General features: G+C 58.8%; 49 protein-coding genes (2 of these 49 only partly in view). 20 read left to right on the top strand and 29 right to left on the bottom strand.

Going from position 1 to position 57,671, the window contains the following annotated elements:
* A protein-coding gene (locus Q7L55_02660) for a tyrosine-type recombinase/integrase (GenBank protein ID MDO8731461.1) crosses the window boundary here: on the bottom strand, nucleotides 1-498 show its start. Its footprint begins 729 nt before the window's first position; 498 of the gene's 1,227 nt are visible here — the first part of the coding sequence; its start codon is at nucleotides 496-498; its stop codon lies off the left edge, out of view.
* A 233-nt stretch (nucleotides 499-731) separates the two neighbouring features.
* On the opposite strand from Q7L55_02660, the gene Q7L55_02665 reads away from it, so the two are divergent.
* The 3 genes from Q7L55_02665 to Q7L55_02675 all read left to right on the top strand — a co-directional run bounded on the left by Q7L55_02665 (nucleotide 732) and on the right by Q7L55_02675 (nucleotide 5,850).
* Nucleotides 732-2,594 (top strand): hypothetical protein, encoded by a 1,863-nt coding sequence (locus Q7L55_02665; protein ID MDO8731462.1) that lies wholly within the window; start codon nucleotides 732-734, stop codon nucleotides 2,592-2,594.
* A 157-nt stretch (nucleotides 2,595-2,751) separates the two neighbouring features.
* Complete coding sequence (locus Q7L55_02670) at nucleotides 2,752-4,302, top strand: serine hydrolase (protein ID MDO8731463.1); 1,551 nt, start codon at nucleotides 2,752-2,754, stop codon at nucleotides 4,300-4,302.
* 84 nt (nucleotides 4,303-4,386) lie between these two features.
* A complete protein-coding gene (locus Q7L55_02675) occupies nucleotides 4,387-5,850 on the top strand; it encodes a GGDEF domain-containing protein (GenBank protein ID MDO8731464.1) in 1,464 nt (487 codons plus the stop codon).
* On the opposite strand, the gene Q7L55_02680 is transcribed toward Q7L55_02675, so the two are convergent.
* Nucleotides 5,851-7,884, bottom strand: coding sequence for an acyltransferase family protein (locus Q7L55_02680; protein MDO8731465.1), 2,034 nt, complete (start codon nucleotides 7,882-7,884; stop codon nucleotides 5,851-5,853).
* 169 nt (nucleotides 7,885-8,053) lie between these two features.
* On the opposite strand from Q7L55_02680, the gene Q7L55_02685 reads away from it, so the two are divergent.
* A complete protein-coding gene (locus Q7L55_02685) occupies nucleotides 8,054-9,667 on the top strand; it encodes a sulfatase (GenBank protein ID MDO8731466.1) in 1,614 nt (537 codons plus the stop codon).
* Here Q7L55_02685 and Q7L55_02690 read toward each other — a convergent pair.
* Entirely contained in the window at nucleotides 9,639-11,879 is a 2,241-nt protein-coding gene (locus tag Q7L55_02690) for a bifunctional glycosyltransferase family 2 protein/CDP-glycerol:glycerophosphate glycerophosphotransferase (protein ID MDO8731467.1), read from the bottom strand. The genes Q7L55_02685 and Q7L55_02690 overlap by 29 nt on opposite strands.
* Before the next feature lie 86 nt (nucleotides 11,880-11,965).
* On the opposite strand from Q7L55_02690, the gene Q7L55_02695 reads away from it, so the two are divergent.
* The 3 genes from Q7L55_02695 to Q7L55_02705 all read left to right on the top strand — a co-directional run bounded on the left by Q7L55_02695 (nucleotide 11,966) and on the right by Q7L55_02705 (nucleotide 14,734).
* A complete protein-coding gene (locus Q7L55_02695; protein MDO8731468.1) occupies nucleotides 11,966-12,862 on the top strand; it encodes a sulfotransferase in 897 nt (298 codons plus the stop codon).
* A 90-nt stretch (nucleotides 12,863-12,952) separates the two neighbouring features.
* Nucleotides 12,953-13,867, top strand: coding sequence for an ABC transporter permease (locus Q7L55_02700; protein ID MDO8731469.1), 915 nt, complete (start codon nucleotides 12,953-12,955; stop codon nucleotides 13,865-13,867).
* 57 nt (nucleotides 13,868-13,924) lie between these two features.
* Nucleotides 13,925-14,734: an ABC transporter ATP-binding protein gene (locus Q7L55_02705; protein MDO8731470.1), complete on the top strand. Its 810-nt coding sequence runs from the start codon at nucleotides 13,925-13,927 to the stop codon at nucleotides 14,732-14,734.
* 3 nt (nucleotides 14,735-14,737) lie between these two features.
* Here Q7L55_02705 and Q7L55_02710 read toward each other — a convergent pair whose 3' ends face one another.
* Genes Q7L55_02710 through Q7L55_02740 form a run of 7 tightly spaced genes read right to left on the bottom strand, consistent with a single transcriptional unit; the run spans nucleotide 14,738 to nucleotide 22,749 of the window.
* The gene (locus Q7L55_02710; protein ID MDO8731471.1) at nucleotides 14,738-16,252 is read right to left on the bottom strand and encodes an MFS transporter; all 1,515 of its coding nucleotides are present in this window, start codon (nucleotides 16,250-16,252) and stop codon (nucleotides 14,738-14,740) included.
* A gap of 47 nt (nucleotides 16,253-16,299) precedes the next feature.
* Nucleotides 16,300-17,523 carry an MFS transporter gene (locus Q7L55_02715; GenBank protein ID MDO8731472.1) on the bottom strand — a complete coding sequence of 408 codons (1,224 nt, stop codon included), beginning with the start codon at nucleotides 17,521-17,523 and terminating at the stop codon, nucleotides 16,300-16,302.
* Nucleotides 17,524-17,560: 37 nt separating this feature from the next.
* Nucleotides 17,561-19,141: an MFS transporter gene (locus Q7L55_02720; GenBank protein MDO8731473.1), complete on the bottom strand. Its 1,581-nt coding sequence runs from the start codon at nucleotides 19,139-19,141 to the stop codon at nucleotides 17,561-17,563.
* Between the two features lie 59 nt (nucleotides 19,142-19,200).
* Nucleotides 19,201-19,959, bottom strand: coding sequence for a decaprenylphospho-beta-D-erythro-pentofuranosid-2-ulose 2-reductase (locus tag Q7L55_02725; protein ID MDO8731474.1), 759 nt, complete (start codon nucleotides 19,957-19,959; stop codon nucleotides 19,201-19,203).
* Between the two features lie 18 nt (nucleotides 19,960-19,977).
* Nucleotides 19,978-21,342, bottom strand: coding sequence for an FAD-binding oxidoreductase (locus Q7L55_02730; protein ID MDO8731475.1), 1,365 nt, complete (start codon nucleotides 21,340-21,342; stop codon nucleotides 19,978-19,980).
* Nucleotide 21,343: 1 nt separating this feature from the next.
* Nucleotides 21,344-22,237 carry a decaprenyl-phosphate phosphoribosyltransferase gene (locus Q7L55_02735; protein ID MDO8731476.1) on the bottom strand — a complete coding sequence of 298 codons (894 nt, stop codon included), beginning with the start codon at nucleotides 22,235-22,237 and terminating at the stop codon, nucleotides 21,344-21,346.
* Nucleotides 22,237-22,749, bottom strand: a complete 513-nt coding sequence (locus Q7L55_02740; protein ID MDO8731477.1) for a DUF6069 family protein — start codon at nucleotides 22,747-22,749, stop codon at nucleotides 22,237-22,239. Before Q7L55_02740 ends, Q7L55_02735 begins: the two co-directional genes overlap by 1 nt.
* Nucleotides 22,750-22,878: 129 nt before the next feature.
* Here Q7L55_02740 and Q7L55_02745 point away from each other — a divergent pair, with 129 nt between their 5' ends.
* Together Q7L55_02745 and Q7L55_02750 are read left to right on the top strand one after the other, a co-directional pair.
* Nucleotides 22,879-24,888 (top strand): cytochrome c oxidase assembly protein, encoded by a 2,010-nt coding sequence (locus tag Q7L55_02745; GenBank protein ID MDO8731478.1) that lies wholly within the window; start codon nucleotides 22,879-22,881, stop codon nucleotides 24,886-24,888.
* Nucleotides 24,885-25,634 (top strand): L,D-transpeptidase family protein, encoded by a 750-nt coding sequence (locus Q7L55_02750; protein MDO8731479.1) that lies wholly within the window; start codon nucleotides 24,885-24,887, stop codon nucleotides 25,632-25,634. Before Q7L55_02745 ends, Q7L55_02750 begins: the two co-directional genes overlap by 4 nt.
* Here the strand turns inward: Q7L55_02750 and Q7L55_02755 are convergent.
* The 5 genes from Q7L55_02755 to Q7L55_02775 are packed head-to-tail and all read right to left on the bottom strand — an operon-like array spanning nucleotide 25,624 to nucleotide 32,407.
* Complete coding sequence (locus Q7L55_02755; protein ID MDO8731480.1) at nucleotides 25,624-26,436, bottom strand: nitrilase-related carbon-nitrogen hydrolase; 813 nt, start codon at nucleotides 26,434-26,436, stop codon at nucleotides 25,624-25,626. The genes Q7L55_02750 and Q7L55_02755 overlap by 11 nt on opposite strands.
* A 47-nt stretch (nucleotides 26,437-26,483) precedes the next feature.
* Complete coding sequence (cydC, locus tag Q7L55_02760; GenBank protein ID MDO8731481.1) at nucleotides 26,484-28,241, bottom strand: thiol reductant ABC exporter subunit CydC; 1,758 nt, start codon at nucleotides 28,239-28,241, stop codon at nucleotides 26,484-26,486.
* A gap of 2 nt (nucleotides 28,242-28,243) precedes the next feature.
* Nucleotides 28,244-29,914, bottom strand: coding sequence for a thiol reductant ABC exporter subunit CydD (gene cydD, locus Q7L55_02765; protein MDO8731482.1), 1,671 nt, complete (start codon nucleotides 29,912-29,914; stop codon nucleotides 28,244-28,246).
* 33 nt (nucleotides 29,915-29,947) lie between these two features.
* Nucleotides 29,948-30,982, bottom strand: a complete 1,035-nt coding sequence (gene cydB / locus Q7L55_02770) for a cytochrome d ubiquinol oxidase subunit II (protein MDO8731483.1) — start codon at nucleotides 30,980-30,982, stop codon at nucleotides 29,948-29,950.
* Nucleotides 30,983-31,003: 21 nt separating this feature from the next.
* Nucleotides 31,004-32,407 carry a cytochrome ubiquinol oxidase subunit I gene (locus Q7L55_02775; GenBank protein ID MDO8731484.1) on the bottom strand — a complete coding sequence of 468 codons (1,404 nt, stop codon included), beginning with the start codon at nucleotides 32,405-32,407 and terminating at the stop codon, nucleotides 31,004-31,006.
* Between the two features lie 143 nt (nucleotides 32,408-32,550).
* On the opposite strand from Q7L55_02775, the gene Q7L55_02780 reads away from it, so the two are divergent.
* A complete protein-coding gene (locus Q7L55_02780; GenBank protein ID MDO8731485.1) occupies nucleotides 32,551-33,999 on the top strand; it encodes a PP2C family protein-serine/threonine phosphatase in 1,449 nt (482 codons plus the stop codon).
* A 45-nt stretch (nucleotides 34,000-34,044) separates the two neighbouring features.
* Nucleotides 34,045-35,301, top strand: a complete 1,257-nt coding sequence (locus tag Q7L55_02785; protein MDO8731486.1) for a beta-galactosidase — start codon at nucleotides 34,045-34,047, stop codon at nucleotides 35,299-35,301.
* Nucleotides 35,302-35,317: 16 nt separating this feature from the next.
* On the opposite strand, the gene Q7L55_02790 is transcribed toward Q7L55_02785, so the two are convergent.
* From Q7L55_02790 to Q7L55_02810, 5 genes are all read right to left on the bottom strand, one after another.
* Complete coding sequence (locus tag Q7L55_02790; GenBank protein ID MDO8731487.1) at nucleotides 35,318-36,559, bottom strand: sigma-70 family RNA polymerase sigma factor; 1,242 nt, start codon at nucleotides 36,557-36,559, stop codon at nucleotides 35,318-35,320.
* Between the two features lie 10 nt (nucleotides 36,560-36,569).
* The gene (locus tag Q7L55_02795; protein MDO8731488.1) at nucleotides 36,570-36,917 is read right to left on the bottom strand and encodes a YciI family protein; all 348 of its coding nucleotides are present in this window, start codon (nucleotides 36,915-36,917) and stop codon (nucleotides 36,570-36,572) included.
* 147 nt (nucleotides 36,918-37,064) lie between these two features.
* Nucleotides 37,065-38,021, bottom strand: coding sequence for an electron transfer flavoprotein subunit alpha/FixB family protein (locus tag Q7L55_02800; protein ID MDO8731489.1), 957 nt, complete (start codon nucleotides 38,019-38,021; stop codon nucleotides 37,065-37,067).
* Nucleotides 38,022-38,069: 48 nt separating this feature from the next.
* Nucleotides 38,070-38,852: an electron transfer flavoprotein subunit beta/FixA family protein gene (locus Q7L55_02805; protein ID MDO8731490.1), complete on the bottom strand. Its 783-nt coding sequence runs from the start codon at nucleotides 38,850-38,852 to the stop codon at nucleotides 38,070-38,072.
* 62 nt (nucleotides 38,853-38,914) lie between these two features.
* The gene (locus tag Q7L55_02810; GenBank protein ID MDO8731491.1) at nucleotides 38,915-41,128 is read right to left on the bottom strand and encodes a heterodisulfide reductase-related iron-sulfur binding cluster; all 2,214 of its coding nucleotides are present in this window, start codon (nucleotides 41,126-41,128) and stop codon (nucleotides 38,915-38,917) included.
* 157 nt (nucleotides 41,129-41,285) lie between these two features.
* Between Q7L55_02810 and Q7L55_02815 the strand changes: the two genes are divergently transcribed.
* Complete coding sequence (locus Q7L55_02815) at nucleotides 41,286-42,005, top strand: TetR/AcrR family transcriptional regulator (GenBank protein MDO8731492.1); 720 nt, start codon at nucleotides 41,286-41,288, stop codon at nucleotides 42,003-42,005.
* 76 nt (nucleotides 42,006-42,081) lie between these two features.
* On the opposite strand, the gene Q7L55_02820 is transcribed toward Q7L55_02815, so the two are convergent.
* Both Q7L55_02820 and Q7L55_02825 read right to left on the bottom strand, forming a co-directional pair.
* The gene (locus Q7L55_02820) at nucleotides 42,082-43,212 is read right to left on the bottom strand and encodes an acyl-CoA dehydrogenase family protein (GenBank protein MDO8731493.1); all 1,131 of its coding nucleotides are present in this window, start codon (nucleotides 43,210-43,212) and stop codon (nucleotides 42,082-42,084) included.
* A 61-nt stretch (nucleotides 43,213-43,273) separates the two neighbouring features.
* Nucleotides 43,274-44,545: an acyl-CoA dehydrogenase family protein gene (locus tag Q7L55_02825; protein MDO8731494.1), complete on the bottom strand. Its 1,272-nt coding sequence runs from the start codon at nucleotides 44,543-44,545 to the stop codon at nucleotides 43,274-43,276.
* A 232-nt stretch (nucleotides 44,546-44,777) separates the two neighbouring features.
* On the opposite strand from Q7L55_02825, the gene Q7L55_02830 reads away from it, so the two are divergent.
* The gene (locus tag Q7L55_02830; protein MDO8731495.1) at nucleotides 44,778-45,656 is read left to right on the top strand and encodes a MoxR family ATPase; all 879 of its coding nucleotides are present in this window, start codon (nucleotides 44,778-44,780) and stop codon (nucleotides 45,654-45,656) included.
* A 17-nt stretch (nucleotides 45,657-45,673) separates the two neighbouring features.
* Here Q7L55_02830 and Q7L55_02835 read toward each other — a convergent pair whose 3' ends face one another.
* Nucleotides 45,674-46,303 (bottom strand): alpha/beta hydrolase, encoded by a 630-nt coding sequence (locus Q7L55_02835; GenBank protein ID MDO8731496.1) that lies wholly within the window; start codon nucleotides 46,301-46,303, stop codon nucleotides 45,674-45,676.
* Between the two features lie 37 nt (nucleotides 46,304-46,340).
* Here Q7L55_02835 and Q7L55_02840 point away from each other — a divergent pair, with 37 nt between their 5' ends.
* The 6 genes from Q7L55_02840 to Q7L55_02865 all read left to right on the top strand — a co-directional run bounded on the left by Q7L55_02840 (nucleotide 46,341) and on the right by Q7L55_02865 (nucleotide 51,104).
* Nucleotides 46,341-47,726, top strand: a complete 1,386-nt coding sequence (locus Q7L55_02840; GenBank protein MDO8731497.1) for a VWA domain-containing protein — start codon at nucleotides 46,341-46,343, stop codon at nucleotides 47,724-47,726.
* A 38-nt stretch (nucleotides 47,727-47,764) separates the two neighbouring features.
* Nucleotides 47,765-48,295: a MaoC family dehydratase N-terminal domain-containing protein gene (locus tag Q7L55_02845; protein MDO8731498.1), complete on the top strand. Its 531-nt coding sequence runs from the start codon at nucleotides 47,765-47,767 to the stop codon at nucleotides 48,293-48,295.
* Nucleotides 48,296-48,306: 11 nt separating this feature from the next.
* On the top strand, nucleotides 48,307-48,699 hold the full coding sequence (locus Q7L55_02850; GenBank protein ID MDO8731499.1) for a MaoC/PaaZ C-terminal domain-containing protein: 393 nt from the start codon (nucleotides 48,307-48,309) through the stop codon (nucleotides 48,697-48,699).
* 85 nt (nucleotides 48,700-48,784) lie between these two features.
* A complete protein-coding gene (locus Q7L55_02855; GenBank protein ID MDO8731500.1) occupies nucleotides 48,785-49,282 on the top strand; it encodes a MaoC family dehydratase N-terminal domain-containing protein in 498 nt (165 codons plus the stop codon).
* A 103-nt stretch (nucleotides 49,283-49,385) separates the two neighbouring features.
* Nucleotides 49,386-49,667, top strand: a complete 282-nt coding sequence (locus tag Q7L55_02860; GenBank protein MDO8731501.1) for a hypothetical protein — start codon at nucleotides 49,386-49,388, stop codon at nucleotides 49,665-49,667.
* Between the two features lie 147 nt (nucleotides 49,668-49,814).
* Complete coding sequence (locus Q7L55_02865; protein MDO8731502.1) at nucleotides 49,815-51,104, top strand: amidohydrolase family protein; 1,290 nt, start codon at nucleotides 49,815-49,817, stop codon at nucleotides 51,102-51,104.
* 68 nt (nucleotides 51,105-51,172) lie between these two features.
* Here Q7L55_02865 and Q7L55_02870 read toward each other — a convergent pair whose 3' ends face one another.
* The 6 genes from Q7L55_02870 to Q7L55_02895 all read right to left on the bottom strand — a co-directional run bounded on the left by Q7L55_02870 (nucleotide 51,173) and on the right by Q7L55_02895 (nucleotide 56,745).
* Entirely contained in the window at nucleotides 51,173-52,108 is a 936-nt protein-coding gene (locus tag Q7L55_02870) for a hypothetical protein (protein ID MDO8731503.1), read from the bottom strand.
* A gap of 42 nt (nucleotides 52,109-52,150) precedes the next feature.
* Nucleotides 52,151-53,086 carry a hypothetical protein gene (locus tag Q7L55_02875; GenBank protein ID MDO8731504.1) on the bottom strand — a complete coding sequence of 312 codons (936 nt, stop codon included), beginning with the start codon at nucleotides 53,084-53,086 and terminating at the stop codon, nucleotides 52,151-52,153.
* A gap of 90 nt (nucleotides 53,087-53,176) precedes the next feature.
* Complete coding sequence (locus tag Q7L55_02880; protein MDO8731505.1) at nucleotides 53,177-54,121, bottom strand: hypothetical protein; 945 nt, start codon at nucleotides 54,119-54,121, stop codon at nucleotides 53,177-53,179.
* A 48-nt stretch (nucleotides 54,122-54,169) separates the two neighbouring features.
* On the bottom strand, nucleotides 54,170-54,502 hold the full coding sequence (locus tag Q7L55_02885) for a hypothetical protein (protein ID MDO8731506.1): 333 nt from the start codon (nucleotides 54,500-54,502) through the stop codon (nucleotides 54,170-54,172).
* A gap of 64 nt (nucleotides 54,503-54,566) precedes the next feature.
* The gene (locus tag Q7L55_02890) at nucleotides 54,567-55,421 is read right to left on the bottom strand and encodes a 3-hydroxyacyl-CoA dehydrogenase family protein (protein ID MDO8731507.1); all 855 of its coding nucleotides are present in this window, start codon (nucleotides 55,419-55,421) and stop codon (nucleotides 54,567-54,569) included.
* Between the two features lie 145 nt (nucleotides 55,422-55,566).
* The gene (locus Q7L55_02895) at nucleotides 55,567-56,745 is read right to left on the bottom strand and encodes a thiolase family protein (GenBank protein ID MDO8731508.1); all 1,179 of its coding nucleotides are present in this window, start codon (nucleotides 56,743-56,745) and stop codon (nucleotides 55,567-55,569) included.
* A 231-nt stretch (nucleotides 56,746-56,976) separates the two neighbouring features.
* On the opposite strand from Q7L55_02895, the gene Q7L55_02900 reads away from it, so the two are divergent.
* Nucleotides 56,977-57,671 carry the 5' portion of an SDR family NAD(P)-dependent oxidoreductase gene (locus tag Q7L55_02900; GenBank protein ID MDO8731509.1) on the top strand. 70 nt of this gene lie beyond the right edge of the window, so 695 of the gene's 765 nt are visible here — the first part of the coding sequence; its start codon is at nucleotides 56,977-56,979; its stop codon lies beyond the right edge, outside the window.

The raw sequence follows: 57,671 nt of genomic DNA on the forward strand, positions 1-57,671 counted from the left end.
CGCCGACCCGTCCCGGACGCTCGCCTGGGTGAGCTGGCGTGGCTGCCGGTCCTTGCGCGCACCCTTCGCCGCACTCTGCTCGCGCCTGGCGTGGGCGGCGTCCTTTGCGGCGAGCTCTTCCTGCAGCCGCGTGCGCATCTGGGCGTTCCAGTCGCGGACCATGTCTGGCGTCACCCGGTCCAGCATGCGGTCGCCCAGGTACGGACCGATGTGGAGGCGCCAGCACGACTCGTACTCGGCCCGGGTACTCGCCTTCAGCCCTTGCCTCTGCTCGATCCATTTCTGGCCGTACTCATTGACTGTCATCCGCACGACGCGCGGCGCCTTCCACGCACCGCGCACCTGATCGGTGCGCACCGAGTCCAGGAAGATTGCCGCCTCGGTCTTGGTGGCGAAGGTTGTCGGCGCGTTCACCCACCGGCCATCAATACGAAAGCGGGCACGGTATCTGCCGGACGGCAACTTCTCGACGCCTCCAAACGACCGCCGCTGTGCCATGCGACCTCCAGTGACCGGACGTGACCGGGAGGCGAATCACCTGCCCCCGGCCAAATCCACGGTTGTTCCACGAATGGGGTACGCTACACCCGAAACATGTTGCAAACAAACAATAATAAGTCGCACTGTCTACGCGTTCCCAAGCTGACAGTGCGGGTTCGATTCCCGTCACCCGCTCCAGTCACATTTTGAACGCGTCCAGCGAGCGTGCGTGCGGGGTTTACGCTGCGCCGATGCGCCTCCACCGTGTGGCCACGTCGGCCATCGTCGCGTTGACCGCCTTGAGCACCTTGTTGCTCACTCCTGTGAACGCGGCCACCTCCGCCTTCACCACTCCAGGCTTCCCTGCAGGCTGCAACCAACCCGGGGGGATCTCTCCTCAGATGGCAGCCTCGGTCATGGGCCTGCCCCTAGCCGTGGGAGCTGGCGCGGCACCTCAGACAATCGTTATCGCTGAGACCAACAGCGCACCGCAGATGGCATCCGTCAACGCCACGATGCAGGCGTGCGGGCTGCCCGCGATGAACCCAACCATTGTGAGCGACCCTGCCTATCCGCCAGGCGTCGGCGACAGCGGTGGTGAGGCTGATCTCGACCTCGTCGTGATGAGCGGAGCGCTGCCGCCGAATGCGAACCTGGTCGTTACCAATACAGGAGGCTCAACCGCCCAGATGTTTATCCTCGCTGCGACGGCGTGCGGAGTCGTCTTCTCCAGCGAACCGGCGGCCGGGCAGTGGGTGCCCACGGCCACGCGCGGGCCCAACTTCCCCGCTGGCGGCTGCATCATCTCGGCGAGCTACGGCAATCCCGAATCTGCAGACACAGCTGTGGTGAATGGCCAAACGGTGCTCACGTCGCAATGGCAGGCAGCCAGCGACATGCTCGCTGACCTTCAGGATCTCGGCATCATCGTCGTCACGCCTGCAGGAGACAACGGGCCTGGTGGTTGCCAGAAGCAGGGTGGAGGCGGGTCAAGCACCCTGACGCCGGTGTTTCCGGGCAGCGACCCCGCCGTGGTCAATGCCGGTGGCACGCAGTGGGACAGCCAGGCCCAATCTCTGGGAACTGGTCCTTTCCCGAAGTATCAAAGCGGCGTCCCAGCCACGCCATGGGTATGGAACTCGGCCTCCCCACTGCCCAACGGGGCCGTAGACGCCAACTGCACAAACTACGTACTCAACGGCGTTCGATCGCAGCCGGGAGCGACCGGTGGCGGAGTCAGCGCGGTGTTCCCAATGCTCGCGCAGCAGAAGACCGCCGCCACCGCTGCATATCCGAGCCTGCCGCAGCAGCGCATGATTCCCGACCTTGCAGCCCTGGCCGGTTGGCCCTTCTACGCCATGTACGCGGATGCACCTGGACCCAATGGACAGGTGCAATGGAATCCAAGTGGTGGCGCAGGCACGAGCGCTGCAACGCCAGCCGTTGCAGTCGGCCTGGCCAATGTGAACGCCTACTTGAGCGCCCGCAAACTTCCGGCGATCACCAACATCCAAGGCGGCGGGCCCATGGATGTGCACTCCGTCATCTACAACCCGGCATTCGCCATCGCCTTCAATGATGTGACGCAGGGGACGAACAACCTGTTTGGCTTCTCGATGAATGGGATCCCTGGCTGGAATGCGATGCCCGGTTTCGACATGACGTCGGGGATGGGCGTGCCGAACTTTGCAACGCTCGCAACACTGCTCGCGAATTCGAACAAGTCCGCTGCGCGAGCTGGGCAACTGGTACCCAAGGCCTCATCAGTCACGCGACTGGGCGGAGGCGTGCGCGTCGACAGTGGGACTCCGTCGACGCCGCCTCAGCGACTTCCGCTGGCAACGACTCATGCCACAACCGCAGCGCCCGTCACTCAATCAAGCACAACGATGTGGATCATCCCCCGGGCTCACGTCCACCCGTCGAGCCTGTACGTCACGCAGTTGCGCATTGATGATCGATGGATGCGTGTGGGCAGCGGTCACTCTTCGGCCCAAGGGGTACTCAATCTGCCGACGATGATTTTCGACCTGCCAGGCAAATACCCCATTCGGGTGAGAAGCAAGGGACTTCCAGATCAGTACGGCACGCTGGCGATCCGCCATCGCACCTGAGTCGAACCCACCTATTTGGAAAGTCAAGATGCAAGACGGCAGCATCCTGTCGGTCTACGAGGGCGCTCTGACTCTCAAGCAGAAGGCACACCCGCGGGGGTGATTCCGATCCTGGCCAACTCTCGCAACTCGCAATCATGAGCAATACCGTTAGCGAATGCGGACCAGCCGAACACTGATCGCCACCGTCGCAGGCTTGTGCATTCTTGGAGCCATAGCTCTGCCAGCATCGGCTGATACTCAACCGAGCAGCACAGATCCCGCACTTGATGCCCGCATTGCAGCTGCTGTAGGCAAGCTCGATCAACTTGGTGCGGATGCCTTAGTCAAGACTGGTGTTCCTGGCATGGCAATCGCGGTGGTGCGTGGCGATCAACTGTTGTATGCGAAGGGCTTTGGCGTTCGCAAGGCAGGCACCAGCGATCCGGTTACCGCCGACACAGTCTTTCAACTTGCTTCTGTTTCCAAATCGATCGGTGCTTCGGTCGTTGCGGCGGCAGTCGGCAAGGGAATCGCAAGCTGGCAGGACCGCGTCATGAAATACCTGCCCAGTTTCAAACTCCGTGATCCATACGTAACCAAGACAGCGACGATCGCCGACATGTATGCGATGCGAAGCGGGCTGCCCTACCAATCAGGCGACGTGCTCGAGGCCATTGGCTATAACCGAAGCGAGATCATGCAGCGCATCTCAACGCTCCCGTTGTCGCCGTTCCGCTTGCAGCATCTCTACACGAACTTCGGCCTGACCATCGGCGCCGAGGCTGTCGCCGCGGCCGCGCATAAGCCGTGGGAATCTCTGTCTGAGGACCTCCTCTATAAGCCACTTGGCATGACCGCGACTTCTTCGACCTACGTCGGATTCATTTCGCATCCCAATCGGACATCACTCCATGTGCCCATCAACGGAACCTGGCAAGCCATTTACACGCGCAATGCCGACGCACAATCACCCGCAGGTGGGGTGAGCAGCAATGTGCTCGATCTGTCCAAGTGGATGCGAATGGAGATGGACCACGGCCGCTTCGGTGGCGCGCAGATCGTTGGTCCAAAAGCATTGGCCGCTGCTCAGACTGCGCAGATCCGCACGACACCAGTGGGCGACGCAGCGACTATTCCGCGTTGGTACGGATCCGGCATGGCTGTTTCCGTTGACCGCACTGGTCAGGTTCGTCTGACTCACTCGGGTGCCTTCAGTGCAGGCGCTGGCACCACCTACATCATGGCGCCCGCAAGCAGACTCGGCATCGTGGTGCTAGCAAATGGACTCATCGGTCTGCCCGAAGCCGTGGCAGAGAGCTTCATGGATCTCGTGCAAACTGGAAGCGTTTCGCGCGATTGGTTTGCCGTAACCAAGGCCGCCTTCGGGCCGATCTACGACCCGAACCCGCAGTTCACCGCTGACAAGCAGCCCAGCAATCCGAGCTCGGATCGCGAACTGTCCAACTATGTCGGTACATACAGCAATGATTTCTTTGGAAAAGTCACCGTAACTCGATTGGGCACATCTCTACGAGTAAGCATGGGACCGAACAAGGTCGTGATTTCGCTGCGCCACTGGACCGCGGATCAATTCGTCGGACTCATGGGGGCAGGCGACTTCCCCTACGAGTTCGCCGTCGACTTCTACGGCACAAGAACTCGAGTCACTGGCCTGAACCTCGGCTTCGGCTCAGGCAATGTCGAACAGTTGACCCGAGTCGCTTGAGCACCTAGCAGCGCAAGGGGTGGTGTGCGCGCGACGTGCAGCGATGTCGGGTTGGAGTTTGATACAAACGTCTACCATGTGAGAGTGAGCCCCGCCCTCCACTTCTCCGGCGCTGTGCGCTTATCACGCCAGTGGTGGGCCACAGCCATCGGCGGTGGAATCGCAGTTGTGGCCATCGCTGTTCTTCCGGCGGACTCAATCGAGCGATCAGTTCTTGCACGCGGCACCGAAATAGTCGCCAGCCTGATCTTCATCGTGACCTTTTTGACACTACCGAAAGCCGTTAGGGCGGTCTGGTTCTACCTCGGCGGATACCTGGTCCTCACTGCAATAGCTGACGTCATTTACGACTACCAGGCGCTGATTCTCAATGTCTCACCGTTTCCAGGTCCTGCGGACGTGCTCTACATCCTCGCCTCCGCTCTTGGGATCACGGGGCTCTTTCTTCTAGGGCGCAAGTTGAATCCGGGTGCAGACCTGTCCTCCTGGATCGACATTTCCATCATGGTGGTTGCAGCAGCTGGCACCGTCGGAGCTTTTGTCATTGGTCCGATGTGGACTTCCAACGGCCAGTGGAATCTTGCAACAGTGCTCTCGCTGATCTATCCACTACTGGATCTTGTGCTCCTCGCCGCGCTCGTTCGACTACTCATGCTGCCTCACGCACGCAACCTGGCAATCACTCTTCTCGCAATTTCGATGGGACTGTTTCTTGCGTACGACCTGATCTACAACAACCAAATACTCGCTGAAGTATGGACGCCCTTCACCTCAATGGAAGCGGTCTGGACCGCGGCAATGCTCTGTATTACTCTCGCGGTTCTGTCGCCGGGAGCTAGGCAATTTGTTGCCGCTAAAACCACTAGAGGAGCGGTGGTCACCACTACGCGACAACTTCTCATCGGCGTCAGCGTGTTGGCGGTGCCAGTCATTGTCTTTCTTGAGTTGTCCATCACGGGATCGCTCGTACTTCGATTACTGGTGCCCGTGATCCTCATCTTGTTTGTGCTCGTTCTGACCAGAATGCATTTGCTGCTGCGCACTTCGCAACGACAGGCAACTGCTCTAGCGGAACTCGAGCGAACGGACTTCCTTACTGGCTTGCCGAACCGTCTCACATGGAATGACCATCTGGTCTCTCACGCCGCTAGCACTCAATCAGTGGATGACGTATGCGCGATAACGATTCTTCACATCGACGATTTCACCCGACATCTTGAGACAAGAGGTCAGCACATTGGAAATCTTCTGCTCATCTCTGCGGCCATCGCATGGCTCGAGGAACTCTCAGCTGACGACGTGATCGCGCGATACGGTGAAGACGAATTCGCATTGCTGATCCGGCGAAAATCCATAACAGAAGTTCAGGAAGTCCTGCGTCGCGTGGTGCGTGCCGCTCCACAAGAACTCACCATTACCTCGGGTGCCGCACTCCTGCGCCCTGATGAGAACCCAGTCGAAGCCGAGCGGCGAGCAGAAAGCGCGATGCAAGCAGCGAGGTCCGGAACGCGCCCACAAATCGATATTGAACAGAGCATTACGACCTGATCAGTTCGACCCGAGAATCGAACTGATCAATGGAGCCAGTTGTGTACTCGCTCCTACGGAGATGTGACCGTCGTCGCGGTAGAGGTAGAGATCACCAAACTGCGTGGTGCATTGATCCTGGGGGCAGAAGTAACTTCGTGGATCCAAAACGATCGCTCCCGTTGCCTTGGCGGCTGCCGCAATTCCGACCCGGGCTGACTTCTGATTTTCATCCGCGAATGCACGCGTCATCGTTGTTCCAAGATCGACGTTCCTCGCAATCTCAATCGCCGAGAATTGGTGCGGATCTGATGCATATGGCCTTGCGAAGAACGGCACATCCTGCGCAAGGATCACGCGGTGTCCAGCCTTCTGGATCCTGGTGATTGTCGATATCAAACCGGCGACAAGGTTTGCGTCTTTCGCCTCGCGCTCGTTTGTCATCGAATCAGCTGTCGGGCCGGCTGAGAACACTTTGGAATTCCAATACACGCTCGAGCCAGACAACACGACATCTCCCGGCGGTTGGCTTTCCAGCCATTGCAAAGTCTTCTGCACAAACTGCCGGCACTTCGAACGCGGAGCAGCATTCGAATGAAAGTGCACATCAATGAATGGGCAGGCGTTCGCTGTCGCGATCGTGAGAGGCCGGCCAGTGGCCTGAGTCGCTCCAATCAGTCCTTCGCTCAAGTGGTCAGCATGCGAATCGCCAATCAGATACACGGGAGTTCCCGTTGCAGCGGCATTCCACATACAAGCTGTGGGTCTGCGGTCACTGGGCGCAATCGATTTGTTACAACCAGCCGCATTGCCGGCGTGCATTGGCGAAACCGCTGCAATGAAGTTCTGCACCCGCGGGGTCCAGAAGCCGTTGTTTGCGGCCGACAACAAGCCCAGGGCCAGCACAATCGGGGGCACCAGCGTGAATGCGACAAGGCGCGCCATCCGTGGCTTGCTCACGTCGCGCAATAGGCGGATCGGCTGTTCCAGCCAGTTGTAAGAAGCAATGGCGGGTAGCAGCGATGCCATGGCGGCCACGAACGCGATGCCTGGGGTCGTGGGCCACAGCATCAGGGCGAACACGATGCACGGCCAATGCCAGAGGTACCAGGAATAGGAGATGTTTCCGACGGCGACGAAAGGCGAACGTCCAAGGAAGCGACTGACCACATTGCCCTCGTTCATCCCGCAGGCCAGCAACAAGAGTGTGCTGACGACGGGAAGAATTGTGAGCGGGCCCGGCCACACCGTCTGATCGGTAACCAAAGCGAGTGAAGCTACAAGGCCAATTAGGCCGATCACTCCTAGGACAAAGCCAAGGATGCGCGAAATACGCAACTCAATTCTGCTAGCGGCCAGCGCCAGCAAGGCCCCCACGGCAAACTCCCAAGCCCGACTGGCTGGGCCGTAGAAGCCGCCGAGCCAAGTGGGCATGAACGGAATCTGATGGCCTTGTGCCTCGAGCATTGCAATTGCAATTGATCCGAATGCGACAGCGCCGACCAGTGCCGCTGGAATCCAACGCGCATTGGCTCTCTTGGCCAATTTCCAACCGATGAAAAGCAGCAAGGGGAAGATCAGATAGAACTGCTCCTCGACTGAGAGTGACCAAGTATTCAGCAATGGGTTTGATGCGGCTGGGGCGTCGAAGTAGCCACCCGTGACCTTGGCGATCACGACGTTCGCGGTGAGCAGCAATGCGCCGATGCCGGTCTTCGCTGCTATCTGCTGGTCACCCATTGGCGACTGAATCAGCGCCGAGATGATGACAACGACGCCGACGAGCAATGCGAGTGCCGGCGTCAATCGGCGAAAGCGACGGGCATAGAAGGTCGAGAACTTCAGGTTCTGCGTGCGAACCCATTCGCGCGCCAGCATGGCGGTGATGACAAAGCCCGAAATGACGAAGAAGACGTCCACGCCAAGGAAACCACCGGGAACTGGCAATCCAGCGTGAAACGCAACGACAAAGCCGACCGCAAGTGCTCGCAGCCCCTGAATGTCCTCACGACGGTTCTCACGCGCACTGGAACTGGGCAGGGCTTGCGGCGTCATTCATCCTCCAACAGCGCGACTGCCCCACACACGAGCCCGCAGTCTATGACTGGGTTGAATGTGACGAGCGCTACAGCCGGTGGCGGGAGGCAGGTCTCACCGGTGCTTTGACGTATTCTGAATGACCGGCCACCTGGCCCAAACCCTCCCAAATTGCAGGAGCAGCATCTTGACCGAGGTTCACGGCCGAAAGCGAGTCGAGGTCACGACAGCAGCTCTCACCACCGTCGGTGTGATCATCGCGGTCTTTGCCTTGCTGATGGTTGTCCTCTCGAACTCGGCAAGAGCAGGCGAAGTGCTGCCCGGTGATGCCCCGACAACGCCTGGCGCTTCAGATTCGCCAGCGCCAACGCCCACCGACCAACCAATAGCCGAAGGTTCGCTCTCTCAGATCAAGAATGTGGTCTTGCTGCTGGCCGATGACTTGGATTGGACGGCCTTCAATCAAATTCCACGACTGGCTGCGTTGAAGAGCGCTGGCACCACGCTGACCAACTTTGTCGTGACCGACTCCCTGTGCTGCCCCTCACGCACCTCCTTCATGCGCAGCCAATTCGTGCACAACCACCGCGTCATCTCCAATGTGCTGGTGACAGGTGGAGGCTGGCCGAAGTTCTACGCTCGCGACCTTCAAAATGACTGCCTGCCAACTTGGCTGCAGAAGGCGGGAGTCAACACTTCGCTTTTCGGCAAGTACCTCAACGGCTTTCCAATTGACGCGCCAACGGAGACGTACATTCCGCCGGGCTGGGATTACTTCGAATCCTCCATTTCCAAGAACCAGGCCTACCAGGGTGTCAACTACACATTGAACGTGAATGGGACCCTGCAGAAGTACGGTTCTGCGCCAAATGACTTCCTGAACGACGTGCTCACTTTGGACGCCGCACAGCATCTCTCTACACTGCAGTCGCCATTCTTCATGGAGTTTGCGACGTACAACCCACATACGCCATTCCCCATCGCACCACAGAACGCGCAGACTCACCTGACCGACGTGCTGCCTCGGGTGCCTTCGTTCAACGCCAAGGGTACTGACGAGGTGAGTTGGCTGCGCGACTTGCCGTCTCTAACGTCAACGCGCATCGAGAACCTCGACGACCTGTGGCGCAAGCGTCTGCGCTCCGCTGAGTCTGTCGCGGATTCATACGAAGCACTTCGCTCGCAGCTCAAGGCTTCCGGGCATTTGGAAGACACCCTCATCATCGTGACTTCCGACAATGGCTATCACGTTGGAGTGCACCGACTCGCAACCGGAAAGCAAACCGCGTTCCGCGAAGATGCCGTGGTTCCAGCAGTGCTGATCGGCCCGGGCATCGCACCGGGCGCAACCATCAGCAAGACCACATCGATGGTGGATCTTGGGCCCACGATCAGCGAGATCTTCCGTGCTCCAACACCGAGTTTTGTTGACGGACGCAGCCTGATGCCACTTCTGAGTTATCAGACCGATGTGCCATGGCGTACTGCCACGCTCACTGAAAGCCTCGCTCACACTCAACCCGGTGACCCCGACTATTCACGCATCGAGCCACCCAACTTCCACGCGCTGCGCAGCGAGCAGTGGCTCTACATCGAGTACACAAATCAAGAGATTGAGCTCTACAATCTCGTGGCTGATCCGTATGAGATCAACAACGTCGCCCGCACGACAAACCCGGCAATCCTTGCGCAACTTCACGCACAGCTAGAGGAAATGAAGCATTGCACCGGAGAAAGCTGCCGAACAGCTGACAACATGCCTAACGGGTCTCTCAGCGCGCCAGCATTACTTGCTCAATGATTCGACGAGCTGCTTGACCGTCATCGAAACTGCAGAACCTGGTACGAAATTCTGCTAGTCGCTCCTGATTGTCGCGATCTTCAAACTCGCGATTGACAAAGACCTTGACCAACTCAGCCTGATTCACAGCGACAGCGCCTGGCGGGCTTGCAAGCAGGTCGAAGTAGGTCCCTCGAGCCTCCTGGTACGCCTCCCAGTCATCGGCGAAGATGACGATCGGGCGATTGAGCACAGCGAAATCGAACATCACGCTCGAATAATCTGTGATCAGCAGATCGGATGCCAAGTAGCAATCAATGATTGACAGCAACGCAGATCCGTCGATGACCCGCCCAGAGGCAACGAGATCGTTGATGCGCGGGCCCAAACTCGTGGTGTGGTGCGCCCGAACGATGAAGACGAAATCCTCTGAGACATGTTCAATCAGATCGGCGAAGTCGATGCGCAGCGAAGTATCGCCTTCAACGTCGCGGTAGGTGGGCGCGTATAAGACCACTTGCTGCTCGGGGCGCACGCCAAGACGCGCGCGACTTGCCTGCACATCGGCAGGACCTGCGTTGACCAGCACGTCATTGCGTGGATAGCCATATTCAAGCCAGTCGTACGAACATGGGTAGGCGTGCCCCCACATCTCAGTGGAGTAGGAGTTGGAACTCACGGCAAAATCCCAGTTGTCGCTGCGACGAAGCAGATCAACGAACTCCTGCCGGCTGCGCGCTGCATCTGGCGCTACGACGCGATTTGCCTTGCGCGGCGCCACTCTGTTGGGATCGATGGCATTGCTTGCCACGTCGTGCCCCATCACATCAAGTCCACAGTGCTTGAGTGGAGTGCCATGCATGGTTTGGATCATAAGTTGACCGGGACGCTTGACGAATCCACCCGGGAAGTTCACGTTGTTGACGAAGTATTTCGCGCGAGCCAGCACAACCCACTGCTTCAAGGAGTTGGGCGCAACATGCGCAACGCCCGCCGGCAGGCGATCGGTCTTGTCCTTCTCCATGATCCAAACAGCTTTGAGATGAGGAGCCACGACCGGCAGCGCATCAAAGATTGCCTTCGGGTTGCAGCCAAATCCGCTGCCCCAATACTCCGAGAACACCACGAGATTGGAATCGATTGGTCTCATCCGGGCGAACACGTAATACAGACGTCCGACAGCTCGCACCTTGCGCACCGCGCGCCGCAAAGGCCAGTAAATGCGTCCAACGAATCGGCGAGTTGGCGCGCGCCTCCGATCAACCCAGCTGTACATGGCAAAGGAGGAATAGGAATTTCGTCTGAACAGTCGCGACCTAATATTGCTCGGACGGTTCTGAGTGTGATCGCCGTCGGACTGAGACGTATGTCGCTCCACAGAAACTGAAGCCTGTGCAAAGAAGCGGCGGCGATCTGACTTCGCCAGCCGGCCTGCGTGTTGCAGGATAATCACGTAGTGATTGACCATGATGTCAAATAGATGTCTGCGCATTCCCGCGCTGATCGCGATTCGATCAGCCTCGGCGAACACACGGTCGTACTGCGTGAAGACATCGAAATGCTTCGGACTGGTCGTACCAAGAATGTTGCCCGAGCGACGTTGGCGATACAGCAAGACGACCCGATTGAGTGAGACAGCAGTACGGGCATTCAACAGGACCGCGTAGGTATAGGAAATATCCTCGTAGAGACCAGCTTGAAAATGCACATCCAACTGCTGCAGAAACTCGCGTCGATAGGCCTTATTGCACGCAATGGGAAGCAGATTGAACAGTCTTCTGTGCTCTTGCGGTCGAAACACGCCGACCGAGAGATTCGCGAGTAGTTCGGCACCCCAACTGACTGCCTGTCGACCATCCCACCACACGCGTGAGTAGTTGTAGATCAATACCTCCGGCAGATCATTGATGCGCAGTTTGTCAGCGACGGCCTTCAATGAGCCCGGAGCGAAGGTGTCATCTCCATCAAGGAACAGGATGTACTCACCTGTAGCTGCGGCCACGCCTGCATTTCTCGCCATACCCAAGCCGACATTGGCTTCCAAGTGCAATGGCCGAATGCGCGAATCCTGGCTCGACATCTCATCGACGATCTGCCCGCTGTGATCTGGAGTGCAGTCATCAACGACCACAATTTCAAAGTCGTCGAAATTCTGATCGATCACCGATTCCAGGCAGGCACGGATGTACGACTGCACGTTATACACGGGAACGATGATGGAGAAGAACGCCATGGAGGTTGAGGATAGGCCTTTCGCAGCGGCACTCATGCGCATGTTTGGTCAGGAGTTTCGTGAGCCCGCTGTAGTAGGGTCAGCGGGTGAATTTGGGATCGGACGACTGCCTCAATCCAGTACTCGTTGGTGGCACCGGCCGCAGCGGATCAACCATTCTGGGGCAGATTCTGGGTCACCATCCTGAGTTGATGCTCACCGATCCTCCAGAGATCAGATTCCTGGCCAATGATCACGGGGTCGCCGAAGCCCTGACCATGGCAACTGGTTCATTTCGACGTCGCTTGCGCTCCAAGCGCGAGGCCAGGCTGTGTGTGGATCGCTCTAAGACTCTCTGGTTTTGGCGCGCTGCGAAGATCGGCTTGCATACCTCCATCGGCATCGAAGAGCTCGATGCGCTCGGTACGGCCTATCTCGCTGAATTCGGCAAGGATCCAGTGGCTGCATCGCAGACATTCACCTACGCGATCATGGCCAAGGTTGCCCGTGACGCAAACGGTCGCCGCTGGGTAGACACCACGCCAGCCAATGCCCGAATCTCGGAACAGATCGAGCCGATCTACCCACAATCGCAGGTCATTGCAATGATTCGCGACGGCCGCGATGTGGCTGCTTCATTTGTCGAGCAGAACTTTGGTCCAAATGAGATCTTCGCCTCCCTTCGGCAGTGGGAGAAGCGGACATTATTGATTCACAAGGCAACTCTGGCCAGCGCGCCAGGGCGCTGCATCATCGTGGACATGCTGGATCTGGTCGACAAACAGCGAGAGGCGAGCCTGCAGCGCATCTGCGATTTCCTCAATATTCCGGTCGATCCAGGCATGAAGGCCTGGTTCGACGAAACGGTAAATGCTGAAAATGCCCATGTCGGACGCTGGCGCACTCAATTCGACTCCCAAACCACGCTCGAGATCGATCGCGTCTATGAGGAAATGGTCGAACAGCTGCGCGGTCAGGGAGTCCAGATTCCCCTTGTCTCATAGGACGATCTGCATTCGGCCAAGAGTGCCGGACCAAACCGGACCAAGTGGCCCTCGTAGGGTGAGTCTCACCATGATCAAGGCAGGAAGCAGATGAGCGAGCTCGTGGAAGCCCAAGAGCGGCCCGTCCACGTCTATCTCCCTCATCGGGCAGGTTTGCCGCGCCTGAGCACCTATTTCGGCACTCTGTGGCGCCGACGCCACTTTGCTATCGAACTGTCCCGCGCCTCGATGCGAGCAGCGCACACCAATACCTTCTTTGGGCAGTTCTGGTTGGTCATCAGCCCCGCGCTCAACGCTGCCGTGTACTTCCTGCTGGTCAACATCATTCGTGGCGGAAACAGCGGACCAGACTTCTTCATCCACCTGCTCGCCGGACTCTTTGCTTTCAACTTCATCTCCGCGACCATGACCGCTGGCGCCGAATCTGTTGTGCGTGGTGGCAGTCTGGTGCTGAACACTGCCTTCCCATTGCTGCTGCTGCCGTGGTCTTCCCTTCGAACCGCGTTCTTCCGCTTCTTGCCATCATTGTTGATCCTGTTTGCATTCTTCGCGTACTTCGATTGGTTTGGACCCCATCCATTGGCCTGCGAGAAGGCCACCGGCGTCTGTGTCGATCTGAATACCGTGCATTTCAGCGTCGTGCAGTTGATGGCGATCCCGGCCTTCGCACTCATTTTCATCTTTGCCGCGGGCTTGGCAGCACTCATGGCAGCTGTGCAAGTCTATTTCCGCGACACAACGCAATTCCTGCCATATGCGACCCGAATCTGGCTCTACCTCTCGCCCGTCCTGTACTACGCCGAGCAGATGAAGCCGTGGATGTTGAAGTTTGAGTACTTCAATCCGCTGTACCCGCTGCTTGGCGTGTGGACTGACACTTTGGCCCGCGGGATCATGCCACCGCTGACCTGGTGGCTGGGCGCAGCTGGCTGGGCCTTTGGCACCTTGCTCATTGGCACCCTGTACTTCATCTCACGTGAACGAGAGTTTGCGGTGCGAATTTGATCAGGAACACAGTTTGGCCAAGACCTTGAAGCGGGGTGATAGCTGATGGAAGACGAAATGGGCGAACCCATTCCGCAAATTGCGCATCGTTCGATTTCCGACGAGGTAGCGATCACCGTCGCAGATCTTGATGTCACCTATCGCACCACGATCGAAAAACGCCCCACTCTGAAGCAGGCCGTCGTGCGCTTTGGGCGAGGCAAGCGATCAGTACGCACCGTTGAAGCGCTCAAAGATGTCTCCTTTGAGGTCAAGCGCGGGACAGTGTTGGGCATCATCGGTCACAACGGCGCAGGCAAGAGCACGCTCATGCGCACTGTGGCCGGAATCGTGCCGCCCTCGCGCGGCAAAGTCGAAGTAGTCGGTCGCACCAGCACTTTGCTCTCGCTCGGCGTTGGATTCAATCGCCAACTGACTGGTCGCGAGAACGTGATCCTTGGTGGACTTGCAGCGGGCCTGACCAAAGATGAGCTTGAGGCTCGCTACGAGCGCATCGCGGAGTTCGCCGACATTGGTGACTTCATCGAGATGCCGATGCGATCGTATTCATCAGGCATGGCAGCCCGACTCGCATTCAGTGTTGCGGTGCATCTTGACCCAGACATTCTTCTGATCGACGAAGCTCTTTCCACCGGTGATGCCGTGTTCAAGGAGAAGGCAACTGAGCGCATGCAGCAGTTGGTAGACAACTCCAGCACCATGCTGCTGATCTCGCATGCACTGCGCACAATCATCAACATGAGCACTGACTGCATCTGGCTTGATCACGGAAAATTAATGATGCGCGGCAATCCCGAAGAGGTTGTCGATGCATACACCGAGTACATGCACGTGAAGAAGACATCGGCCGTTCTCAACGACATGTAGTCGCTACTCCTCAGCAATCTCCACGCGGGCCGGAAAGAAGCGCCATGCAATGACTACACCGCAGGCGGCGATCAAGGCGCCGATCGTCATCGCCCAAGTCATTCCCGACACGAAGGCGTCGCCAGCCACCTCGCTATAGACCTTGGCGACACTTGATGGGATCTGGCCCGAGGCTATCGAGGCAGCGGCCAAGGACTCGCGCGCAGCGTGCACTGCAAACTCCGGTACCAGATTGATGCGATCTCCTGCGGCGACAATCTCGCCTTCAATGTGCTGTCGATAGGTAAGCGACATCGTTGCACCGAGAATCGCCACACCAAAGGAGCCGCCGAGTTCAGCCACAGCATCGTTGACGGCAGAGCCCATCCCTGATCGTTGAGTCGGAACGGAGGCCAGAACGCCATTGGTCGCCTGCGGCAGGGTCAAGCCGAGCCCGATGCCCATAAGCCCGAACACACATCCGATGAATGCGTACGCAGTCGTGGAACTCAACGAACTGAAACCGAGTAGGCCGACAACGACGATCGACATGCCGGTCACCACAACTCGCCGAGAACCGAATCGCTCGGCCAGGCGTGGGCTCAGGACAGAAGCCAGCAGCAAGCCCAGGGCGCCAGGCAACATTGCAATGCCTGATTGCAAGGGGGTCATGCCCTGAACCAACTGAAGGAACTGCGGCAGGAAGAACATCGCGCCCATCAGCGCGAAGTACACGATGCCGACAATCACAATTGCAGTTGAAAACAGGCGGTGCGAGAAGAACTCCATGGGCAGCATGGGCCGCGGCGCTCGGCGTTCCCACCACACGAAGCCAAGCAGTGCCGCAATGGCAAGGACCCCTGAGCTGACGGTGAACGCACTCAGTCCCGCATCGGGCAGTTCGATGATCGTGACCACCAGAGCCACCAAGCCCACAGCCGAGAGCGCAGCACCGATGAGATCCAAGCGGGGACGCTCTGGATCGCGCGATTCAGGCACGAAGATGACAACCGCGACAAGCAAGGCAAGAGCAATAGGCGGATTCACGAGGAATATCGCCTGCCAATCGAAATGCTCGAGCAGCACTCCGCCGAGAATCGGACCGATGGCAACCCCGACTCCGGCCACGGCGGCCCAGATGCCAATGGCTCTGGCTCGCTCTGTGCGATCGGGAAAGACTTGAACCAAGACGCTCAATGTTGACGGCATGATGCACGCGCCACCAATGCCCATCACTGCTCGGCAGATGGTCAACTGAGAGGCATTGACCGCAAACACCGCAGCGGTCGATCCGGCAATGAAGATCATCAGACCAATGACGAGCATTCGCCTTCTACCAAATCGGTCGCCCAGAGAGCCGGCAATCAGCAGGCTTCCAGCGAACATCACAGAGTAGGCATCAACAACCCACTGAAGTTGTGCAGTTGTGGCCTCGAGATCCTGCTGCAGTCTGGGCAGCGCAACATTGACGATGGTGTTGTCCAGCGAAATCAGCGCGAGAGCGCCAGAGAGCACCGCAAGAACGGTCCATCGGTTCACTGAGCGCACCTGCGAGAGCCTATGCGGCAGCGCGTAACAGCATTGGACTACACCGCAGGTGCGACGGCGGGCAGTCGATGCATCCGAGCCGCCCAGCGCGCACCGTACAAGCCGGCGCCCAAGGCGGCAGCAGCTCCAACACCGAGCGCCCATCTCGGACCAGCGGTCTCAGCGATCCAGCCCACGATTGGAGCGCCGATCGGCGTGCTCCCGATGAACGCCACCGTCCAAAGCGACATCACTCGTCCGCGCATTTGTGGATCTGTATGCAGCTGCACCGCGCTGTTTCCGGCCGACGTGAACCAGATGCTGGCAGCACCCACGGGGACCATGGCGATCGCCGCCCAAATAACGCTTGGCATCAGTGCGGTGACCAGGATGGAAAGTCCAAATACTGCGGAAGCCATGGCAATCGCCTTGATGCCACTGCTTTGACGAGTGGCACTGATGAGTCCACCGATGACTGCGCCAACTCCCATTGCCGCTGAGATCACACCAAAGCTGAATGCATCCCCGTGAAAGGTCTCTGATGTAAATGCTGGTAGGACGACCTGGAACTCATAGGCGAGCATGCCTACTACCGACATCATGATCAGCGGGACGCGCAGATCCGGGGTACGCCAGACATAGCGCAATCCTTCGCGAAGCTGCCCAGGGGCACGATCGACTTGCTCGCTCGGAAGGAGCAGTTCGCCCTTCATCGATGCATAGGCGGCAATCACGGCCACGAAACTCGCGGCATTGACTGCGAAGCACCAGCCCAGGCCAATCGTCGCGATCATGACGCCAGCGACCGCCGGGCCAACAATGCGCGCTCCATTGATGACTACAGAGTTCAAGCTCACTGCATTGCGCACGAGCTCTGGTGGAACCATCTCGCGAACGAAGGCCTGACGCGCGGGCATGTCGAGCACGTAGATGAAGCCGAGCATCAAGGACAGCGCCAACACCAGCCCGATGGAAGCGTGCTTGGTCAGCACAAGAACGGCGAGCAGCGCAGCCTGCAGGCCGGCCAAGGACTGCGTGATGAGCAGCAGCTTGCGCTTCCTGAATCGATCAACCAGCACTCCGCCATAGGGACCGAAGACGAGCACCGGCAGAAATTGGAAGGCGACGGCCAAACCGATGGATGTGGCCGAACCGGAGATCTCCAGAATGAGCCAGGCCATGGCAACGGACTGGATCCAGGTTCCGGTGAGCGAAACTGCCTGACCGGCAAAGAACTTCCGGTAGTTGGGCAGCGCCAACGAAACAAAGGTGCCAGTAGCCATCAAGCGTGCTCACTTTCAACAGGTGCACTCAGGGCCCTCAGCGTTCGGTCGCGACGTCCTCGACCTCAGTGCGGGCGTGCGGAATGTCTTCATGGTGCGTTATTCGAGAAGGAATCGCTTTGACCGCATACGCCGCCCCCGCAAAGGCCAGCATCGCTGCGACAACGAGCGCAAGGCGCATGCCGAAGATGTACGAGGAGCCTGCGACATCCATCAACGGACCCCGCAATGCCGGGGGAAGTGAATCCGCCAGATGAACAGCAGCGGATAGCGAAGCTCCGGCGTGCGAGACAGCATCAGTAGAGACATCCTCAAGCGCGGGTGCGCTGTCGCTGAATCGAGCTTGGAATCCGACGGTGGCAATGCCACCCAGCAGCGCGATGCCAAGTGCCTGCCCGGATTGCCTCGTGATCTGGTTCAACGCGGAAGCTCCGCCCGATCGCTCGGGCGGCACTGCGGTCATCATCGCCTCAGTGCTGGCTGGCATGAACACGCTGAACGCAACGGCCATCAGTGCGAAGCCGAGACCGAGCATCCAATAGGCGGAGGTCGTTGAAGTGGACGTGATCGCCAATGCAGCAACACCGGTCATCGCTGTGCCGAATGCAATGGTCCTGCGAAGACCAAATCGCTGCATGATCCATGGAGCGCGCGGCACAACGATGAGGTTCACCACGACGATAGGCCCTGAGGTGGCGATGGCCGCCTGTAGCGGCGAATAGCCCTTGACCAATTGCAATGAGATGGTAGCCAGGAACATCGCACCCGACATCGCAATGAAGGCGATAGTGAGAGTCAATGCAGCCGCGCTCAGTTGCGGACTCCTCAGCAGGGACATCTCGAACATTGGGGTTGGCGTGTGGTTCTCCCAGATGACGAAGAGCAGGCTGGCGCCAACGCCAAGGGCGAACCCACACAGGATCGGCACACTCGTCCAGCCATGGCTTGGGCCTTCAATCACCGCCCAAATGAGCGAGCCCAGCGCGATGGTCGAAAGCAGAGCGCCGAGGAGATCGAACCTGGCGGCATCTGGGTCGTGCGAATCAGGAACCATGACGATGCACAGGACAATCGTCGCTGCGAGGAGTGGCAGATTGACCAGGAAACAGGCTTGCCAACTGAACCAGGCCAAGAGCAGGCCTCCGGTGATCGGGCCGATGAACGAGCCGATGGCATTCATCAACGACCAATAGGCAATCGCCTTGCGGCGCTCCATGGCCTCGCGGAATACGTCCACCAGAATGGAGAGAGTCGCCGGCAGAGTCAGTGCCGCGCCGACTCCCATGAATCCACGCCAGATGATCAGCTGGATTGGGTCGGTGGCCAGCGCCGCTCCGGATGTGGTCAACAAGGTGATGGTCAATCCAGCGATGAGGGTCTTCTTGCGGCCATACCTATCGCCAATGGCCGCGCCTGTCAGCAGCAGTCCGGCCAAGACCACGATGTATGAGTCGACAATCCATTGCAATTGTGAGTCGCTCGCACCAAGTTCATGAACCAGAGTCGGCAAAGCGGTGTTCAGAATCGACACCTGCATCGTGACCGTCACCAGCACTACGCAAAGGACGACAAGGACCCACCAGCGACGTGGATGCCCATGGTCTTGGGCTTGAGACATTGCTGCAGTCTCTCATTCCAATATGGGCGAAATCTCCAGTTCCGCCGTACGCGAACCCATCAGCGCGGCAGTTTGCGGAAAATCGGACGCGGCAGAGTCTTCAGCCCGGCCATCACCAAGCGCAGTGGGCCTGGGGCATACACCGTCTCGCGTCCTTTGCGCAGCGCCTTCACGACGATCTCACCAACGGCCGCTGGATCAACTGACAGGGGAGCCTCGGACATGCCCTCGGTCATCTTCGTACGTACGAAACCTGGGCGCACGACCAGCACCCTGGCACCAGTGCCGTGTAGGGCATCGCCGAGTCCCTGGCCAAAGGCATCTAGACCGGCTTTGGTCGAGCCATAGATGTAATTCGAGCGGCGAGCTCGATCACCGGCAACGCTGGAGAAAATCACCAAGGTGCCGTGGCCCTGCTGGCGCAAGCGTTGCGCCACATGCAGGCCAACACTGACGGCGCCGGTGTAGTTCGTGGTGGCGACCTCAACGGCAAGATCCGGGCTGGCCTCCTCGGCAAGTTGATCGCCGAGCACGCCGAAGGCCAGCAGGATGACGTCAATATCGCCCGCATCGAAGATCGAATCGATGAAGACGCCATGCTCGCTCGTAGCCTGAGCCTGGAAATCAACCCCAGTCGCGCCTGCGATTCCATCTGCACTCAGAGCAGCCACTGCAGCATCGCGACCTTCTGAAGGTCGAGCCGCAAGCACCACTCGGCGCAAGCGCTGACGAGGAAGGGCGCGCACTGTGGCCAGGGCAATCTCACTCGTTCCACCCAGAACCAGGATTGCTTGCGGTTCCCCTAGCGCGTCATTCATTCGAGCCCCTTTGCTTCATTAGATCGACAGTCGCCGGGCAAGATCAGACGTGAAGATCCCGCGCGGATCAAGCTCATCGCGAGTCTTCTGCCATTCCCCAAGACGAGGGTAGGTGCGGGCGAACATCTGAGGAGATTGGCGGGAATCCTTGGCCAAGTACAGCCGACCACCCGCATCCGCGACACGTTCATCAAGTTCATCAAGAACCGCGCCAAGCCCGGGCACCCCGGCGGGCACATCAGCTGCGAGAGTCCAGCCGGCCTGCGGGAAAGAGAGAGGCGCCGGGTTGGCCTCGCCGAATCGCTTGAGCACAGTAAGAAAACTGGGTGCTGAGATGCTGCGAAGCCGATCCAGAGCCACTCGTACAAGTTGTGAGGCGGAATCCGGAACGACAAATTGGTACTGCAGGAAGCCGCCGGGTCCATAGACCCGATTCCAGTTCTGCACTCCATCAAGAGGATGGAAGAAGGCGCCAATTGACTGAATCTCGCCGGTGCGATGGCCGGGAGCCTTGCGGTACCACGCCTCATTGAAGGCGCGGACGGTCAACTTGTTCAGCAGGCCGGGCGGAACAATGTTTGGTACAGAGGCCAGGGCCTTCGGATCGAATTCAAGCGCGGTCGCACGCTGCTTGACGGAAAGTTGATCCAAACGGGCGTGATCGCCGCTGGTGATGACACCGCGCCCCGACGCAGACACCGTGTCGATCCACGCGACGGTGTAGCGGTACTTGCTGTCGCCAGCGACCATATGCGCCATGACTTCATCGAGGTCCTTGGCGCGTTCGGTATCAACGCAGATACGCGAGGTTTCTACTGGGATGACGTCGAAACTCGCCGAGGTAATAGCGCCCGTGAGGCCCATGCCACCCACAGTTGTCCAGAACTGAGACCCGGTGGAGTCATCGGGGTTCAGCTCGCGAAGCTCACCATTTCCGTCAACTAGAGTCAACTGTCGAACATGTGCGCCGAAGGTACCGTCAACGTGGTGGTTCTTGCCGTGCACATCAGTACTGATGGCACCGCCAATGGTGATCATTCGAGTTCCGGGAGTCACCGGCACGAACGCGCCTTGAGGAACCAGCGCGCGCATGATCGAATCCAAACTTGCGCCCGCGCCTGCAGTGGCCAAACCGGCATCGGAGTCGTACTGGATGCCGTTCATCGCCTGCAGATCGAGCACCTTTGCCCCACCACTTTGCGCTGCGTCACCGTAAGAGCGCCCGAGCCCGCGAACAAGAACTCCGCGAGGCCCGGCCCCAAGCACGGCAGCCTGCACCTCTTCAGTCGAACTGCACTTGACGACCTGCGCCAGACTCGGCACGGTGCGTCCCCAGCCGGTGAGAAGTTCTTCACCTTCCTGACGCGAAAGTTCCTGAGTCAACTCAAATTCCCATCGCACCGAGTCCGAACAGCACGACCCAGACCAGACCTGTAAGCAAGAGGACTTGGTCCTTCAGCACCGCAGCCTCAGGCGCCTCTGCTTTGCCTTGATCAATGTCAACGGCATATCGCAGGATCCCGAGCACGAAGGGCAACACACTCCACTGGGCCCAGGGAACAGTCGAAGGCTCTGCTCCAACTTCAAAGGCCCAAAGGCAATAGGCGGTGATAGTCACGGCAGCGGCGAGACTCCATACAAATCGCAAGTAGCTCAGGGAGTAGCCAGCAAGGCTCTTGCGCTGTACTCGGGCATCAGGATCGGGCGCAGTTTGCAAATCTGAGAGCTCGCAATAACGCTTGCCTGTTGCCATGAAGAGTGATCCGAAACCAGCGACGATGAGGAACCACTGAGAAATGGGCAGATCAGAGGCGACTCCACCCGCGATCGCACGAAGGAGGAATCCCATCGACAGCACAGCCAGTTCGATTACCGGCTCGTGCTTGAGGCCAAGGGAGTACGACACGGTGAAGACGAGATAGGCCCCGATAACAGCCGCAAGTTCGGGGCGAATGAGCCAGGCAATACCGAAGCCAAGAATGAGCAGTGCAATAGCCATGACGAGGGCCAGGGCTGGCGACAACTCGCCGGCAGCAATAGGCCGGCAGCGCTTGGTGGGATGGATTTGATCGGCTTTGACGTCACGCAGATCGTTGATCAGATAGGTGGCGCTGGACGCCAAACAGAAGGAGATGAACGCGCCGACCGTTGGCCAGAAGACATCAGCCTCAAGCACCTTGCCAGCGGCAAGTGGGGCGGCAAAGACAAGAACGTTCTTGAGCCACTGGCGCGGTCGCAGTGCAACGACCGCTGCGAGCGGGACCGGGCGACTAGCCATCACGGTCGCGATAGTGACTCCAATTGCAGATCGCGGACCTCGCTGGCGGACGGTTCAGAGTCACCAGCAATCCGCGCGAGCTGAGGAACGATCAAGAACCATGCCACAACATGCATGACCAGCAGCCAGATTCGAGTCGACCAGTTGACCGAACTTGGCTGCATCACCGGAAGCGCAACTGTCGCCAGCGCTATGAGGGCACCGACCCAGAGAACGATCGCGCGAGCATGGCGGCGACCAAGCACAAGAACAATGGCAAAACCAGCAAGCAGGGCAGCGAACAGCGGTACGAGCAGCGGCATGAACCACGTCAGTTGAACCGCAGGTTCACCTTGTCGAATCACCACGGTGAAGGACACTCCCAGCAGGCGTCCGAGCCAGTAGATCGCGAGCGAAAGAAAACCAGCCCAGACCCCGGTGACGAAAGCCGCATAGAGGAGCGCTCCCAGCCGCGGATTGGATGACCGCGGCGGCGCGATTGGCGTCACAGAGTGCAGCCATGGCCGGTTCATGTGCTTATTGTGCCGAATCCATCGACTCTCTTCGCAATGGCAAGCGTTCATCTTCGCGCAAGCACATCCGGACGGTGGGACGAAGGAGACTGCAGCGTAAGGTCACGATGTGCGCGAATGGAGGAAAGGATGGCAGTGAGTACCTCTGCCGTTCCGGCCACTCGAGTCCCGTTGGGCCTTCTTGGGCTGGCGTTCCTGGTCGCCCTGGTCAGCGTGCTGGCCGTTGGCCTGGTCATCGCCGGAGGCTCATACCAAGCCCCCGCTCTTGGTTTGCCTGACCCAGGACCAGTCGTGGTTTGGGGCGCTCCCCTTCTGCGACTCCTTACCGACCTTGCCGCGCTGTCCACGATCGGCTGGCTCCTTGCGGCAAGCGTGCTGGATCCGGCCGGAAAGAAGGGCGTGGTCTCGCACGCCGGTCGCCTCGACCTCGTGCGGGCAGGCATCTCAGCTTGTGTCTGGGCCGTGCTCGCACTCGTCCAGATGGTCTTCACGTTGGCCAATATTCTTGGCCTATCTCTCATTGAGACTCTCAACCCACAGGTCATCGCCACCTACGCAAACGAAGTACCAACCACCCGCGCTCTGATTGCAGTGTCTGCGCTCGCGCTCGTGGTGGCCGTTGGCTGCTTCCTGAGCTCATCCACTGGCGCTGCCATGGGCTGGCTCGTCGCCTCGCTGTTGGCCGCTGCGCTTCCCGTGCTGAGTGGCCACGGATCAGGCCTCGGCGATCACGCTCTCGCCCTCACCAGTGGAGCCGCACACATTCTCGGGGCCTACCTCTGGGTCGGGGGTCTCTTCGCACTTGCGCTTCATGCAATGCGCCGCGACATGCCCATCCAGCGAGCAGTCCAGAAGTTCTCCAGTATTGCTTTGATTGCGTTCGTACTCGTCGCCGTCAGCGGAGTGGGAAATGCCTACACCCGGCTGGACACCATCAATCAACTCTTCTCCACGGGCTACGGCCAAATCATCATCTTCAAACTCTTCATCGTGGCCGCCTTGGGCGTGATCGCCTGGGTAGTGCGCGAACGCATCATCAGCTCCTTGACGACTTCGCGCATTTCAGTGTTCGCACGAGTCGCCGGACTCGAACTGCTCACCATGGGCGTGGCTATCGCGCTGGGCGTTGCACTGGCCTCGTCGGCGCCACCGCGCATCGAGACTCAGTTCGCCTCGCTTGGCGAAAGCCTGCTCGGTTTCGCCTACCCACCGGAGCCGACGATCGACTCCGTGGCGCTCGGCTTCCATCTGGATCCGCTGTTCTTCACGGGCTCGCTGCTTGCCGCCGCGATGTACATCTCAGCTGTTGTACGCATGCGCTCGCGCGGAGATCACTGGCCATTGGGAAGAACCATTTCGTGGATGCTCGGACTGCTCGTCGCGATCTGGTGTACCAACGCTGGAATCTCTGAGTACGCGCAGGTGTCAGTCGGGCTGCACATGTTGCAGCACATGACGTTGACGATGCTCGCGCCGATTCTGCTGGTGCTCGGCGCGCCCGCCACTCTGGCGCTACGTGCGCTTCGGCCATCACACGGACATGAGCGCGGACCACGAGAGTGGCTCGTCTGGTTCCTGCACAGTTGGATCACCCGGATTCTGACCAATCCTTTCTATGTGTTCTTTGTCTACGTTCTTGGCCTCTATGGCCTCTACCTGACTCCATTATTCGGTTGGCTGATGGGCAGCCATGTCGGGCACATCGTGATGCAGGTGCATTTCCTGCTCTCGGGCTACCTGTTCTATTGGGTGGTCATCGGCATTGATCCCCGTCCTCGGCCGCTGGCCTACTGGGGCCGCCTCCTGCTGCTCCTGCTTGCGCTTTCGGTACATGGATTCTTTGCCGTCATCTTGATGATGAGTTCCATGCCTCTTGCTGCGGAGTGGTACGGAGTTGTGCGACCACCTTGGATTCCTGACTTGCTGCAGGATTCGCTGAACGGCGCACAGGTCGCCTGGGCACTTTCCGAGATACCTACGCTCATCGTCATGATCGTCATCTCATTTCAATGGGCTCGCAGCGATGATCGCGAAGCCAAGAGAAATGATCGCCAAGCCGATCGCGACGGAAACTCAGAACTGAATGCATACAACGAGCAGTTCACCCGTCTCGCAGAGCGCGATCAACGCCAACGATGAGCGTCCGGTCGCTCATCAATGCGGCGATGTGCTGCATGCTCGCCATGCTCGGTTCTTCCGCAACAACTTCGCCTGCCACTGCTGAAACCCTGGTCCTGCCCGTGAACGGCGCAAGCAATCAGGTCGTGCTCGTTGCAGCGGACAGTCTGAAATCGACAACTGCGCGCCTTGCGACCTACGAACGCACAGCCAGCGGCTGGAAACAGATTGGTCGATCGACTTCCGCGTTCCTTGGTCGGCACGGACTCGTTCCTGCAGATCAACGCCGGCAATCCACCGGCACCACTCCTATGGGCACATTCGCGCTCACCACCGCATTCGGCCGACTCACCAACCCCGGCTCGAAGCTCCCCTACACGCAGGTTGATCGCAATGACGCCTGGACTTACAACCCCAAGGTCCCCTCGACGTACAACCTCTTTCAAGATGTCAAACGCAGTTGGCGCTCCTATGGCAGTTACGTCGAGCACCTCTGGCAACTGGGGCCGCAATACGACTACGTCGTCACGACGAGTTTCAACGAGTCCACCGGTCAGATCACTCGCTCGAGCAGTGGAGTACGCAGGACCGACCAACCAAGCAATACCAAGCGCGGCGGCGGCATCTTCCTTCATGTCTCCAAGGGCGAGCCAACAGTCGGCTGCGTCAGCATGCCCAGAGCCGATATGCGTCGAATCGTGCAGTGGCTGGACCCGGCCGCACATCCAGTTGTAGTGATCGGGCTGAAGACCAAGCTCAACCCTTGAAGTTGTTTGCCAGCTTGATGTCGCGCAGCACTGGAAATGACTCGCGCAGTTCATGAACACTCGCCATATCCACTGACGCAAACACCAAGCACTCTTCAACTCCACCTTGGGCTACCACCTCGCCCAGTGGATTGATGACCGCGGAGCACCCACCGAGTTGCACAGGACCATCAGACGAGTTCTGCAGTCCCGTTTCATTGCACGCAATGACCCAGCATTGATTTTCAATGGCTCGCGCGCGCAGGAGGACCGACCACTGCTCGATACGTGCACTCGGCCAACCCGAGGTGACGACCACGGCTTCGACACCTTGTACGCATAAGGCCCGAAAGAGTTCCGGAAAGCGCAGGTCATAACAGGTGGTCAAGCCGGTACGGCCAAGCGTAGTTTCGGTCTGCACGAGTTCATTGCCTGCCGACATCAGGGCGCTCTCGCCGGTATCGAAACCAAAGAGATGCATCTTGCGATAGCTCGCAGCCAGATCGCCGTTGGGCGCAAAGAGCAGGCTGGTGTTGAAGAGATTGCCCGCTGCATCGCGTTCGACGATCGAACCGGCATGCAGCCAGATTCCCTGGGCGCGTGCTGCCGCACTCAGTTGCCGAGCCAGCGGCCCGTCGATGGACTGCGCATGGGTCCGGGCCGCCTCGAGGTCGTGGGCACCTACGTGCCACAACTCTGGCAGCACCAAGAACTGGGCGCTCGCAGCCGCCTGCGGAATCATGTTCAGGACGCGTGCAGAACGAGACTCAGGCGACTCCGAACTGGACACCTCAAGTTGTAGCAAGGCCACCGACACCGACATATTCAAAGCCTAGGATGCAAACCCCGGCTACTGATCTCATTCGCAGATCACCTATGAGGAAGCGACCGAACTGAAATTTCCTCTATCTCAAGTTGCGCTCCGAATTGCGCGGCGAACCAACCCTGAGCAGCAAGCAGTTGCTCGCAGGTGCCTGACTCAGAGATCTGCCCATCTTCCAGTACGAATACTCGAGCCTGCGCAGGAATCGCGAGCAGATGATGAGTGATGGTGATCGTGGTCTGCGAGGCAAATTGCTCGCGCAACACTTCTTCCAGCGCCAGGGCATTCTCGGCATCCAGATGCGAAGTCGGCTCATCGAGCAGAACCAGCGAGCGCGGCTCTATGAGCAATCGCGCGACCGCGATGCGCTGCGCCTCGCCACCCGAAATGGACGAGCCGAAACTGCCCACAGCGGTCTTGATGCCTTCGGGAAGTCGAGCCAGCATGTGCTCCAGCCGCGCATCCGCAAGTGCGATGCTCACGCGTCCTTCGTCAGCGCTCTGCCTCCCAAGAGAGACGTTTTCTTCAATAGTCGTGCCGAAGATGTGCGATCGCTGCTCAAGAAGTCCAATGTGCATGCGCAGTGCATCCGGCTCAATGGAATTGAGTTCAACATCGTTGACAGTGATGCTGCCGCCGTATGCGGTAAATCCCATGAGCACTGAGACAAGAGTCGACTTTCCTGCACCGCTGGGCCCAACGAGGTAGACATGCTCGAATGGGGCAATCGAAAAGCTGATGTTCTGCAAGACCAAGTTGCCGCCCGTCGCCAGACGCACATCGGCTTCTCGTAAAGAGAGTCCTGTGAAACCAGGCGACAGCATGACTGGAGTCAGGGGCTGGGCCACCGGCGATGCCAATTGCGTGAGCGCATCGAGGCGAACAGCGGCGGCCCGTACCCCTTGTTCGGCGATCGCAGCACCCGGAATCACTCCGAGAACATCGAAGACGGCCAGCGGCAACAACGCTGCCACCGCCAACCACACCGGAGCCAGCCGACCCTCGATTATCGCCGGCCCAACGAGACACACACTGCCGACGACTGCTACCCCTTGCATTGCGGTCATGAGCGCTCCAGCAAGACCGAGCCCAAAAGCCTCACGGCGTCCAAGTCGAGTCAGCTGCTCATCAATGGCTGCCAGGCGTTGGGTCACCCGGTCACCAGCGCCAAAGGCCTCAATGTCCGACGCAGCTGCAAAGGCTGTGACGAGTGAGGACGAGAGTTCGCCACGCAACGGCGCGAGTCTTGCTTCAGCTTTCGCCGTGAATCGCGCAATGAGCCAAGGCACGGCGATCACCCCGGCAAGACCAACGACCAGCAAGAGCAATCCCGCCGCAGGCAGCAGCCACCAGACAAAGACAACAGCGCCAAGCACGACCAGTGCGCCTTGCACCCATGGAAGTACAACACGCAGCGGCAGATCCACGGCCGTATCAACGTCGGCAACGATTCTGGCGAGCAGATCGCCGCGACCGAAGTGTGCGATGCCACCAGGTGCCAAGCGTTCCAACTGTCCATAGACAGCTACGCGAAGTCCAACGAGCCCTCGGAACGCCGCATCATGTCCGGTCACTCGTTCGGCATAGCGAAAGATTGCTCGGCCGAGAGCAAATGCGCGCACCATCACGGCGGCAATAGCAAGTGTCAATATTGGTGGAGCACCTGCCGCAGTCGCTATGAGCCAGGCCGCCGTGCCAAGCAGTGCAACCGCACATGCTGAAGCAACGAGTCCGAGCAGCGTGGCGCCCGCAAGCTCCCAGCGTTGCGCACGCATCGCCTGCCACAGTTTGCGTTCAGCGGCCATCGTCATTGCATCGGCCCCGGAACATAGACAATCTGATCGGCAACACCCAGCATCGCCGCTCGATGCGCAACAACAAGCACGATTGCACCCTTGCTCGCAGCTGCTTGCAAGGCCTGCAGCACAGCACTCTCACTGTGGGCATCCAGGGCAGCAGTGGGCTCATCCAGGATGAGAATTTGCGGCTCACGAATTATCGCTCTAGCCAATGCGACTCTCTGCGCCTGACCAAGCGAAAGTCCGCTGCCGTCAACGCTGATGAGTCGATCAAGTCCTGCGCCATCTATCGAGAATTCATCGGCAACACCGGCTTCAGCGAGTGAAGACCACACAGCAACATCAGATGCCGAGGGGGCGCCAAATGTCACGGCCTCGCGAATTGAGATTTGTGCAGCCAGCGACGTTGAAACCAGTCGCGGTTGCTGTGCAACCCAGCCGATCTGCTGCAGCCACACTTCACGCGACACTGAGGATTGCTCAATCAAGTCGTCCGCGCGCAGCCACACGTGACCTGTAGTCGGCTCAATCAACCCCATGATTGCTGCCAGCATGGTCGATTTGCCAGCCCCAGACGGCCCGGCCAAGGCAGTGATCTCACCTGCGCGCGCTGTGAAACTGATAGCAGCCAAAGCCTCGTGGTCACCGAAGCTGACAGTCACCTCGCTGACGCCGAGTTCGCGTATCTCGCCACTGATGCCTGACTGTGCATCCATATCGATCGGCATCGACTCGATCACTTTGAAGATCTGTTCGGCCGCCCCCATCCCTTCTGCAGCCGAGTGGTACTGCTGACCGACCATCCGCAGCGGCAGATAGGCCTCGGGGGCAAGTAACAGCACGAACAACGCTGTGCGGTATTCAATCTGTCCCTCAGCCAGGCGCAGCCCCACCGAAACAGCCACGAGTGCAACTGAAATTGTGGCGAGGAGCTCCAGTACCAAAGACGATAGAAAGGAGACGCGCAAGACAGCCATCGTCGAGGATCTGTACTCCTCACCAATAGCCCTGATCGCCCGCTCCTGAGCTTTGGCGCGACCGAAGGCCTTGAGTGTTGGCAGCCCGGAGACCAGATCAAGGAAGTGCCCTGAGAGCCGACCAAGAACTCGCCACTGACGATCCACACGTGACTGCGTATACATCCCGATCAAGGCCAAGAAGAGCGGGATCAGCGGAATAGTGACGGCCAGGATCACTGAGCTCAAGAGGTCTGAACCCAGGACCACTCCCAGAATCGTGAGCGGCACAATCACAGCAAGCACGAGTTGCGGAAGGTACTTCGCGTAGTAGGCATCCAGTCCGTCGATGCCCCGCGACAGCAATGCTGCCATCTCACCAGGTCGAGTACCTGCTGGTCCGTGCTCACCGCCACGCAGCACCGCGGCTTCCGCCGAAGCGCGCAATTCGCGCTTGGCCTGAGCCGCAGAGCGAAAGGCCGTGGTCTCGGCGAACCAATTCAGCATTGACCGCAAAGCGAATACCAGTGCGAGCCCAACTACTGCGGGAGTGGCGTCAGCCCAACTCGCTGCACCGGACGTGAGATCGACAATCACGCCCGACAGCAATCGCGCCTGAACAATGACGACAACTGCGATGGCAGTCCCGACAAGAATTGCCAGTACCAGAAAAGCTCGCGAACTGCGCGCATACCGAAGCAAGCGCACATCGACTGGTCTCACTTGGTCATTGTGACCGATGCTCGATTTTGGTCATCAGTGGGCAGAAATGGGGATCATGTCGCTGGTCAGTCGTTTGCGGAAGATCCAGTAGGTCCAGCCCTGGTAGAGCAGCACTACTGGCGCCATCACCACAGCCACGATGGTCATCACCGTGAGGGTGTACGACTGGCTCGAGGCATTGGTAACGGTCAGATTGAAGGCCGAGTCAATCGAGCTCACCATTACGTTCGGGTACAAGCCCAAGAAGAGCGCAGCCACGGCAAACAGGATCGTGCCCGCACTCAGCACGAAGGCCCAGCCATTGCGATTCCGGAGATTCATGCCGAGTCCTCCGAGCCACAGAACTGCGGCAATCAGTACGAGCGGAAGCGTGACGGCCACTCGACCACTGAATGCCTGAGCCCAAAGCAAGGCGGCGACCGCGAAGACCGCAGCCACCAGGCCGACAAGCATGGCCGTTTTGCGCGCAGTTTCATGAACAGAGCCAGAAGTCTTCAAGGCCAGGAACAGCGCGCCGTGCGTGGCGAAGACCGTCAGTGTCATTGCGCCAAGCACCAGCGAAAATGGGTTCAGGAGCCCGAAGAAATTGCCGACGTAGTTGATTGAGTCGGCATCGGATGCATTGCCCGTGATCGAGTCGATCATTGACCCACCGATCACATTGCCGAAGATGACCCCAAGTCCAAAGGCTGGCACTGCCGATCCGAAAACGATTGCTGAATCCCAACCCCTTCGCCATGCAACGGTGTCGTGCTTGCCGCGATATTCAAAGGCTAGGCCTCGAAAGATAAGTGCAAGAACTGCGGCGAAGAACAGCAGATAGAAGCCACTGAACATCGTGGCGTACCAAAGTGGAAACGCTGCAAATGTGGCCGCACCTGCGACGATCAGCCACACTTCGTTGCCATCCCAGACCGGACCGATGGCATTGATCATGACTCGACGGTCGACCTCGTTCTTGCCGATCACCGGAAGCAGCATGCCAACGCCAAGATCGAAGCCATCCAGAATGAAATAGCCAATCCAGAAGAAGGCAATAATCACGAACCAGACTGTGACGAGATCCATGTCAGTTCCCCAATGCCGTCATCAGTACGCGAAGTACAGTTGTTTGTCGGAATCCTGCCGCGAATCCCCATACGGGTCTTCGATGACCTCACTAGGCGGACCGGCCTTGATCGCCTTCAGCATCAATCGCACCTCCAGGTACGCGAGTCCTGCATACAAAGCGATGAAACCAATGAATGAGATCAGGATTTCAGGCGAACTCGTGAGCGGCGAGACTCCGTCGGCAGTCTTCTGCAAACCGAACACAATCCAAGGCTGTCGTCCGACTTCCGTGAAGATCCAACCTGCTGAGATTCCCGCGAGCGGAAGCAAGGTGATCAATGCCGTCGAGACTGCAAAAGCCCGGCTCTTGGGCGTGCGTCCGCCTCGGAATCGCCACAGGGCCCACAATGCGTAGAACATTGCGATCATCCCGAAGCCGATCATCGCGCGGAAAGACCAGTACGTCATCGGCACATAGGGCACATAGTCGCCAGGGCCGTACTCCTGCACATATTCGGCTTGCAGGTTGTTGATGCCTTGAACCGTGCCATCGACGGATCCAGTTGCCAAGTACGAGAGCATGCCCGGAATCTCGATGAATGGCTTGGCGGTGTCGCCTGACAGATCACCGATGGTCAGAAGTGAGAAGGGCGCATTTGCCGTGGTCTCATACAAGCCCTCGGCCGCAGCGATCTTCATTGGCTGATCGTCAACCATGACCTTTGCGAACTCAGAGCCCGAGAAGGCCACCCCAACTGCCGCGATCAAAATCACCCACGCACCAGCTTTCACCGCGGGCCTGAATACATCGACATCGCGACCCTTGGCCAGATGCCAAGCTGCGATAGAGGCGACAAATGCCCCACCAACAACAAAGGCAGCCGTCAGCGTGTGCGCAAACGCCGCAAGTGAGGCGTTCTGGAAGAGCACCGCGCCGATGTCATTCATGACCGCTCGGCCCGTGGTCGCACTGATCTCGTATCCAACGGGGTGCTGCATCCAGGCATTGGCCGCCAAGATGAAGTACGCAGACATCAACGTGCCCAGCGCTGCCGCCCAGATCGTTGCCAGGTGCACCCGCTTGGGAAGGCGATCCCAGCCGAAGATCCACAGTCCGAGAAAGGTGGACTCCAGGAAGAAGGCGAGCAGTCCTTCCATCGCCAAGGGCGCGCCGAAGACATCACCTACGAACCTTGAGTAGTCAGACCAGTTCATTCCGAACTGGAATTCCTGTACGAGTCCGGTCACCACACCCATGGCGAAGTTGATCAAGAAGAGTTTGCCGAAGAATTTCGTCAGTCGCAGATATTTCTGATTGCCGGTACGCACCCATGCCGTTTGAAAGCCGACGACGAACCAGACTGATCCCAAAGTGATGGGAACGATGACGAAGTGGTAAATAGACGTCAACGCGAATTGCCAACGCGACAGATCAAGGTTCATGGCACCTCTCGAAGCTTCGACTGCGCGCAACAGTAGTAGCCCCTCACAGCGCAACTGACCAAAGCGAGGGGGACCAAAGTCCTGAATTCTTGCAATTTGCCACGTAACGTCGGCAACAGAGTTGTGCATTCGGGGGAGTCGCCATGCTGAGTCTGACGACGTGGTCACGCGGCGCTGTCGTTGCAAGCATGAGCCTTGTCGCAGTTTGCGGATTCTTTGTCATCGATGACGAGCTCAATGCCCGCGAGGCGCGCGCAGAACTTCAGGATTTCTGGCTGCCTGCTCGAACGATGAATCGAGATCTACTGGAAGCTGAGAAGTCGGCAGAGAACTCGATCGCAGCATTCATTGCCACCCCGAATGTTCGCAGCCGCGAAATTGCCGAGCATTCCGTCGCTCGCCTTCAGACCACCGTGGTCAATGCTCGAAGGCCGCAGGGAGATCCGGAACTGATGTTGCTCGCGCTTGCATCACACGTGGCAGCAGCCGCTTGGGTCGCCACTGGAGCCGACGCGATCACGTCTGCCTCAACTCGGGGCATGCAGGCTAGAAGTCTGAGTTCCGAACGCGTCCTCACTCGCGCCACCGACGCCCACCTTGCATTGCTCAATTCGGGAGCGTCTGAAGTTCGTCGATCACTCAGCCACACCAACGCAGTTCTGCGAATGACAGCAATCATCGAAACTCTGCTGCTCATTTGTCTCCTTGCATTGCTGATGTTCGGACTGCGATTCAGAGTGCTCTCTCCCCTAATACGACTTCGCGAGGATCTTGAGCGAAGTGCCCTTCACATTGCCCATGTGATTCGACCGACCGGCCCAAGCGAGATTGCCGCCGTAGCTCATGATGCCGAATCCATGCGTCGTTCGTTGATCCACGAGCAAGACGTCAGCGATGAGGCGACTCAAGCGCTGACTCAGAGCTCTCCACTCACCTTGGCCGTACGAGCAGAACTCGACAGGCACGACAGTCCAGTTCGCGGAATCCTTGGCTTTCATCGCCCTGTCGAAGGCTTGATCGCTGGCGATTGGTGGTGGGCCGGGGAACGCCCGACTGGTGCGCGTTTGTTCGCCATTGCTGACGTTAGTGGGCACGGTGTCGCAGCCGGCATGCTTGCATTGGAGAGCCGGACTCTCGTCACTGCAGCGCTGATGGCCGGTGACTCGCCAGAAGTGATCTGCGCACAGTTGGCCCGGCGGCAGTTCGCATCCGGGATGTTCCTCACTCTGTTCATCGGTGAGATGCGAGGAAGTGCATTGACGTACTGCTCTGCTGGCCACCCTCTCGCTGCGGTGGTGTCGGCTACACAAGCCAGCGAACTTGCCACGACCGGCCCGATCATCAGCGCGCTTGGAGGAACCTGGCGTCTGGGTCAGTTAGCACTCGATGAGAAGTCCGCTCTCCTCTTGGCAACAGATGGGCTGCTTGAGGCCGCACCCGAATCGAATTTCATGCAAATCACGCAACACTCGTGGACCAGATCAGGGGCCAAACCGCGGGAATGTCTGGAACTGCTCCTTGGCCAGGCACGTGAGCTGTCCTACGAATGGACTGACGACGTCACAGTGATGATTGCCACCGCGAATCCATAGCCTTCTGACACAAACTTCACAGGTTCAGATGCAACTATGGCCATCATGCGCCTGAACCGACCCTTGGCCCTGCTCACTGCCGCTTTGATCGCGGGTGCGTTCATCTCTCAAGCATCTGCAGCGCCAGCGGCCAAGCGCACTGCTGGGACCATTGGGCAGATCGTGCCCGCAACTCTCTTCGGCATGCAGGTGCAAAATGCCGAGAACGGGCTCTGGCCAACGATCTCGATCGGATCACTGCGCCTCTGGGACAACCAGACGAGTTGGGCCAATATCGAGAAGTCCCAAGGGGTTTTCGACTGGACAGCCTTGGATACCGCAGTAGCGACCGCGCAGAAGAACGGTGTCACCGACATCCTGATGGTGCTGGCCGGAACCCCCGCTTGGGCAAGCGATGATCCTTCGCCCGATGCTCTGCCAGTGCCAGGTGCCGCCGGAATGCCAAGAAATTTCGACTGGTGGAATGCCTGGGTCACGGCAGTCGTCACCCGCTACAAAGGCAAGATCACCTCATACCAGCCTTGGAATGAGGCCAATCTCAGCACCTTCTCCACCGGTTCTCCTGAGGAGATGGCCGATCTCACCAAGCGGGCTTACGACATCATCAAGGCCATCGATCCGGCTGCAATAGTTGTCGCACCGAGTACTGGCACCCGGTTGAGCGGTGCCTTCATGAAGTTCTATCCGGCCTTCCTTGCCGCGCTAGGTGCCAAGGGATGGCCTATTGATGTCTGGGCTGCTCACACCTATCCGGCCAGCCTGGGCACTCCGCTGGATCGAGCCAAGCTCGCAGAGACTTGGCAGAAAGTGTTGATAAAGGCCCAGGCTCCGATCAAGCCCATGTGGGACACCGAGAACAACTTCGGACTCAAGGGTCCAGGACCCAAGAATCCTGATGTCGACATCGATGGCACCAAAGCCGCATCATGGGTGGCCCGCACCTACCTCGATGCACTTGCATTGAACATCGAGCGGGTCTACTGGTACCGCTGGGAGCCATACAACGACCTCTGGGGCATCCAGATGTTCACTGACACCCCTGGAGCCAAAGGCCTTGCAACACTTGAAGACTGGATCGTTGGCGCTCGATTCAATGGTTGCGTAACCAAGGCCAAGGGCACAACCTGCAACCTTGTCAAGGACGGCGAGGCCTTCCAGATCGTCTACAGCACAACCGAGAAGCCGATGACCTTCAAGGTGCCCAAGGGAGCCACCCAGATGTGCAACCTGCTCGTCGGCTGCAACCCGATCAAGGGCAAGACCATCAAGGCTGCAGCACCGGTGCGCTTGAACGCTGGCTGACCTGACCTGAACTGCGCTACGAGCTCGTTGCTCGATAACGACCCACGAAGCGGGCATGAGCCTCGTTGAGGCCCAGCGCAAGGGCTTGTTGACTTGCAGCATCTGCTTCGTTGAGCCTTCCCAGACGGGTGAGCAACTCTGCGCGTGATGCGTGCCACCACGGGTAGCCATCGAGGCCGCTGATCGCGTCGACCTCGATGAGTCCGGCTTGCGCTCCGTCGCGTTCACTCACTGCGCCAGCTCGTCCGAGCCGTGCTGATGGTGAATCCTGAACGCTGAGCAGCACGTCGTACCAAGAGATGATCGCGTCCCAATCGGTGCTCTCGTAATCGACCGCGATCGCGTGGCAGGCAGCGATGGCTGCCTGCATGGCATAGGGATCTGGCTGTTCTGGCGTTCTTCGCAGGGCTTCACCCACGAGTTCGACTCCTTCGCGAATCGACTCTTGGCGCCACAGACTGCGATCCTGATCCGCCAACAGCACCACTGCCCCAGCAGCATCAATGCGCGACGCCCGACGTGAGTCCTGCAACAGCAATAGAGCAAGCAAGCCAGAGATCGACGCTTCATCGGGCATCAGTTCATGCAAAACCCGACCCAAGCGAATGGATTCGTCAACGAGAGTCGCGCGCATCGCGTCCTGGCCACCAGCGGCCGCGTATCCCTCGTTGAAGATCAAATAGACCGTCGCCAGCACTGCTGGCAATCGCTCGGGTAGTTCGGCATCCGATGGCACCCGGTACGGAATGTGCGCCTGCTTAATCTTCTGCTTTGCCCTGGTGAGTCGTTTAGCCATCGTGGCCTCAGGAACCATCAATGCTCGAGCAACCTCCACTGTGCTCAGGCCGCCAAGAGTGCGCAGACTCAAGGCGACCTGGGCATCCAGCGACAAGCTCGGGTGACAGCAGGTGAAGACCAAGCGCAGCAGATCGTCACGTACAACTGATGCCTCCGGTTCGGGTGCCTCGTGCTCAAGCAGCCACACAGATTCGGCCTCCTTGACCTCTCGCGCCTTGTCGCGGCGAATGCGATCCAGCGCACACCTTCGAGCCACAACCGTGAGCCAAGCCCGCGGTTCGCGAGGAACTCCATCGCGTGGCCAGGTTTGCAGGGCGCGCACGGCAGCCTCTTGCAGAGCATCCTCGGCCAGATCCACATCTCTGGTCATTCGGATCAAGGTGGCCAGAATCCGTGAGTAGTCAGCACGCACCGCCAACTCCGCCGCTTGCGCGGGTGAGATGGACTCATCCGGTGTCAATGAGCAGTCCTCACATAATTGGCAGAACTGGGCGCACTTCGACTGCGCCATCCCAAGCCGCTGGGATCTTTGCTGCAAAGGCAATGGCCTCATCAAGATCCGCGCACTCCATAATGAAGAAGCCGGTCAGGGCTTCCTTTGTCTCCGCATAGGGACCGTCAGTGGTGAGCACATCACCGCCCTTGCCTCCCGAGACACGGACGGTGGTAGCCGTAGCGGTCGGATACAAAGCAGCTCCGCCTCGAAGCACTGCGGCAGCTCCCTGCTGGAACTCGCTGTATTCGGCAGTATCTGCCGCATACTCAGGCAGGCTCCAGTCGACATCCTTGGTGTAAATCATTGCGACGTACTCGGGCATTACGACCTCCTTGGCTGCCAGCGCCTTTCGCCAGCTCCATCCTATGGACGTTTGGCAAGCCGTCTAAAGGACAAAGGCGAAGCCCCAATTTCAAAGAAATTGGGGCTTCGCCTTTGTCAGGCTGTTGCTGAGCAGAACTGAGACTGACTACGCCTTGCGCTTGGTGACTTCCTCAGTCAACTGCGGCAGGACGACGAACAAATCGCCGACGACGCCGAAGTCAGCGAGCTCGAACATCGGTGCTTCGGCATCCTTGTTCACGGCGATGATCATCTTCGATGTCTGCATACCGGCACGGTGCTGGATAGCACCGGAGATGCCATTGGCGATGTAGAGCTGAGGCGAAACAGTCTTGCCGGTTTGGCCCACCTGGAAGGTGTGCGGGTACCAGCCAGCATCGGTAGCAGCGCGCGAAGCGCCCACTGCGGCTCCAAGTGCATCAGCAAGCGCCTCAATCACGCCGAAGCCCTCTGCTGCGCCAACGCCACGACCGCCGGAAACCACAATGGCTGCTTCAGTCAGTTCTGGGCGTCCGCCCTTGACTGCTGCTGAGCGACCCGTGATGGTCGCCAGAGTTGCAGCTGGCGAGAGATCCACCGACACGTCGGTGCGAGCTGCAGCACCAGCAGCAGGAACCGGGCCAGTGGAGTTCGGACGAACGGTGATGATCGGGGTGCCCGAGGAGACCTTGGACTGCACGACCGTTGAGCCACCAAAGATGCTCTGGGTTGCAATGAGGTCAGGAGTTAGGCCCACCGCGTCGGTGATGATGCCGGAGTTGGTGCGCACTGCGAGGCGAGCGCCAATCTCCTTGCCTTCAGCCGATGAGGCGATGATGACCGCGATAGGCGAAACATCGGCAACCAACTTTGCCAGCACCTCAGCCTTGGGGGCTACTGGGTGCTCGACGTACTGAGCGCCATCGGCGACATAGACCTTCGCCGCTCCAAACTCACCAAGGGTGGCGGCTACTGCATCGCTATAACCCGGACCGATCCATACTGCGCTCGGCTCGCCAACGGTGCGAGCAAGTGTGAGCAATTCTGTGGTGACCTTCTTGACCGCACCATCTGCGGCCTCAACAAGGACGAGTACCTCTGCCATGTGAAACGACTCCTTTGAAGTTCTAAAAGCTGGGATGTGGTGAGTTGCTCAGATGAGCTTCTGTGCGGAAAGGAAATCAGCGATGGCCACGCCGCCATTGCCATCGTCTTGCACGATCACGCCTGCCGCCTTGGGGGGACGCGCAGCGAAGCTGTCGACCCTGGACCAGGCAGCGCCGATGCCGACCTGGCTGGCATCAAGCCCAGCGTCGCCCACGGAGAGGGTTTCCACTGGCTTCTTCTTGGCCGCCATGATGCCCTTGAAGGAGGGGTAGCGAGGCTCATTGATCTTCTCAACGACGCTGACGACTGCTGGAGTTACAGCAGTGACCGTCTCAATTCCATTGTCGGTGACGCGATCAATAGTCACGTTGCCGCCTGACACCTCGACCTTGTTGGCGAAGGTCAACTGAGCCAGACCTAGACGCTCTGCCACCATCGCCGGCACGACGCTCATGCGCGCATCAGTTGATTCAGAGCCGAAGATGATCAGATCAAATCCACGGCCATCCAACACCTTGGCCAGGGCATAGCTGGTGGCCACTGAGTCAGAACCGACCAGCCCGTCATCAACAAGGTGAATGCCAGAATCGGCGCCCATGCTCAGGGCCTTGCGCACTGCCTCGCCTGCGCGCTCTGGTCCCATGGACACCACGACAACCTCGCCGCCACCATCTGCCTCGGTGATCTTCAGCGCTTCTTCAACCGCGTACTCGTCGAGTTCGTTCATCACACCTTCGACTGACTCGCGGTCCAAGATGCCGTCGCCTTCACGGAGCTTCTTCTCGGCCCAGGTATCTGGAACCTGCTTGACACATACTGCGATCTTCACGAGACATTCCTTTCGAGAGCGGCTCGATAGCCGCGCAGCGTCCTTATTGGGATTTGGTAATGCTATGACTTTGAAGCACTAAGCAGAAGGGTAGAGATGTCAACAACCTCAACCCCTATTGCCCTGCCTGGCTCTTGCTGACGACTTGTCACCGCGTCGTTCAACATGACCGAACAGAATGGACAAGCAACGGCAATTCGCTTTGCCCCAGTAGCAATGGCTTCGTCACCACGGTTCTGGTTGATGCGAGAGCCGATCTTCTCCTCCATCCACATGCGAGCGCCACCAGCGCCGCAGCAGAAGCTCTTGTCGCCACTGCGCTCCATCTCGACTGTCTTTTCTGCAGAAGCAGCAACAAGTTCGCGAGGAGGCGAGTAGATCTTGTTGTGACGGCCGAGGTAGCAGGGATCGTGATAGGTCACGGTCTGCTCGATCTTGTTCACCGGCGTGAGACGACCATCCTTCACCAGTTCAGCAAGCAGTTCAGAGTGGTGCACCACCTCGTAGTTGCCGCCCAGTTGCGGGTACTCACGCTTGAGCGAGTTCAAGCAATGTGGGCAGGTGACCACGATCTTCTTGGCTTTGATCGCATTGAGGACCTCGACGTTTTGAGCCGCCTGCATCTGGAAGAGGAACTCATTGCCCGCACGACGTGCTGGGTCACCAGTGCAGGTTTCGCCGTCACCGAGCACCATGAAATTCACGCCAGCAATGTTGAGTAGTTCGGCCACGTTCTTCGTCGTGCGCTTTGCGCGATCCTCGAAGGCTCCGGCACAGCCGACCCAGAACAGGTAGTCGACTTCATCGGGGATGGTCTCTTCGCCGTTGGCGCCGAACACAGCCACCTCGAAGTCGACTTCGGAGATCCAGGCATTGCGGTCTGAGGCATTCATGCCCCACGGGTTGCCCTTGTTCTCAAGGTTCTTGAATAGACCATTGAGTTCAGTTGGGAAGTCAGTGGCGATGAGCACCTGGTTGCGGCGCATGTCGATGAAGTGATCGATGTGCTCAATATCGACTGGGCATTGATTGACGCAAGCGCCACACATCGTGCAGCTCCACAGCGCTTCCTCATCGATGATTGGCAGGTCAGCGTGACTGGAGCGATGGCCATCAGGGGTGTAGCCATCTTCGGCCGAGTGCTCTGAACCTTCACGTGAGCCGATAAACGGACGTTCGACTTCGGCGCGAACCTCGGGGCTCAAGCTGGCCAGCGCAGCATCATCAAACTCCCCAAGACCAGGATGCTTGCCCTTTGCTGCCAAGAGGTACTCGGACTGGGCGAACATCGTGTCGCGCAAGTTCATGATCATGAGCTTTGGCGACAGCGGCTTCTCGGTGTTCCAAGCCGGACACTGCGACTGGCAGCGACCGCACTCGGTGCACGACATGAAATCGACGTAGCCCTTCCAGGTGAACTCGGCGATGTGACCCTTGCCAAAGAGCGCATCATCTGGTGGATCTTCGAAATTCAGTGGCTTGCCGTCGTACATGATCGGCAGCAGTGGGCCAAGTGCGTTCGGACGACGTGAGGTGAACACGTTGATCGGCGCAGTGCCGATGTGCAGGTGCTTGGAGTGCAGCACGATCAGCAGGAAGAAGAGCACCACGCCGATCTGCAGCCAGATGCCGACGGTCTCGAGCACCTGATTGGCGGTCTCACCAAGCGGGTAGAGCCAGGAGGCCACCCACTCGGTCATGAAGGCCCCGCCATTCATGAAGGGGAAGTGCTCTTCGCCGGTGTAGAGCGAGACGTTGTACTGCGCAGCGCGGTAGAGGAACAAGGTCCAGACCACATTGAAGATCATGAACAGGATGACCCAGGCGCCCTTGGTGTGCGAGCCGAAGAAGCGCGAGTAGCGATGCTTCACCTCTGGCTTATTGGTCAGGCGCAGGATCGCAAAGATCGAGATGCCCACGAGCACGAGCACGCCGAAGAGATCCTCCGCGAAACCGAGCACTGACCAGTGGCCAACGACTGGGATGGCGAAGTCGGCGATGAACAGGGCGCCGTACGCCTCAAGGATGGTGGCGCCCAGAACCAAGAAGCCCCAGAAGGCAAACACATGTGCGATGCCAGGGATCGTCCACTTCAGCAACTTGCGTTGACCCAGTACTTCAAAGGTCTCTGCCTGAACGCGGGCGGTGGGATCACTCAGTCGGCCCGAAGCTGGCTTTCCGCTGCGTGCCAGAGTCACCAAGAACAGCAAGCGGCGACCTGCAAAAGCCAAGATTCCAATGGTGAGCGCCAGTCCAACGACCAAGCGCAAGGCCATGTCTGACTCCATGAAAGTCCACTCCCTGAGGGTCAATTGCGTGGGGATACCCAGATCACACAATGAGTTATAACTTTAGCATAAATGCGCCACGGGGAACCGGCCGTGCTGAACGTATCCAATGCACTCCCACATCGTGCAAGAATCCCGTCACATGATGTCAATTCCTCAAGCGCTGCCACTTGAGGTGCCCGTACGCCGCAAGCGCAACCCCCGCGGATCCCTGAACAAAGAGGTGATCCTGGCCGAGGCGTTCAGGCTCTGCCGCCAGGAGAATCTGGACGAACTCAGCATGCCGAAACTGGCCAAGCGGCTGGGCGTTGGTGTCACGAGTCTGTATTGGTACTTCCACACCAAGGAAGAGCTTCTGCAGACCATGCTCGCGCAGGTTGCCGATGAGTTTCTCCAAGCCCTGCCTGACCACTCTGGGCTGGCCTGGGATGAGCACTTTCGGCGCTATTTCACTGACATGCGCCGGATCTTCCTGGCCAACGATGTGATCAGCGACTTTCTGGTGATGTACACCCATGTCTCGATGATCACCCCCGGCGGCTACTTCATGGCCCGACTGAACAGCGAGGTCGGGATCCTGATGGATACCGGTCTGAGTCCCCAAGACGCAACCCGCGGCTATCAGGCCATGTCGACGTACACCACTGGCACGGTCCAGAAGATTCGACAGGTGCGGCTGCGCGGTGAGAATCCCAATCTGAAGATGTTTCCCATCGACGACCTGGCGATGATGAGTGTCATCGGCACAGAATATCCAAATCTGGGCATTACGAGTGAGTACTGGCACCGCACCTACTCAACCGACGTGGACTATGAATTCGGCCTCAATCTCATCATCGACGGTCTGCGGGCCCTGATCCCCTAGTCGTTCCAGCCCACTCAACAACGTTGAAGAGCCCCCAGCAAATTGCTGAGGGCTCTTCAACGTTTGCTTCAGCCGACTACAGACCGATCAGGTCAGCGATGCGTCGCTTGTGATCGGTAGGTGTGCCGTACAGCTGACGATCAACCATCACGCGACGCAGGTAGAGGTGGATGTCGTGCTCCCACGTCACACCGAGGCCTCCGTGCATCTGCACGCAGTCTTGAACGATCTGAACTGCCTTGGTACCGACGTACGCCTTGGCAACGCTGACCAAGCGACCAGCTTCTGGATCACGGTCGTTGACAGCCTGCACTGCAGCATCGGTGGTTGCCATGCAGCACTCCAGCCAAGTGCGCATGTCGGAGAAGCGGTGCTTCAGCGCCTGATAGGAGGCTAGCGGGCGACCAAAGGAGTAGCGGTCGAAGGCCCACTGAACAGTGAACTCGAATACCCTGTCGATTGCTCCATTGGTCTCAGCGCACTGCAGCGCAACTGCCACCTGGAACATCCGCTCGGTAATCTCCGCTGCGCTTGCCTCGGTGCCCACCATTGCTTCGGCCGGCACGGTGACACCATCGAAACGCGCTGTGGCGTAGCGGCGCACGAAGTCGAGGGAATCAACGGACTCGACGGTGACGCCAGGTGCATCTGCTGGCACGAGGAACAGGGCAATGCCAGCATCGGTCTTCGCTGAGACGAGGAAGACATCTGCCTCGGCACCAACCTCAATGCGATCCTTGACACCGGTGATGACGTAGTTGCCAGCATTCGCAGCGGCCGAGGTGCTCGGGTTCAGCGGATCCCAGTGACCATTGGGCTCGTAAGCCGCCCAGGTGCCGATGCTCTCGCCGGACATGAGTCCTTCGATCTCACTTGAGTGATCCGGACCTGAAGCAGCCCCTTCAACGAGGCCCGCAATGACCACGTTGACGGCGATGATTGGTCCGGGAGAGGTCAGCCGACCGAATTCTTCGGCAACGATGGCGAGATCCTTGAAGCCATCGCCGGAAATGCTGCCGCCGCCCAGGTCTTCAGGTACGAGCAGCGCTGCCCAGCCCAGCTCAGCGCCCTGACTCCAGAAATCCCGAGGGAATCCTTCGCCGGACTTGTTCAGTTCGCGCACCTTTTCGATGGGTGCTTCGTTCTCCAGGAACTTCACGGTCGTGTTGCGGAAAAGCTTCTGGTCCTCAGAAAGTTCCAGGTCCATACGGACTCCTCAAAGTGTTGTTCACCCAAACGGGCTTTGGTCAGTGAATGGAAGGGTGGGACTAGCGGCCGCGGCGAACGTCCTTGAAAGGCACGTCGCGATCAGCTGCGTATTCACGGGGCATCATGAGTACGCGCTCGGAGATCATGTTGCGGCTCATCTCAGAAGAACCACCACCAAGGCTCGCACCCTGACGCATGAGGTATGAGACACCGATGCTCTTCAGGAAGCCATCACCCTCGGGCAGGCTGGTCACAGCCTGATCGCCAGCAATGTCGAGCATCATGTCCTGCTTCTGCTGAGGAATCTCAGCGTGCGCAAGGCGCATCATCGAGCTGGCCATGGCCGGGTAATCACCCGAGGTCATGCCGACGGTGATGCGCTTGATGAGCTGGTGATTGACGGTGTCCTGAGCATGAGCCCAGCCCACGAGTTCACGGGTAGCCGGATCCTTGTCCTTGCCAACCTTGCGAGCAACCTCTTCGATCGTCAGGCCGCTGCGGCTGCCACGGTCAGGTGAGCGACCGCTCGTGTAGGGCGAACCGCCGCCGACTGCCTGGCGCTCGTAGAACAGCTGACGCTGTCCGACGGTCCAGCCATCGTTCTCAGTGCCAACCAAGTTCTCGGCTGGAACCACGAGGTCAGTGAAGAACTCCTCACAGAACTCCATCGCCCCATTGACCATCTGCACGCGGTTCATGTGCGTGGCTGGATCGTGGACGGGGACGATGATCATCGAGAGGCCACGGTGCTTCGGTGCATCCCAGTCGGTACGCACCAGACAAGTGGCGAAGTCGGCTGCGAATGCGTTCGTGCTCCAGGTCTTCTGACCGTTGATCACGTAGGTGTCACCATCGCGCGAGGCGCGGGTGAGGAGACCGGCGAGGTCGGAACCACCACTGGGCTCGGACAGGAACTGGCACAGGATGAGCTCGCCAGAGATCGCGCCGCGCACATACTTCTGCTTCTGCTCCTCGGTGCCCATGTCAATCAACATCGCCGAGCAGATGGCCAGTGATGGCACATTCAGCAGCAGCGGCATCTCGTACTTTTCTGAAACATCATCAAATGCGGCCTGATGTGCACGGCTGAGCCCCTGGCCGCCGTACTCACTCGGGAATGCGATGCCTGCGAAGCCGCCGGCAAAGAGCATCTTCTGCAATTCGCGCTGGCGCTGCCATAGGGCGAGACCGTCAGTCTCGTGATCGGATTCACCTGCAGCGGGTGCCTCACGTGGATCAGCGCTGGTCTTGCGAGCCGGCAATCCGCCGCCTTCGAGCCAAGCTTGTGCACGGGATCGGAATGACTCCACGGACTCCATCTGGTCTGACATGTACTCCCCAACTCTGCGGCGGCCAATGTGTGGCTGGCCACTAACATCATGAATGCAATACGGATAGGTCCAAAAGGTGGTAAATATCTGCCTATTAGACCTAGTTCGTAATACGACCACTCGGCGCAGGCCTTGTCAACCGATCTCGAACAACCTGTACGAGATGTTTGTCCCAAGGATTGGTGCCCTAAGGAGTTGCATGTCCGCCTCGCCCAACACTGTCCCAACTGTCATGGCGACGGCCGTGGCAACCTTCCCCAACATCGCGGAAACTGCGGCCAGACTTGCTGAGGTCGGTTACGTGACGGACCCCCACATCGCTGGAGTTGTCTCCTTGGCAAGCCTGCTGGGCAAGCCATTGCTTGCCGAAGGTCCGGCCGGCACCGGCAAGACTGAGTTGGCCAAGGCTGTCGCCCGCGCGATGGGCGCTCGGGTGATTCGTCTGCAGTGTTACGAAGGGCTCGATGAGTCGAGAGCACTCTATGAGTGGGACTATCGCAAGCAGCTCCTTCGGATCCAGGCCGCGCGCCAAGAGGCCGCTGGCGACTGGGATGCGATCGAGGATGACATCTTCGGCGAGGAATATCTCCTGCATCGTCCCCTGCTTGAGGCCATCCAGGCCGAGGATGACGTTGTCCTCTTGATCGATGAAGTCGACCGTCTCGATATTGAGACTGAGGCCCTCCTCCTTGAAATCCTGTCCGACTTCCAGGTCTCCATTCCTGAGCTCGGCACGGTGGTAGCGCGCAAGCACCCGATGGTCGTGCTCACCTCGAACAACAGCCGTGACCTGTCAGAGGCCCTGAAGCGTCGCTGCTTGTTCATGCACGTGGGCTACCCCACCGTTGAGCGCGAGCGCGAGATCATTTTGGCTGCGGTGCCCGGCATCACCGAGAATCTCGCTGAACAGGTTGCCCGAATCGTGCGAACCCTGCGCGATCTCAATCTGAAGAAGAGCCCGTCCGTCTCCGAGACCCTCGACTGGGCACGAGTCCTCGTGTTGCAGGGTCAGAAGGATGTAACGACCGACACCGTCATCGAGCATCTGTCAGTGCTGCTCAAGCACCAGGCCGACATCGAGAAGGCAACTGAGGAACTGACCGGCGCATGAGTTCCTGCGAACGGGCGCTACTCCGAAAGGAATCGGAGTACGGCGTCTTGGCAGTTGAAATTGGAGGTGGTCGAGAAATGATCGACACCCTTCAACACAATTGCGCGCGCATTGGGCAGCGCAGCCACCATCTCGTCCACAGGGCCGACCATGTCGCGTTCGCCGATAACCACAAGGGTCGGCATCGTCAATTTGGCCAGTTCGCCCAACGGCGGCATGGCAGTGAAGCCTTCGACGTACTTCTGAACCGACTCTCGATCGTTGCCCGCCGTCTCCAGCAGTTGCAGCACCAGGTCGGGCATTTCTCCGCTGCCTTCTTCGCGGTCCTTCCACATGCCGTCGCCGATCCCCAGCAGTACGACCTTGTCGAAAGCCTCCGGCGATGCAATCGCCGCGCGCAATACGAGTCGAGCGCCAGCGCTGAAACCGATGCCAACCACCGGCGCTTGCTCGGTTACCACACTCACGAGTCGCTCAACGGCCTCCGGCTCACCGCGCGATGCCTGCGGCGCGCTGCCGTGGCCGGGAAGTTCGTGTCCCACAACTTCGAAGCCCTCGGATTCCAGGATGTCGATCCAGCCAGTCACTCCCCAGTTGTGCTCGAAGGAAGAACCCAGACCATGGACCAACACAACCGGAGCGGACATGGCGCGAGCATAAGGCGAAGCCGGGCTTGGGGGCAGCATGCTTTCAATAGTTGAGGGCCTGGTTCGCGAACTGCGAACAATCGGAATTCCGGTCTCGACGACCGAACATATTGACGCAGCCAGATCGCTGAAGGTCATCGACATCGGCAACCGCCAAGCGGTCAAAGCTGCTCTCTGCGCGACCATGGTCAAGCGCATCGAACACATGAAGGCATTCGACACAGTCTTCGATCTTTTCTTCTCAGGTCTGCAGTCCTTCGATATTGAGTTCCAGGAATCAGAAGGCGGCACAACGGTCGCTGAGATGCTGAACGGTCTCGAAGACGATGAACTGCACGCCATGCTCGTCGAAGCGCTCGCAGAAAATGACGAGCTGATGGTTAACGCCCTCGTCGAAGTCTTCGTGCAGCGCAAAGCCAATGTGCAGCAGGGCGCTCAGGTCGCTGGCAATCTCTATGTCTTCCGCGTTCTTCGCGCTTTGGATCTGCCCGGCATTCGCGAAGAACTCATCGAGCGCGAGCAGATTGATCCACAGACTCCGGGTGCTGATCTTCGCCAGCGGATTGCCGAGAGCGATGCCGATCACAAGGTCGAGACTTTGCAGCAGAAAGTTGAAGCTGCAGTGCGAACACTGCTGGTGGCTGATCGAGGTGCCACGGCCGTGGCTCGCTCCTTGCGCGCGAAGTTGCCCGAGGACATCGACTTCCTCACTGGCTCAACGGCAGAGATCGAAGCCCTTGAGTGGACCCTGGCTCCCCTTCCAGTGCAACTCGCTCAAAAGCTCCATCAGAAGCGCTCGCATGGTCGCCGTGGCGCAATCGATTTCCGCGGCACCGTTCGGCACTCAATGTCAACTGGTGGCGTGCCCGTTGATCTGGCTTTCAAGAAGCCCCACCCCCCCAAGCCTGAGCTCATTGTGCTGGCCGATATCTCGGGGTCGGTTGCATCTTTTGCAACCTTCACCCTGCAATTGACCTTCGCGATCCGGTCGCAGTTCCGCAGCGTGCGCAGTTTCGTTTTTGTCGATGGCATCGATGAAGTTACCGACATCATGCAGACCTCGAACAACATTGCCGAAGCTGCTCAGCGCATTGATGACAACAAGGGCGGTATCTGGCTCGATGGTCGATCTGACTATGGCGCGGCCCTGCGCACCTTCGTGAAGCGCTGGGGCCCGCAGGTCAACAGCCGCAGCATTGTGCTGATCCTTGGCGACGGGCGCTCGAATTATCGGCAGCCATCTGTCGAAACTATCGAGTACATTGCCAAGCGCGCGCACCGAGTCTTCTGGTTGAATCCCGAACGTGAGGTCAGCTGGGGCGAAGGTGACTCAATCATCAATAAATATGCGCCCTATTGCAGTTCTGTTTTCGAGTGCAGAAACGTTCGCCAACTGAAAGCATTCATCGAAGAGTTGGATTGAGTCTGGAATCGACGAGATTCCGGCAATGAAAGGAAGCCATGGCAGACAGCAACATCTCGGAGGCTATGAAAGCCGCCGTCGGCACGGAGACTTCGCGCTCCACGAGTTATCCGATCAGTGAATCGGATATTCGCAAGTGGGCGATGGCCGTTTACTGGCCCGAAAAAGCACCAGCGATGTTCACCGACCCCGCGGTGGCAGCCAAGACCGTGCACGGCCGTCTCGTAGCTCCGGAGGAATTCAACCCCTTCGCCTGGGCTGCGGCATCAAATGAACTGCTGCTCAAGGGTGGCGCTTCCAGTCGTGACGGCAACAACCCCGACAACAGCGAGTTGGCCTTGGGCATCCCCGGACCGGGACTGAAGTTCATGCTCAACGGCGGAATGATCTGCGAGTACGGCGTGCGCATGGGTGTCGGAGACGTCATCACCAGCACAAACTCCATCGGTGAGTACAGCGAGCGTGAAGGTCGCCTTGGTCTCATGCTCTTCAGCCGCGGTGTCTCAACGTGGGTCAACCAGAACGGTGAAATGGTCAAGCGGACCAGCAGCACCTTGATTCGGTACTAGGAGGAATGACAATGACGGTCAAGGTTGGCGACGAGCTTCCAACATTCACGCGCGAAACAGGTTTTGCGAACTGGAACCGCTACGCAGCAGTCAACGACGAGTTCGTGCCGATTCACATGGACGACGCCGCCGGAGAGGCAGCCGGAAACGGTGGCGCCTTCGGCATGGGCAACTTGCAGTGGGCATACCTCCACAACATGTTGCGCAATTGGGTAGGTGAGGGCGGCGAGATCCTGAGCATTGAGGTGCAGTTCCGCAGCCCGAACGTGAAGGGTCAAACGGTTACAGCCAAGGGCGTGGTCACTGCAGTTGATGGCGATGTCATCAGCCTGGATGTGTGGACTGAGCAGCAGGAGGGCACCAAGCTCGCCCCGGGCTCAGCCAAGGTGAAGATGGGAAAGTAGCAGTACAGACATGAACGAGGAGGCCATCGTGCAGTGCGTGATGGCCTCCTCGCATTTCTGAAACTTCAAACTTCTGGAGCAAGCAATGACCGAGACATATCTCAATGACACGGTGATCAATGCCAATGGCACCCTGTGCTCACGTTCGGTGAGCTATCCAATTGAGGCCTCAGCGATCCGCAAATGGGCAATGGCGGCCTACTGGCCAGAGCCGGCACCAGAGAAGTTCATGAACGCCGAGTACGCCCCGGAGGATTTTGATGCCTTCGCATGGGGTCCGGCCTCGTATGAATCACTGCTCGACGGCGATGATGGCAGCGTCATCGTGCGCCACGGCATCAATGAGCGCGCGCTTGGATTTCCAGACTGGAAGTTTCGTGCTGGGCTCAATGGCGGAATGAACTGCACCTACGGCGTGCGCATGAATGTCGGCGATGTCATCACTGATGTGAAATCCGTAGGTGAGTACACCGAACGCCAGGGCCGCATGGGACTCATGCTCATCACTCAATCGATCAGCACATGGACCAATCAGAACGGCGAGCTCGTCAAGCGCACCATCAATTCGGGCATTCGCTATTAGTGATGTGCAAGTAGGCGACAAACTTCCACCATTCTCCCGGCGGACTGATTTCGACAATTGGAACCGCTACGCCGCCGTCAACGACGAGTTCCTGCCTCATTCAATGAACGACGAGGCCGCACAAAGTGAAGGCTTTACGAAAGCCTTCGGCATGGGGAATCTGCAGTGGTCGTATCTGCACAGCCTCCTACGCCAGTTCATCGGATCAGACGGGAGGATCCTGCGATTGGACGTTCAATTTCGCAATCCAAACTTGCGCGGGCAAACGCTGACGGCCCACGGAACTGTGACAGGTATCGAAGGCGAAACAGTTTCCATCGAAATGTGGACTCAGGAAGCCGAAGGCTCCCGGCTCGCCGTCGGAACGGCGCGCGTCAGCCTCTGAGTTGACAACGCATGTCCTGAATGTTGGCGTTACTGCGAAAAGCATTTCCGCGCACCGGATGCCATTCGGCTTGAAACTCTTGTGAGTGACTGCCCTTCGCTCTACCGTTCCTGAAAGCCCTCCTTACTGCCAACGAAGGGAAACCCGATGGAAATGAATGACATGGTGATGGTCAGCATTGACGATCACGTGGTGGAACCGCTCGATATGTTCGAGAAGCACTTTCCCAAAAGCATGATGAGTGACGCTCCTAAGCTGACGGCTCACCCGATGAACCCTGACCTTCAGGCATGGGTGTTTCAGGGCCTGCCCATCGGCAATATGGGGCTCAATGCCGTCGCCTCCTGGCCGAAGGAGGAGTGGGGCATGGATGCCACTGATCATTCCGAGATTCGCCCCGGTGTCTACGACATGGATCTGCGCGTGCGAGATATGGACGCCAACGGCGTTCTCGCCTCCATGATGTTCGGCAGCTTCACAGGGTTCGCGGGCACCCATCTCGCCAACCTGCCCGACAAGAAGCTCGCACTTGCTGCATTCCAGGCCCATAACGATTGGGTCGTCGGCGAGAACCCCAGCGCCCACCCAGGTCGGTTCATCCCGATGGGGATGATCCCGTTCTATGACATGGACGAGTCGGTCAAGGAGATCCACCGCCTTGGAGCGATGGGCTGCCGCTCGATCAGTCTGCCAGAGACGCCCTACGGCGTGGGATACCCCGAGTTCAGGTCGGGGCACTGGGATCCGGTTTTCAAAGCACTCTCGGATACCAACATGGTGGCCAGCCTGCACATTGGCGGTGGTTTCGGATTGATCCAGCGCCCAACACCAATGGACATCACAGACCTGAGTTCATTTTTCGCAGATGACCTCATCATCCTCGCCGCACTTGTGTCCACTGTGACGGCAACCGACATGATGCTCAGTGGCGTTCTCAAGAGATTCCCCGACACCAAGATCGCGATGAGTGAAGGCGGACTCGGCTGGGTGCCACCGTGGTTGGACCGCATGGATCGCCACATGACCAACCATGCCTGGACGCATCTGAGTTCATTGCCCGACGGCATGACGCCAACAGAGGTTTGGCGCAAGAACTTCCTTGCGTGCTACATCACTGAACCCAGTGCACTCAATAATCGCAAGCGCATCGGCTTGGAGAACATCGCCTGGGAGTGCGACTTCCCGCATTCGGACTCAACTTGGCCACTGTCTCCAGAGACTCTCTGGAAGGAACTGCAGGACACCGACTGCAGTGACAAAGAGATCGACCAGATCACGCACGAGAATGTCGCGCGTTTCTTCAGCTGGGACCCCTTCAAGCACATTCCAAAGAAGGACGCAACAGTCGGTGCCTTGCGTGCACGCGCAACCGACGTCGACGTCAGCGAAACGTCAAAGGCCGAGTACCGCCGGCGCTACGAGTTGGCCCACTCTTAAGTTGCAGTCTCTCTCAAGAAGAATGATGGGCCCCGGGATTCCCTGGGCCCATCATTTTTCGTTCACTACTAGCTGGCGAATGGATCGCCTGAGATGTCCTCATCTGTGAAGAACATTGGTGCGCCAAGGGTGTCCTCAACATTGCCCATGATCAGGCCATCACGAAGACGCGTCGTGCGCACACCCTGCTTGTTCAACCAAGCCTCTGCCGAGTTGAGATCGCGCACCTTCCAGCGCAGCGAGTAGATGCAGTTGCCCCACTTCTCAACATGGCGCCCAAGATCAGAATCCATTTCGAGTGGCTGCGCCAACTGAAGCAAGCAGTCGCCGAGGATCACTGTTTGGTACTTGCATTGCAGATCCTCATCGATGCCTTCAGCGAGCGGAACCGCCTGCATGATGTCGACATAGGTCGCCACTGCTGATTCAAGATCGCGTACGCCAAGAGTGACGTAGTTGAAGCGCTCAAATGTCATTGGGTGCTGCTCGTACAGACGCATCAGCTCGGTGTAGGTGTCCTGATCCTTGGGATCGTTGCGCATGTCGGTCTTGCAGAGCTCGACCATCAGGCCGGCGGTGTCGCGAGGGCTCGGGTAGAAGTACACGGTCTCCGGATCGAGCTTCTCGATCTTGCCGCCACCTGGAGCTCCGATGTACACGCCCTTCGAAAGCAGGCGCTCAGCAAGCCCAGCAAGGTCGTCGACCTTGTAGCCAACTGAGTGCAGGTGCTGACCGAACTTCGAGTAGAACTTGCCAACCGGCTTGTTGACATCCACAGGCATATTCGGAGCCATCGTTTCGATGCAAACGTCTGCCACCATCAGCAGGCTGGCCCAGCGGTCTTCCGGCGGAAGATAGTTCAACTCGTCGACGCCCATGTAGAGGTATCCACCGAGCACTCTGCGGTAGAACTCGTTCAACTTGTTCACATCATCAGTCATATGGACGATGTGAATCATGTTGCCGATGCCGTAGTCACCGGTGGTCTTGTACTGCCTTTTCATGTAACTCCTTAGTAGGGCTTTGGCCTATTTTGGTTGTCGGAACTATGAGGCGAATGGGTCACCAGGAATGTCTTCAGTAGTGAAGAACATTGGTGCACCAAAGGTGTCTTCCTCATTTGCTTGCAGCAAGTTGTCGCGCAGACGCTCAGTGCGAACCCCTTGGCTGTTCAGCCAGGCTTGTGCTGCATCAAGATCGCGGACCTTCCAGCGCAGGCTGTAGATCATGTTGCCCCACTTGGCCACATGGCGGCCGAGATGGGAATCCTCTTCGAGTGGCTGCGCCAATTGCAGCAGGCAGTCACCAAGATGCAGGGTCATGTACTTGCACTGCATCGCTTCATCGATGCCTTCGACCAGTGGAATCGCCTGCATGGTGTCGACGTAGGTCTTCACCGAAGCATCAAGATCCTTGCAGCCCAAAGTCACGTATGAGAAGCGCTCGAAGGTCATGGGATGGAACTCCCACATCTTGAACAGTTCAGACCAGGTGGGCAGATCCTTGGGATCGTTGGGCATGTCGGTCTTGCACAGCTCCACCATCAGACCCGCGGTGTCGCGGGGACTCGGGTAGAAGTAGCCAGTCTCCGGCTCGAGCTTCTCGATCTTGCCGCCGCCTGGGCGCCCGATGTACACGCCCTTGGCGAGCAAGTGATCCGCCAGCCCGGACAGGTCGTCGACCTTGTAGCCGACCGAGTGCAGGTGCTGGCCGAACTTGGAGTAGAACTTGCCAACCGGCTTATTGACATCCACGGGCGTGTTCGGAGCCATCGTCTCGATGCAGACATCGGAGACCATCAGCAAACTGGCCCAGCGATCTTCAATGGGCAGGAATGTCGGAGCATCTGGCCCCATGAATACAAAGCCGCCAAAGACTCGGCGATAGAAGTTATTGAGCTCCTCGACGTCGTCAGTCATGTGAACGAAATGGATCATGTTGCCGATACCGAAGTCACCGGTCTTCTTGTATTGACGCTGCATGGAACCTCCCGATGCTGGGCTGGTGGGTGAGGGGACAAAGTTAAGGCCCCGCGGCAAGCCGCGGGGCCAAAACAGACAATCAGTCGATCGTTACGCGGCGGTTGTGGAGAAGGGATCCCCTGGGATCTCTTCAGTCGTGAAGTACCACGGGGCACCGAGGGTGTCCTCCACGTTGCAGACGATCAGGTCCGGGCGAGGCATCGTCGTACGGATGCCAGCCTTATTCAGCCAGGTGTTTGCCGATTCGATGTCAGCGATCTTCCAGCGCAGGCTGAAGATGAAGTTGCCGTACTTCTCAACGTGACGTCCAAGATCAGTGTCAGGCTCAAGTGGCTGGGCCAGCTGAAGGAGGCAGTCGCCGAGTTGCACCGTGTAGTACTTGCACTGCAGATCTTCGTCGATGCCCTCTTGCAGCGGCACTGCTTGCATGACGTCGACGTAGGTCTTCACCGCTGCGTCAAGGTCCTTCACGCCCAGCGTGACGTAGCTGAAACGCTCGATGGTCAAGGGGTGCTGGCGGTAAAGACGCATCAACTCGGTGTAGATGTCCGAGTCCTTGGGGTCACTTGGCATTTCGTGCTTGCACAGCTCGACCATGAGTCCGCCGGTGTCGCGCGGGTTCGGGTAGACGTAGGCCATGTCGTCGGGAAGCTTCTCGATCTTGCCGCCACCGGGCTGGCCGATGTAGATGCCCTTCTGAAGCAGGCGGTCAACAAGACCAGGCAGATCGTCGACCTGGTAGCCAACTGAGTGCAGGTGCTCACCGAACTTCGAGTAGAACTTGCCCACAGGCTTGGCCGGATCAACCGGGAAGTTGGGGGCCATGGTCTCGATGCAGACATCGCCGACCATCAGCAGTGAGGCCCAGCGATCTTCCGGCGGAAGGTAACTCGGAGTGTCGACGGTCATGAAGCCGAAGGCTCCGAACACCCGGTGGTACAGCTCATTGAGCTTGTTGACGTCATCAGACATGTGAATGACATGGATCATGTTGCCAATGCCGTAGTCACCGGTCTTCTTGTACTGCCGTTTCATGTATCTCCTCGTAACGGGTGGGTTGAAGGGTGCGAACAGAGATGTGGACTACAGCACGTAGCCGGTGTTGCCCGCCCAGTGCAGAACCGACGGATCGTTCTCTCGATCCATCGTGTCGGTCTGGGTGAATCCTCCAGCGACCGAGAACAGCTGACCTGCGGCCGCTGCGATGTCGGCTTCATCGATCTCGTAGATAGCGACGAAGCGATTGATCTTCTCGCCAGTCTTCGGGTCGCTGAGCTGGTAGCGCGTGACATTGCTGATCGACGGGATCGCCGCGCGAACCTCAGGGATGTGTGTTCCCTCGTACCAAGCAGTCAGTTCGGGGATCTGCGCCTCGGTTGTTGCACTCGAGAAAGCAATGAGCAGGGTGTTGGCCATTTTGGTCTCCTTTGAGGTGGGGCATTGATGGGGCCGGCGGCGATACCGCCGGCCACATCAACAATTACGAGTCGTAGCGGTAGAAACCGCGTCCGGTCTTGCGACCCAGCCAGCCCAAGCGGACGTACTGCGTGAGCATCTTCGGCGGGAAGTACTTGGGATCCTTCGTCTCGTTGTAGATCGAGACGCCCTGGGCGTGCACGATGTCCAGGCCGACGAGGTCGGCCAGACGGAAGGGGCCCATCGGGTGGTTGAAGCCGAGGGTCATCACGTCATCGATCGACTCCATGGGAGCCACGCCACTCTCGAAGGCGCGGATCGCATCATTGAAGAAGGGGGTGATGAGCAGGTTACCGATGAAGCCGGGCACATCGTTGACCACGACCGGGCTCTTGCCCATGCGCTGGGTGAGCTCAACCATCGCGGCCACATCCTCCTCGGACGTGACGGGCGTCTTGATGACCTCGACGAGCTTCATCGCCGGCACTGGGTTGAAGAAGTGCAAGCCCACGACGCGTTCGGGGCGGGTGGTCGCAGCAGCCAGGATCACCAGAGGGATCGTGGACGTGTTTGAAGCAATGAACGTCTCTGGTCCGACCAGTTTGTCGATGCGTCCCAGGATGTCGTTCTTCAGATCGACATCCTCGTAGACAGCTTCGACAACAAGATCGGCGCCGGCAACCGAGCCAAGATCGGTGGTGATGCTGAAGAGTTCGCGCGCCTTGGCGGCCTGCTCCTCGGTGATCTTGCCGCGCTTGAGGGTGCCGTCCAGGCCCGCGTTGATGCGATCGCGGGCACGCTGTGCGCCAGCTTCACTGGTCTCAACGCCAACGGCCTCAATACCGGTTTGCGCTGCCACCTGGATGATGCCGCTGCCCATGATGCCGCAGCCGACAATGGCCATCTTGTTCACTGCCACGAGGGTTCTCCTTGACTGCGCGCACGGGGGCCGCGCTTCATTCAGATTGGGATTGAGCGCTTGGACGCCCGGGTTGAAACTATCGCTTTGACGTCCGTGGAGCAACGAAGCCCCGTCCACTGGACGGGGCTTCGTCTTTCAAGAGTTACGCGCCTGCGACCTCGATGATGACCGCGCCGCCCTGGCCACCGCCAGCACACATGGTCGAAAGGCCGATGCCACCGCCACGACGGCGAAGCTCGTGGATCAGTGTGGCGATCTGACGAGTGCCTGATGCTGCGACTGGGTGACCAAGGGAGCAGCCACTGCCGTAGATGTTCACCTTCTCCTCATCGATGCCCATCACCTTGCAGGCCGCCACGGGAACCGAGGCGAAAGCCTCATTGATCTCCCAGAGATCAATGTCATCAACGGTCATGCCCGCGCGCTTGAGCACCTTCTCTGCTGCGGCCAGTGCGCCCATGCCTGTGTACTTTGGATCCACCCCGGCTGCTGCCCATGCCTTGACCGTGGCCAGAGCAGTGAGCTTGTGCTCCTTGGCGTAGCTGTCGCTCACGACAACGACAGCCGAAGCTGCGTCGTTGACGCCTGAGGAGTTGCCGGCCGTGATCGAGAAATCATCGATCTCAGGGTGCAATGGCTTAAGAGTGGCCATCTTCTCCAGAGTCGAGCTGCCACGTGGGTGCTCGTCTACCGCGAACTCAACGGTGGACCCGTCCTTGGTCTTCACGATGATCGGACGGATCTCGTCGAGGAACTTGCCATCCTCGATCGCCTTGGCAGCACGCATGTGTGAACGCCAGGCCCACTTGTCCATGTCCTCGCGTGAGATGTCGTTCTTCTGCGCGACATTCCAGCCTACGGACAAGGTCACGTCATCTGTGGCGTCTGAACGATGGGGGAAGGTCGGGGCCATCCGAGTCTCGAACTCATCCTCGGTGCCCAGCACGCGGAACACAGTGCGGGGACCAGCAGAAGAAGCCTGAACGCCTCCGGCGACGATGACATCTTCCATGCCGGCCCTAATTGAGGCCGCAGCGCTGCCAAGAGCGGCAAGACTTGATGCGCAGTGGCGGTTGACCGCCTGTCCCGCAACATCCTGAAGCCCATTGGCAACTGCGCCGTAACGGGCCAAGTCGCCGCCGCCGTATCCGGATTCGCCAAGAATCACGTCGTCGACATCATTGCCATCAATTCCTGCTGCCTTGATGGCCTCACCGATGATGAAGGTGGCCAGATCCTCAGCTGAGGTCTCGCTCAGGGTGCCCTTGCGAGCGGTACCGATGGGGGTACGAACGGCGCTAACGATGACGGCTTCAGTCACAAATACCTCACAAGACAATAGGCGCCGGATTAGCACCAGGGGAATACTCCCGACATGGCGCCAGCCTCGCGGCTGGACCTGTCTGAGCAATGGAAACACTAGAATAATAGGTGCATCCGTGTAAACAAGGTAGACAATTCGCTAAAGTTCGCTTTCGGCGCAGACAGGTGGTCTGCAGCCCCCATCAGACCCGATTTCTCGGGCGTGATCGGTCACCAATCAGGAGGATTCATGGAGTTCCAGGGCGCATCCGCCATCGTCACCGGCGGCGCCGGCGGCTTCGGCGAGGCAACTGTCCGTCGTCTCGTAGCAGCTGGCAGCAAGGTCGTCATCGCCGACTTGCACGACGAGCGCGCAAACGCACTTGCCAAGGATTTGGGCTCTGCAGTCCAGTACGTCCGTACCGACATCACTGACGAGCAAAACGTAATCGAAGCCGTCAATGCCGCTCAGGAGATGGCACCTTTGCGCTTCGCAGTGGCCGTTCATGGTGGTCCAGCCGCGGGCAAGCGCCTGGTTGGTCGCAACGGTGAAACGTACCCAGTTGAAACCTTCCGTAAGACCGTTGAAATCTTCCTCGTGGGCAACTTCACAGTGCTCAGCCGTGCTGCTGCGGTCATGAGCCAGAACGAAGCTGACGCCGACGGACAGCGTGGCGTCTGCATCGGCACTGCCTCCATCGCCGGCTTTGAGGGTCAGGTCGGCCAGTCCGACTACTCCGCAGCCAAGGGTGGCGTCATCGGGATGACCCTCACCGCAGCTCGCGATCTTGGCCCAGCTGGTATCCGCGTCATGACTATCGCTCCGGGCACCTTCCACACGTACGCATACGGAGATGTCCCAATTGAGCAGCTCAACGAGCGCTTTGCGTCACTCATCCCGAATCCCAAGCGCATGGGTAACGCTGACGAGTACGGCCAGCTCGC

The sequence above is a fragment of the Actinomycetota bacterium genome (genome assembly GCA_030650795.1).
Classification (GTDB): Bacteria; Actinomycetota; Actinomycetes; order S36-B12; family S36-B12; genus UBA11398.

Bases quoted from the DNA above. Each gene is read 5' to 3' on its own strand.
- Q7L55_02775 (MDO8731484.1), bottom strand. From the start codon at position 32,407: ATGAACCTTGATCTGTCGCGTTGGCAATTCGCGTTGACGTCTATTTAC.
- Q7L55_02840 (MDO8731497.1), top strand. From the start codon at position 46,341: ATGCTTTCAATAGTTGAGGGCCTGGTTCGCGAACTGCGAACAATCGGA.
- Q7L55_02855 (MDO8731500.1), top strand. From the start codon at position 48,785: ATGACCGAGACATATCTCAATGACACGGTGATCAATGCCAATGGCACC.
- Q7L55_02845 (MDO8731498.1), top strand. From the start codon at position 47,765: ATGGCAGACAGCAACATCTCGGAGGCTATGAAAGCCGCCGTCGGCACG.
- Q7L55_02865 (MDO8731502.1), top strand. From the start codon at position 49,815: ATGGAAATGAATGACATGGTGATGGTCAGCATTGACGATCACGTGGTG.
- Q7L55_02670 (MDO8731463.1), top strand. From the start codon at position 2,752: ATGCGGACCAGCCGAACACTGATCGCCACCGTCGCAGGCTTGTGCATT.
- Q7L55_02820 (MDO8731493.1), bottom strand. From the start codon at position 43,212: ATGGACCTGGAACTTTCTGAGGACCAGAAGCTTTTCCGCAACACGACC.
- Q7L55_02810 (MDO8731491.1), bottom strand. From the start codon at position 41,128: ATGGCCTTGCGCTTGGTCGTTGGACTGGCGCTCACCATTGGAATCTTG.
- Q7L55_02690 (MDO8731467.1), bottom strand. From the start codon at position 11,879: ATGGCGTTCTTCTCCATCATCGTTCCCGTGTATAACGTGCAGTCGTAC.
- Q7L55_02885 (MDO8731506.1), bottom strand. From the start codon at position 54,502: ATGGCCAACACCCTGCTCATTGCTTTCTCGAGTGCAACAACCGAGGCG.
- Q7L55_02815 (MDO8731492.1), top strand. From the start codon at position 41,286: ATGTCAATTCCTCAAGCGCTGCCACTTGAGGTGCCCGTACGCCGCAAG.
- Q7L55_02795 (MDO8731488.1), bottom strand. From the start codon at position 36,917: ATGCCCGAGTACGTCGCAATGATTTACACCAAGGATGTCGACTGGAGC.
- Q7L55_02780 (MDO8731485.1), top strand. From the start codon at position 32,551: ATGCTGAGTCTGACGACGTGGTCACGCGGCGCTGTCGTTGCAAGCATG.
- Q7L55_02825 (MDO8731494.1), bottom strand. From the start codon at position 44,545: ATGTCAGACCAGATGGAGTCCGTGGAGTCATTCCGATCCCGTGCACAA.
- Q7L55_02750 (MDO8731479.1), top strand. From the start codon at position 24,885: ATGAGCGTCCGGTCGCTCATCAATGCGGCGATGTGCTGCATGCTCGCC.
- Q7L55_02700 (MDO8731469.1), top strand. From the start codon at position 12,953: ATGAGCGAGCTCGTGGAAGCCCAAGAGCGGCCCGTCCACGTCTATCTC.
- Q7L55_02715 (MDO8731472.1), bottom strand. From the start codon at position 17,523: ATGGCTACTGGCACCTTTGTTTCGTTGGCGCTGCCCAACTACCGGAAG.
- Q7L55_02725 (MDO8731474.1), bottom strand. From the start codon at position 19,959: ATGAATGACGCGCTAGGGGAACCGCAAGCAATCCTGGTTCTGGGTGGA.
- Q7L55_02705 (MDO8731470.1), top strand. From the start codon at position 13,925: ATGGGCGAACCCATTCCGCAAATTGCGCATCGTTCGATTTCCGACGAG.
- cydC (MDO8731481.1), bottom strand. From the start codon at position 28,241: ATGGCCGCTGAACGCAAACTGTGGCAGGCGATGCGTGCGCAACGCTGG.
- Q7L55_02735 (MDO8731476.1), bottom strand. From the start codon at position 22,237: ATGGCTAGTCGCCCGGTCCCGCTCGCAGCGGTCGTTGCACTGCGACCG.
- Q7L55_02785 (MDO8731486.1), top strand. From the start codon at position 34,045: ATGCGCCTGAACCGACCCTTGGCCCTGCTCACTGCCGCTTTGATCGCG.
- Q7L55_02680 (MDO8731465.1), bottom strand. From the start codon at position 7,884: ATGACGCCGCAAGCCCTGCCCAGTTCCAGTGCGCGTGAGAACCGTCGT.
- Q7L55_02875 (MDO8731504.1), bottom strand. From the start codon at position 53,086: ATGCAGCGTCAATACAAGAAGACCGGTGACTTCGGTATCGGCAACATG.
- Q7L55_02720 (MDO8731473.1), bottom strand. From the start codon at position 19,141: ATGTCTCAAGCCCAAGACCATGGGCATCCACGTCGCTGGTGGGTCCTT.
- Q7L55_02755 (MDO8731480.1), bottom strand. From the start codon at position 26,436: ATGTCGGTGTCGGTGGCCTTGCTACAACTTGAGGTGTCCAGTTCGGAG.
- cydB (MDO8731483.1), bottom strand. From the start codon at position 30,982: ATGGATCTCGTCACAGTCTGGTTCGTGATTATTGCCTTCTTCTGGATT.
- Q7L55_02870 (MDO8731503.1), bottom strand. From the start codon at position 52,108: ATGAAAAGGCAGTACAAGACCACCGGTGACTACGGCATCGGCAACATG.
- Q7L55_02740 (MDO8731477.1), bottom strand. From the start codon at position 22,749: ATGAACCGGCCATGGCTGCACTCTGTGACGCCAATCGCGCCGCCGCGG.
- Q7L55_02850 (MDO8731499.1), top strand. From the start codon at position 48,307: ATGACGGTCAAGGTTGGCGACGAGCTTCCAACATTCACGCGCGAAACA.
- Q7L55_02665 (MDO8731462.1), top strand. From the start codon at position 732: ATGCGCCTCCACCGTGTGGCCACGTCGGCCATCGTCGCGTTGACCGCC.
- Q7L55_02880 (MDO8731505.1), bottom strand. From the start codon at position 54,121: ATGAAACGGCAGTACAAGAAGACCGGTGACTACGGCATTGGCAACATG.
- Q7L55_02800 (MDO8731489.1), bottom strand. From the start codon at position 38,021: ATGGCAGAGGTACTCGTCCTTGTTGAGGCCGCAGATGGTGCGGTCAAG.
- Q7L55_02830 (MDO8731495.1), top strand. From the start codon at position 44,778: ATGGCGACGGCCGTGGCAACCTTCCCCAACATCGCGGAAACTGCGGCC.
- Q7L55_02835 (MDO8731496.1), bottom strand. From the start codon at position 46,303: ATGTCCGCTCCGGTTGTGTTGGTCCATGGTCTGGGTTCTTCCTTCGAG.
- Q7L55_02745 (MDO8731478.1), top strand. From the start codon at position 22,879: ATGGCAGTGAGTACCTCTGCCGTTCCGGCCACTCGAGTCCCGTTGGGC.
- Q7L55_02860 (MDO8731501.1), top strand. From the start codon at position 49,386: ATGAACGACGAGGCCGCACAAAGTGAAGGCTTTACGAAAGCCTTCGGC.